Below are 57,671 nucleotides of genomic sequence, written 5' to 3' on the forward strand. Positions count from 1 at the left end.
TACTGCGTCTTTAAGTTTACTAGATTTGTAATCTACTCAATTGAAAACTGCTGTATGGAAGTGTGTTGGGATGCGGCGCGTAATCGTAATTGTGGATGTTCCTACTCCTGATCTACTTGACCAAATTCTGTTGGATTTACCCATCATGAAGAAAAACGGTCAGCATGTTCAGGTGCAGGTGACTGCACTTAGGAAATATGAGGATTTTGCTGCTGACCTCAAAGCTCGTTTGGATAAGAAGGAAAAGTAGTAAATTTGATGGATATTAAATAATACAGCTCCGGGACTGGGGACTGGGGACTGGGGGGACAAGGAAAATTATTTTGAAGAAGTATTTCCTAATCCCCTAATCCCCCAATCCCTAATCGCCAACCCCCAATTAAAATCTGCGTTTACTCCTACCTACTCATAGCCTCGCTACAAGTTCCTTTAAGCGATCGCGTCCATCGTGAAAAACTGACCAACCATCTCCTACTAAGACTGTTTCTACTTGGCTCAGTTGTGCCAATCTCTGCACTGAAGCAACGGCTGCTTGACGATTCTGAAGCTTTTCATCTGGCAATATCGTTAACGTACCCGCTTTATGGGCCCGCACTAAATCTCCTGTGATTAAGGTCGTTTCCTCCAGCAAAAATGCTAGTTCACCAGGAGTTTTAGAACCTTGAAGTTCAATCGCCTTGAGTCCAGGGGCTAACTCTTCACCATCACTCAGCCAGCGATCGCAATGTATGGGGAAGGTGTCTTTTTCTGCTGCTGGCCCTGCTATTTTGGCATAGGTTTGATTGGCAATTTCTGGAGTTGCCCTGATATGATCAGAGTTAGTCAGTACAATCCAAACTACACCACCGAGGGATTGTAAGTGATTCCAGTCATGATTTGATAGGGCTACTGGATCAATTAGTATATTGCCATCTGAACGAACCCAGGCAATCCCATTGAAATCAATATTTCTGGCTGGATTGAAAGTAGACCAGCTATAGAGATCGGGACGGTGCAGAGATTTCATGATGATTCTGGGTCAATACCTTCAATAATTCAGTATCGGTAAATTCAGTAGATAAAGCAAGAGTTAAATCATTTTTTTCTTTCACCGCTATAAATTATTCTCCTCTGCTCCTCGCAATGAGCCTAGTTGCTGCCATGCAACTTTTATCATCAAACCCTGCAAGCATCTGGCGATCGCTTGCTTAAACTACAACTCAACTTCCAACCGACAAACTGATACCATTTTTTTCTGTTCTATTGGTCTGCTTCACTCCTTTTCAGCCAATTTCAACATCTCAAATTTACTACACCTAAAAACAGAGGCATGAGAGCCAAGCTACTTCATTCCTCTGTTGAGAACCCTATGCGTAAATAGTCAGTAATATTAGTTCATAAATTATCCCTTAGATGAAGTTTTTAAGCACTTTACTTTGGTAATTTGTTAAAGAAATATGACATTAATTACTCTCCAGAGTTAACTTTTAATATTGATCTCCGCTTGAGTGGTTTACTAATTTAACAAACACCGTCTTGCTATGGGAGATTACAAACCTTTATGTACAATGATTTTTCAATCAATAACGCTACAAATGTCACTAATATATGTGGAATTAATTCAAATTTCCGGTAAATTTATCGGGATAGTTACCTTATAAATTCCTCCATAAAAACCCCATTGACTCTCAAAAAAGATAGGACTAATGTGATGATTAGCCCTACCAAGGGTACACGATAAGCATCAAAAGTTAGGAGGAATTTCCTATGATGATGATGATGGCTGAATCCATGACAACTGAAATGCAAACTTGCATGGATGCTTGCATGGAATGCCACAAAATGTGCATGGAAACCATGACCCACTGCATGTCTATGTCTAAAGGCGGCAAGCAGATGGACATGAGCATGATGAGCATGATGCGCGACTGCGCTGAAATGTGCATGATGTGCATGAACATGATGATGGGTGGTTCTGAGTTCATGGGACGCACTTGTATGCTCTGCGCTGAAATGTGCGATCGCTGTGCTATGGTTTGCGAAAAGATGAGCGATGACCACAAAATGATGGAATGTGCCGCAGCCTGCCGCAAGTGTGCAGAGGCTTGCAAAATGATGCACATGATGCCTGCTTAATTTCATTATCTAGCAGAATATTCTCTGCAACCTAATATTCAAGCGCTCAGGCTCACAGAGTCTGGGCGCTTGAAGTATATTTATAGGGACTGGGGACTGGGGGAGCAGGGGAGCAGAGGAGCAGAGGAGACTTTCTGACTCAGAACTCAACACTTCATTACTCAGGACTCAGGACTCAGCGCTCTCTTAAGGCAGATGAAGCACCTTAAATCACGTTCTCAAGACTTGCGGAGTTTGTTTGAGAACAATATCACGATTGAATATGTAGCAGAACCCCTCAAAGCTGTGTCAGCTGAAGCAGAGGTACTAGAGGTGCTGCATTGGATGCAAGCACAGGATTTTGATGTTGTGGGTGTTGAGTCGGGGGATACTATCAGCGGTTATGTAGAACGCTCCAGCTTAATGAAAGCGCAATCTGGCAAATGCAGTGATTATCAACGAGTGTTTCATCCCAAAGAACTCATCGCCATTTCCACCCCACTCATGAAATTGCTACCCATTTTGCAACAAACTCCGCGCTTATTTGTCCTTGACTGCAATCAGGTAAGTGGCATTATTACCTGTGGGGATTTGCAAAAAGCACCTGCGCGAATGCTGCTGTTTGGCTTGGTAACTTTGCTAGAGATGAATTTGCTGCGATTGGTGCGGCTTTACTATCCTCAAGATTCTTGGCAAAAAGTCCTGAAACCTGAGCGTTTACAAGTTGCTCAACGGTTATGGCGAGAAAGTCAAGAAAGAAACGAAGCCACAGATTTGTTAGATTATCTTCAATTTTGCGATAAGCGAGAGCTAGTTTTAAATGAACCAGAACTTCTCCAGCAACTGGGGCTAAAGTCGAAGCGGTTTGGAGAACGTTTCCTCAAGTCTGCTGAACAGTTGCGAAATCGATTGGCTCACGCCCAAAATTTAGTTAGCAGTTCCTCTTGGACAGAGTTAATTGCTTTAGCAGAAGCGATGGAAACACTTTTAATTCGTTGTGAAGAAATTGAGTGATATTATAACGACTGGAAGATTTTAAAATTCAAGCTGATGGCGCAGAAGAATCTGTCAGATTGTCTGGTATGTCATTTCTGTTCTAATGGGCATAAACAAGAATTGATATAAAATTTATTAACTGATTTATATCTGATTTTTTGAATAAACGTAGGGGAGCCAGTACACCCTTACCGCTTCCCCGACTTGTAGACACCCGCAACGCTGTCTCACCTTGTCCCTTTGTCCCCAATTCCCAGTCCCCTATCCTCCTCAACCCCCCACATGAACGCCAGGACGCCTGTGGGGATTCTTTTCAGCTCGACGCAGCACTTCACGGGTGACTACAGCAATATCACCCTCACCAAATAAGATAAAACGCAGTAAGTATTGTATGGGGTTTCCTTCGGCCCAGCCAAAGTAAGCATGGGGAATTTTACCTGTTTGGTCACGTATATGCAGAAGTAAAGCGGCGATCGCATTAGGTACTGCTGCACTCTCAGCACGTAAAATGCGGTAATCACCAACTTGCACGCCTTTTACTTTGATGATATCTGCAAATTCCGATGCGTCGGATATGATAATTTCTAGAAAAAGGATTGGATCATTGGCTGGGATATGGTTATCCTCACGTACCTCTTTCTCTTTTAAAAAATATTCTTCGACATCGCCTGCATTGAGCCGATTAGCAATCAATCGTATTGCTCCCTGGCTCTGTTCGGCAAGGAATTGGCGGGCATTATCGTCAATTTCGATCCGCTCTACTCGCAGTTCTGTTGAACGCCAAACACGAGAAATCAGCGAGGTGATAATGATAGTACCAATGAAGAACCCAGCGATTCTAATACCTTCTGGTCTTTCGATGATATTAACGATAGTGGTATATACAAATACCAAGGTGATGATAGCAAAAACAACAGTTCCCGGCTTCGACCTCTGACGGTGGACTGATAAAGTTACAGCAAAGGCTGCTGAAGTGATCAACACAAGCACACCAGTTGCGTAAGCCCCGCCCTGGGCTTCCACATTTGCCCGAAAGATAATTGTGACGACAAAGGCGATCGCTGTATAGACTAATACTAAAGGTCGTGATGCTCGTGCCCAATCTGGAGCCATGCCATAGCGTGGCAGGTAGCGAGGCACGATATTGAGCAGTCCTGCCATTGCAGATGCACCTGCAAACCACAGAATAGAAATAGTGCTGAGATCGTAAACTGTGCCAAAGCCATCGCCGAGATACAGATGTGTTAGGTAAGCAAGGGCACGTCCGTTAGCTTTACCTCCTTCGGCAAATTCTGCGGCTGGAATTAGGAGAGTAGTTATCAAGCTGCTGGTGAGCAAAAAGAAGCTCATAATCACAGCAGCAATAGTCAGCAACTTGCGCGTATTGCGAATTCTTCCTCTGGGGTAATCAGGGGTGTCGCTGTTGCTACCTTGAACAAGTGGCATCACAGTTACGCCAGTCTCAAAGCCGGACAACCCCAGTGCTAGCCTGGGGAATAACAACATAGCTGCACCGATCATCAGCAAAGGATTAGAATGGCGTGCGAAAAGTGCAGTCTGCCAGTTAGCGATCGCTTCTGGGTGAGTTACGATCTGATACAGACCAACGCTAATGACAATCAAGTTTGCTAGCAGATAAACTGCCACCAGAAATACTGCAATACTGATTGCTTCTTTAAAGCCTCTCAGAAAAACTGCACCTAGTAATGCGACTAATATAAGAGTGATAACGATCGCTTGACCGTGAAGTAGATGTGGAGTCAGCGGATTTTCGATGATATGGGCTGTAGCATCAGCAGCCGAGAGGGTAATAGTGATAATAAAGTCCGTTGCTACAAAGCCGAGTAAGCACAGTACAAGTAATTTGCCTTGCCACCAAGAAAGCAAGTGTTCAAGCATGGCAATAGACCCTTCACCATGAGGACTTTTGGCAGCAATGCGCCGATAAATTGGCAATGCGCCAAAGAGCGTCAGCAAAACTAGAATCAGGGTAGCCACAGGAGAAAGAGCGCCTGCTGCTAATGCTGCAAGACCAGGTTGATAGCCAAGGGTCGAGAAATAATCTACACCAGTCAGGCACATTACCTGCCACCAGGGATGCTGGCGGTGTGTTTCTTCCTTGGGGTAAGGCCCTTGCTTCTGTTGTCTGTTTTCTTCCAGCAACCAGCGCATGAACCGTTTGCTGAGGCGTTTTCTGGAAACGATTGATTTAGGCATCAAATACGCTTGTGTTGCAAAACTTGGCTTTGTGGTCTATTCAGCTTTTGAAGCTAACATTTATTTTAAGTTGAACATACTATTTGAGTTACCTGAACCGTATTGATTCATAGAGAACTTTAAGACATTTGTAACCAACGTCTTAAGGTTTCTTATTAAGACTACCTCATCCATAGAGAACCTTAAAACATTTGTAACCAACGGCTTAAGGTTTCTTATTAACGCTACCTCATCCATAGAGAACCTTAAAACATTTGTAACCAACGGGTTAAGGTTTCTTATTAACGCTACCTCATCCATAGAGAACCTTAAAACATTTGTGACCAACGGGTTAAGGTTTCTTATTAACGCTACCTCATTCATAGAGAACCTTAAGGCATTTGTGACCAACCGATTAAGGTTCTGGCGTAAAGGTTATATCGTTGATAACGGGAGAGTAGGCGTAGGCATTACATAGTTTGCCTTGACAGGCTTGGTTTGTATAATCTCAACCTTCCAGCCTGAAGAATAATCTGCCATCTCATAACTAACACTCTTCACTTTAGTCAACATCAACTCATCTCGTTGATGCCAAACTGCAAATATTTTTTCCCTACCATCATTGAAGCTTTCTGTGTCGATTTGATACGCTTCATTTATCCGCTTTAGCTTTAAACCCAATAAACTTAAGATTCGGCTAAGTATTTTAATTGCCGAAATGCCTTCTACTTCGCTTCCCAGATTAATACCAAGTACCCGTTTAATATGTTTACTATTTTGAAAAGCTAAATTTTTCAGTAATCGCAAATCTGGATCATTTTCAGTAAATTCTCGTTCTGCTTCGATAAACTCTAACATTCCTAAAGCTTTCATTGCCTCTACTTTTAGGGTATAAGTTTTTAAATCTGGTAGAAAAACTTGACCATCACCCCAAAACAATTGCTGATGCCATTCTTGCTGATCGCGGATATGAAAATACTCGCTTTCGTGGGTTAAATAATAATGAGTTAGCAATTGACCGTAATATCCTTTATCATCCTGCAATTTCAACAAAGGAGTAACTTCTATGCCATACCTTTGTCTGAGGATGTATTTTTGAATTTCGTGACGTTCTTCAGTAGTGTGAGAATGCTTGGCTAATAGCTGCTCATACTCTACGTAATCAATATCCCTAGCATTGGCAACAGCCGCCGCCGCTACTAATTGATTTTGCTGCTTAATGTCTTTAATTTTACGTTTAATCTCTTTAGCTTTTTGGCGATTGTCTGACCAATCTTTTTGGACTTTGACAATTTCTAATATTAACCTTCTGCGGGTTGCTGAATCATGAGGATCGGTTGCCAAAAATGCTAGGCGCAAATCTCGAATAATGTTATTGTGAACAGCATTGCTTCGTGCCCAAATTTGATGCCCATCGGCAATTAAACCATCTTGTAGTGATTGCCGATAAAGGCGAATAGAAGCATTTACCCTAGCAGACAACTTCGCCCATGTTCGTAAATGTATAGGGTCATAAACTAAAGGTAAATCAACATCTATTTTATGCAATGGGCTGAGTAAAGCTAAATTATCTTTTTGATTTTCTTGATACCAATAAGATAACAAGCGATAATTAGTGCTACCGCTACCAATTAAACCAATACCTCGTTTCGCACACCAAACAACACGCGGCACATCATCTCTGACTCTAGCTAATGCTTGCCGCGCTTCTGAGTCAGGAATTACTCCTTGAAAGATGCCATATACTCGGTCGAAATGTTGGACATCAATACTAATTCCTGTACCAATACTAGGGGTGACAAATACAGTGTCATATTCAGGAATTTTTTGATTAATCGCTGCAACGAAATCAACTGCGGCGTGTCCGGGTGTATTTGTTGTTTGACTGCTGACAACTAGAGTTTTAGGAAATTGTCGCCGTAATTTCTCTAAACGTTCTTTCAAGTAAAGTTCTATTGTTTCACAACTATAACGTCCAGTACGACTATCGGTAGTGACATAACATTTACGTCCCGCAATTAAATCCAATTCCAATTGGTGAATTAGTGGTGTTGGATTAGGAGAATCATAAAAAGTCACATCCCAACCTCGCTGAGGTTGCCATTGATTTAAAACTATCCAAGGCGTTAATTTAATTCCAGCTAATCCTTGCAAATATTCTAGAGAAACATCTGATAAATCAGCATCTTGGGTAATTACTAATCCGCCAGTTGTCAAAACTGTGGAAACTAATTGCTGAAATACTTTTAAAATTTTGACGCGTTTTTGTTTACAAGTATTACTGTTGAGTAGATGCCATAACGACTGCTCTACTTCATCTAAAATTACTATCGCTCCTTGCCAATCTTCAGGGTTGAGTCTCCAAATAGAATCAACGCACAAGCCGAAGGATTTGGGGATTGGGGATTGGGCATCGGGCATTGGGGAGCCATTGCCGTGGGCGGGTTTCCCGACTTGAGGCAACTGGCGTGATTGGGCATTGGATAAAGAAGACAAGGAGCAAGAGTTAATCATGGTTCTTTCCCCTTGTCCCCTTGTCCCCTTGTCCCCTTGTCTCCCCTGTTCGCTTTCTCCATTGCCAATTCCCCATTTAATGCCAATCTTTTCACATAAAAACCGTCCTAATTGGATTCTGTGAGTAATTAATAAAACGGGTTGATTTCTATTTTTAGCTTGATTAACAACAGCTTTTAATCCTGTAGTTTTACCTGTACCTTTTGCTGATTTAACACCAACTAATCCAGAGGTGGGGAAAGGTATTTCTCCTAAGTAGGGACAGTTGACTGTGAGTGCAGGCGGAATAGTTAACTCGGTATGGGGTTTACTTTGAGCAAGGTAAACTTCTAAATCGACACTTTGGCGATAAACTTTCTCGAAGCTACTTGCACCTTTGGCGACGATAAACTCATCAACGCCTTTTTCTATTCCGGGAAGTTCGATGACTTTGACTGGACAGTTTTTTTCTTGGAATAAAAAACCAAGTTGAGAAATGGCATTATTGACTGCGGCGATTGTCTTGGGTTTAGTTTCAAAATCAAAGCAAATATAAAAGGTGCGTTTTTTAATCGTAAACATCCCTAAGTCAGGAATCAGCTGACGACGGGTAACTTTACCGAAGTCATCTTTAACCACTCGATAACCGCTAGTAATTCCGGGAATGGCGATCGCGGGGTATCCTTGGGTTAAGAGTGTGGCCGCTTTCTTCACACCCTCGCAGATAATCACAGATACGTTCTGTTCCATTACCCATTGCCAAAACCCTACAGCTTCGCCATTAGGGGCAATACTAATATTGTTTGGCATGGAAAGATTGTAACGCTGGGCGACTTGCTGCCAAACTTGTAGCGTCACCCGCAGACAAAACACTCGCGTTGGTGTGCTGGGGGGATGTTCATACTTGATCGACTTGCCATTTTGATTCAGTCGGGGTTGGTTTGGCTTAAAGCATCCCCATTCCATCATTTGCCAATCATTCAGGGGATCTAGTCCAGAACACCACCAACCGCCTTCTGTGATATGGGCGTAACGCTGTAACCACGCACTTTTCACCATTCCGGTATTGGTGCGGGGGAGTAGCTCAGAAATTAACAGATACTCATAAGCATTTATCCCTTGAAGCGACATAAAGTTGAGCTTCGCAATGTGTAAATTTATGCCGCTACTATTGACTAATTCCTCAAGGTGTTGGGGGTGTAAATAGTGTAGATGCATAGGGCGAGGCTCGGAGCGAGGACGATGGATTTAAAATTTACCATGCATCTGCCTGATTTTTATCATGGAAATCATGGAGTTTATCAGCCGCTTTTGATACTGTGCAGTGGGAGATACATCGGTAAAAGTTAAACTGAGTGATTTTGTCTTTTATATTGGTTCGGTAATAAGTTTGTATTGTGATATTTGTTCGCAATTAATTTTTGATTATCAGTAGATTCCTAATTAAGGAATGCGATCGCCCGTATAGCCTCGGCGGGCCCTGGCATGAGAAAAGCCTCACAAAGCTGCAAGCTGGTCTTTGTCCTCGGTTAGTGGTCGGTGTAGAAAGTAGCCTAACACTTGCTGTTTAAAGTTTCTATTCGTTGTAAAGTATTTATTCAACAATTAAAGGGTGTTTTTTATGCCTGATAATAATGAGGATTTAATTAGAGCTATTGAAGATTTAAACTCTACTGTCAGATCGGGATTTGTTCTCATATCTAATATTGTATTTTTAACTGCTTCATGTATTGCTGTTGCAACTTCAAATAGATCTCCATTTAATTTCTTTTCTCTTGGACTTATTTTTTTAATTATTAAGTTGATTGGTTGGTTTGCTTCTAAACGATAATACGTATTAAACAATAAACCCTCCTGTAGTAAACTAGAGGGTTATTTTGGGTATGAAGTAACTTAGAGCTACTAACTACTTATAAAACCTCATTAACTCGTTCAAATAGGACATCAGGATCTACAGGTTTATAGATAACACCATTAACTTGTGTATTAGTTAACTGCGGTTCAAATAATTCTTTATATGCAGTAACTAGTAAAATAGGTAAATTTTGTAAACATTTATCTTCTCTTATAACTTTAACTACTTCAAAACCGCTGATATCAGGCATCATAACATCTAGTAACAATAAATCTGGTTTTTTAAGTCTTATTTTATTAATTGCTTCGATTCCAGATGTGACGAACTCAACAGTATAGCCTTGAATTTCTAAAAATAATTGTAGAAGAATACAGTTGTCTATGACATCATCACAAATCAAAATATAGTTCATAAAAAATAAGATGTTATGCTTTTTTCTATTTCATAGTTATGTTATCCGATTGTCTTTAACCTTTAGAGCGATATGTATTACATTATTATTGACTATTTATTACTAAATAAATACGCCTTTAGGTGTAAGAAAAATATAAATAATTAATGTTTCAGTAGTTAAAGTTAGTAATTAAATTCAAATAATCGTTCGTCTTTCGCCCAACGAGTTGCTAACAATAGCGATGAATGAAAGTGCAGACGCTTCCCCTGTGCGGTCTTCAGCAGAACGCCAAAGCTTTAGTGACTCTTTATACTTAGTAAGACAATAATTCCCTGGCGATCGCTGTATTGCCATTCAATTGCGGTTTTATCTGCTTTCCAGCTAATTGCGGCACTGGCACTTCTGGCGCACTTAGCCGTCCCAATGCAGAAGCTAGCCACTCACTGCATTACAAGAAAGCGATTGAGATAAACCTTATGGTTACACCCTGACGGACAATAGTGATTGAGCGCTGTCCGCTGGGAGAAACATATTCTGTCATCAGATCGGGACTTATGAATCCAGCTAAGATTCCTAGTAAAAAACCCATCAGGTAAAGCCACAAAAACAGCAAACTAAAAAAGTGTAGTAAACAAATCAGCCTTTGCCAGCATTGGGACAAGGATGTAGTTGGCAATTTCTTGATCGCCCACCAAGAAATTACCAATGTCAGCAACCCCAGGCAAGGCAAGAATAATACACTCCAGAAGCCGCGCAGGGTGTAGGTAGCTTCAGCAGGTAGTAGTCTCAACAACAGCCAGAAAGCCAGGTTTAACAGTAGTGAAACAATCCACAAGCTGAAGTGTGGTGATTGAGAGCGATCGCCTTTTAAGTGATGGCGCATTTCTCACAGTACGATGATGAAACTATCTCGTCGATGAAAATCAGCTTCAGCACCGCGATGAGTCAATGCCCAATAACTCAGCTCACCGCCTTGATTTTTGATGACAGTGGTAATGGCAACTTCTAGGGTTTGTTGTGCGGGAACAATTTTATTTAAATCCACATCCACAGCCAGTTTTAAACTGTCCGATAGATGCTGGACGCTAAATGGAAGTATGGTAAAGCCTGCTTCCTCTTGCATTCCTTGACGATAACCATCAAAGCGATAGACATTCCAGTGTCCGGCGGGGGAGAGATTAAATTCCCAATAACGTTGAGAATCCTTGATGCCAAGAAAGAACTCAAAGCAGGTATCTTGCCATAGTTCGTGCTTTCGTGCTGGTATTTCTGAGGGTGAAGCGATCGCAACTTCTTTGATGTCACCCAGCAGCGTGTAATGAACCGCAAGTTTATTCACATCTGTGATGATATTACCTGTGATTTTCACATCAGGTAATTGCTCAGTAGAGGAGAATGGTTGCAAGGAAAAAGTCTTTTCGTTCATTTCATATCCCGAATGATGGCGCGAATTGTTTTTTCTTGGGATTCAATGCTTTCGGTAAGCTTAAATTGAACTAACGCCCTAGCAAGGTTGTGTTCTGGGTACTTGACTTTGAAGTAAACATTACCTGCTAAATAGTCAGCAAAAAATCTCAATCCCAACTCAAACGCAATTAAACGGATAGCGTCGTACATATAAATATAGTCATTCTCGGTAAGAAATTCCTTTGCTACCGAGAGATAGCCTTGGAGAATTCCTTGGCAAAGTTCAGTATCGAAATGAACACTTTCCCACTGCTCAGTTTCTTCGCCGACGGGATTACAACCCGATCGCAAACAGTCGCCAATGTCGTAATGTACTAAACCAGGTTTAACAGTGTCGAGGTCGATTACACTCACTGCTTGCTGGGTGGCAGTATCAAACATAACATTATTAATTTTGGGGTCGCCGTGCATCAGGCGTAGGGGCAATCTACCTGTAACTTTGGCATTTTCCAGGATGTGTGCAAATATTTTGCGATCGCTAACAAACTGTAAGCAATAATTGACTTCCGGGGATTTCTGTACATGAGTTTTCGCCGAAACTTCCTCATAATACTGAAGGTAGCGCGGCGTAATGTGGAACCCTTCCAAAGTATCAGCGAGTTTTTCTGGCGGTAAATCGCTGATCAGATTGTGGAACATACCCAGAGCATAGCCGATTTCTTTGGCGTATTCCTGATTCTGCATCGTGTCGAAGGATTGCGAACCTTGAATAAAGCTAATTGCCCGCCAGAACGAACCATTTGCATCCCTCCAGTGGTCTTGAATATCCTTGGTTAACAGTACGCGGGGTACTTCCCAACGACGGTTGAGGGGAGTATGTTGTAACCGTTTGCGAACATGCTCTGTATATATACACATATTCTGCATAATCAGTTGAGGCTGACGGAACACCTGCGTATTAATGCGTTGCAGAACAAAATACTGTTCCCTCGGAGAATCTAAAGTAACTAGAAAGGTGTCATTAATATTGCCACTACCAAATGCTTTAACACTGATAACCTTACCTTGAAGCGTGAATTGCTCGGCAATAGTAATTAGATTATCCGTACCCTGTGTTTTGATATTCTCTGTCGTTTTCATAATTTGACCTATACTACTCCCCACGTAATTGCCCGAAAGCGATAGGGGATATCGTAGCTTAAGTTTTAACATTAGGTCTGTGTAAAAGTGTTGCGAATGTGGTGAGCAAGCAACATCTCGTACCAATTCAAAATTCGCTCATTAAGAAAGCCTGATTTCATCTGGGTTTCCAGGTTTGTATGTATCACATTCTTTTTTCAAATTCGCATCACGATGTAGCCAAGGATTTCTTGCACACGTTACTGATTTAAAATCAAGTTAAACAGCGTGTGAGGATCACTGATTGTGTACGATCCCATCGTTTATCTTGTTGATGAAAATCAGAGTGAGCAATAATTACTTTAGGATAATATTTAAAAACAACATCAATCGGAATAGCTCCACCGCCCAAATCCGAGTTGCGGTTACGAGTAAATTTTATTACGCCGCAAACTTTACCAGTACGCTGGTTCAAGAGAGGAGAACCACTTAAGCCAGGTCTTACTTGTCCTCCCTTGAGCTTAATGATAGGAGTTAAGCTACCAATCATACCTTCACATTCAAGAGTTACAGGCTCACCTTCTGGAAAACCTACTCTAATATCTCTACAATTAATTATTCATCTAACCTCAGGAAAAATCTTGCTTAAGTTTAATAAGACATCTTCAAATCTAGGAATCACAACTGACTGATTCGGTAAATAAATCTGCTTGCTAAGGTAGTTAAATTCACCTTGAGCATTTTGATAAGGCTGGCTGTAAGCTTCTAATTGATGAGCAATCAAGTTGACAATCCAATAATCATAAATTCCGGCTTCTGCGTAAATTTTTAGTTTGGTGGTTTGATCGTAATTTAAGGTTGTGTCCGAAATTTCGATAACCAAAAAGATATCTTCGGGATAGGGATGATGCGCTAGATAATCTTCATCTTTTCCACGTGCAATGACGACATCCGGCTCAGGCTCACTTTGATTGGGTAGGGTAATAGGATCTTGTCCACGAATGACTGCGCTTTCACGAAGTAGCTTTGAAGAAGAATCGCTTAAGAGCCGATCCAGTTGGCGGCACAAGATAGAACCGCAGACTGTATGAAGTGTTCCTTTTGCCACCATTTGAATTAGTTCTCCCCTAATTAATTCAATGCGATCGCCCTCTTGCAAAAATCCGAGTTCAATCAACCGATGATATTCATCAATGGTGAATCGCTTAGGTGTCACAACATTCATAGGATGTCCATCTAATAAGACTGATTCCATTTGTACCCTATCAAAAATTAAATTACTTTACACTCAATGCTTCAAACTGTTGCCAACACAGATACAGCGCACGCGGTACATGAAAACATCCTTTCCATTTGCCGCCTTTGAGATTTAGCAAAACTCCCCCGCGACGATTGAGGTAGCCAAACCACTCACCATATTCTGGATCAGCAAAGTGTTTCCAGGCGTAATCGTGCATTTTTTGATACCATTCCCAACACGCCTCACGTCCCGTTAGACGATAACCCATTGCTAATGCAACCAAAGTTTCTAAGTGAACCCACCACAGTTTTTGATCCCATTCCAACTGTTGGGGAGGATGACCTTCTGCATCCATGAAATAATACAATCCGCCGTATTCATTATCCCAAGCAAAATTCAGGATATTTAGCACCACATCAACAGCTTGTTTAATGATTTTCGTATCGTTGCGACGGCGGGCTATATCCATAATGAACCACATCGCTTCGATACCATGGCCTGGGTTAATTAAACGTCCTTCAAAACTATTAATGTGGGAACCGTCGGGAGCAACATTTTCGTACATCAGCCCCCGTTCCTGGTCGAGAAAATCACTCATCACTTCCTGAACTGTTGCATTCAAAACTTCTTCCAAAGTTTCGCTAGATAGCAACCATTCCATTTCTAGAGTCAGGTTGGCTAAAATCATCGGTACAGCCAAAGATTTCATCGGTCGTGTACCTGGATATGACTTAGTATATTTGCCTTTTGGGTTATCCTTGCGGCGCAAAACGTTGTTGTAAGCTTGCATAGCCACATCCCTAGCCCAATCTTCACCACCGGCGAGGGCGTATTGGCTAAAAGCCATCGCTGCAAAGCAATCAGAAAAGATATTGTAAGGCTGAATCAGTGGCTCACCTTCACGAGTTAGGCTAAAGTACCAGTTTCCATCGCCATCTCTGCCATGTTGGGAGAGAAAATTAGCACCATTGGTAGCAATTTTCAGCCAATTGTCGCGTTTCTCTAGCTGGTTGCAAAGCATGGAAAATGTCCACACTTGGCGGTTTTGCAGCCAGATAAATTTGTCTGTGTCATACACTTTACCCTGGCGATCGAGGCAGGTGAAATACCCTCCTTGTTCCCAATCAATCGAGTGTTTTTCCCAAAAGGGGAGTACATCGTTGAGAAGCGCGTTTTTGTATAGTTCAGCTAGTTCTTTGAAGTCCTGTCTCATAAATGTCCCCACCTTTGTGCCAAAACAACAGCGTCAATTATCGCCTTGCTGTGAATAGACTACAAGTGCTACGGACTGCTTTCACTCTGGCTTATCCAAAATGGCATCATAGCCTATGGCGATAGTGAGAGATCATGCTAAAAACCTAAGTATGTAAGTTGTAATGTTATAAAATTATAAAATATTCAACTATCTTAGAGGTTAATATATATATTTTAGGCGAAAATATGCTCATTAAACACCTCTGCTCTTACCACTCTCCCCTTTCTATTAGTAGTTCCTGCGTACATATATGAATAATATTTTCCATACTTATTATCAGGCTTGCTTCTATTCTCTAATAGCAGTAATTCCAGATTTTTTAGACGTTCAGCAATATTTTCTGGTATCTGATTTATGTGCTTTGCTAACTCCACAACAAGTGTAAAGAAATTAGACTTTCTAAACCAAATTGAATCAGACGGTAAAGCCATGTCACTAATTGTAGCAAAAGTCTTTATGAGCAGAGCCTTCATATGATCCTTATTGGGGTATTCATCATTGTATTGAGCGATATAATTTTCAACTTCTTTATCTTGAGGAAAGTATCCACCATTTTCAATAGTTGCCATTACTAATAATATAAAATATAAATCAGCCATTCTAGTAAACTCAGATTCATGAAAAACCCCGTATTCTTGTAAAGAAATATTTTCTAGAATACTTTTGCCCGTTTTGATGAAATAGCCGCTATATATAGCATTATGTATTTCTATATCGTCTAGTTTAAACTCTGTCAAATTAATTCTGCGAAAGATTTCTCTGATAGTTTCTTCTGATACTTTGCCTATATCTCTTACAACAATTTGATATGAAAGAAACTCTTCTCTTTTTTCTTCTGTTAAATCTTCAAACTTAGGGATTTTACTTAAAGGCTTATCGTTATCATACTCATGATCAATATATCGTTTTATTGTAGTTAGTCTTTGTTGCCCATCAATAACGTGCTGTGTTGTACGCAGCTTTTTAGTATCAATATCACCTTGGCAAACATAAATTTCAGGGAAAGGATATCCTTTTAAAATAGTATCTATAAATTCCTCTTGGTGGTCATGAGTCCACACAAACTTTCGCTGAAAGTCAGGCCTCAATATAAATTTTCCTCCTTCAATATTCTGGTAGATATCAGCAATAGTAGGATTAGTCACTGATGGTTTAATTTGATTCGCCATGTTATACACCAATTTCTAAAGATTTTTTAAGGTCTCTAAAACCACTTACTGTATACATCTCAAAATGTTGGTAAGTTTTGAATATACCAGCAGTTACTTTATAGTCACCAACTTCTGATTTTCCGTAAGAAATAGATTTAAAAAAATCAAACCATTCATCCTTTAACTCGTTAACCTTAAATGAAATTGGAAGCTTGTCAGGTCTAATCCATCCAATTGCTGTGTATTCAAGAAAAGAATGATACATTTTCAACTCATCGTATGTGACTTTTCTTCTTGCTCTTCTTAGTTCCATCTGATAAATGCAAATAATATCAATAATTCTGTCATATAAATTTTGCGATACTATCGCAACATCAATGTCGGAGTCATAATCAAAAATTTTTCTCTTACGTGGACTAAATCCCAATTTTGCGGAGCCTGTTATGAAAACTTCATGAAAAGCGATATCAAATTTTTCAGATATCCTCTTTCTAAATTCGTAGTATTTATCTTCTTGTCCCTCAAAGATGTAGGGAGTGCCATGTAAAACTTTTTTCCTGCATAGATCTATCACAGCAGCATCATCTTTAATCTCTTGTAGAGATGATATGAATTCATTTACATCCACAGCTATTTTTTTCTCAAAAATGTATATCAAAATTTTAGATATTAGCTGTATACAATAACACAGCTAATAACAAAAAAGTGAGTAACAGAGCATAAATATTAATTTTTACTATTAAGTTTTATGAACTAAACTCTACACGCCCTAACAGCTTCCTCGCAGCATAAGCACTTCAGTTGTGATATGTTCGATGCCGCGATCGCCTGCAAGTTTCTTGATGTTGCACATCACTTAGCAAAGATTATTTATTCTATAAATGAATGTAAATTATTAGAATCTGCCTTTCCAATTGAGAAATATATGAAGTGAGCACTCAACTTTAGGAAAAGGAGAAATGATGGTATTAACTTCGGTAATTCCAGGTTATGACTTAACAGAAGTTTATCATTCAGATTCCCATATTTGGAAATTAAGTAACTGTATCGGTAATTTGTGTTTCTTGAAAGATGTAATGCTAGGCTACACTTAGCAAGATTGAGAGTCTAAGTATGAATGCCCTAATTCTTAACCTACACCCTACCATCGAGCTAACAGATGAGCAGTTCTTCCAAATCTGTCAAAATAATCGAGATTTGCGTCTTGAGTTGACGGCTGAGGGAGAACTAATTATTATGCCACCAACAGGATGGGAAAGTGGAAATCGGAATAGCCGACTGACGCAGCGCTTAGGTAATTGGGCTGATGCTGATGGTACAGGGCTAACTTTTGACTCTTCAACAGGTTTCAAACTCCCTAATGGTGCGAATCGATCGCCTGATGCATCTTGGGTAAACCGGGAACGATTAACGGCGTTGAACCCAGATCCAGCTAAATTTTTACCGATGGCTCCGGATTTTGTGGCAGAATTACGTTCGGCTACAGACAGCCTAGAGATACTGCAACGCAAAATGCAGGAGTATATTGCCAATGGTGTGCGTTTAGGTTGGCTGATTGACCCCCAAAACCAACGGGTAGAAATTTATCGTATAGGACGAGAAGTTGAGGTTTTACAATCCCCTACTAGCTTGTCAGGAGAGGATGTACTACCAGGGTTTGTGCTGGATTTAGCGCAGATTTTGAGTTAATAACAGTAAGAAGCAAAAGCATCTTATGTAGATACCTTTGTATTGGAAAATATAGCAACTCTAAATTATTAGTAAAAAGTTAATTCTTACTTCTTGCTTGGATAATTCAGTGCTTTGGAAAATGCGATTTTTTAAAATATATAAAAATGCAATATTTTTGGTATTTATTATATTACTATATTTTATTTTAGTAATTCTTATTTTCTTCAACATAAATTCGTCAATACAAGAATAAAGGCATAGTAAAATTGTAAATACAAAAAACAACATTATAGTCCATGAAATTGCTAAATCGAAGCCACTCTCAGAAGTCAATGCTTTCAAAAACCATGATATAGGTGATGAGAAAAATGGAAAAATAACTTGAAATAGACCGAGCAATAAATTCTAAATAATTTGAATTACTAAAGAAATAGTATTAAATAAAAAATATAAATAAAGTAATAATATTAAAATTACAACTAATTGAATCATATTTTTACTAAAAAATTATAATAAATAATTACCTCTCGGTTTTAACATTATAAAAATAGGGAGTCAAGATTGCTCTTAGCTCCCTAATAAATTTTATTTACTTGCTGAAAAACTAAGCGCCAACAGCTTCCTTAGCAGCGTACAACACTTCAGCGTTGATTTCCTTAAAGCCGCGATCGCGAGCAAATTTCTCGGTGTTGCGCTTGACTTTACCGCGAACAAATCCCGGAATTTTGTTCAATTCTGCTTGTCCATCTTTTGTCCAACTGAGGTCAGAATCAGCAGAAATTCCTTTGGTAATTACTTCTTTGGTATCGTGTCCACCGAAGATTTCTAAGAGGTGATCTTCCATTCCTAAAGTGAAGGAATTGTAGATTAAATCTGTAATCTGATTTGTACCTTCGTAACCCAAGAATGGTTTGTAACCAATGGGGAAGTTTTGCACATGGATGGGTGCAGCAATAACACCGCAGGGAATATCCAAGCGCTTACCAACGTGGCGTTCCATTTGCGTACCGAAGATGGCTGAAGGTTCGACGCGGGCGATCGCATCCCCAATTGCACCATGATCGTCGGTGATTAATACTTCATCGCAATACTCGCTCACTTGTTCGCGGAACCAGTCTGCATCATATTTGCAGTAAGTCCCAGCCCAAACAACGTGAATACCCATTTCCCGTGACAGAATTTTGGTGAGTGCGGCGGCGTGGGTGTTGTCACCAAACACCACAGCTTTCTTACCTGTCAAGTTCTGACAGTCAATAGAACGGGAGAACCAAGCAGCTTGAGATACATACAATGTTTGCTCGTTGATGAAGTCTTCGTAGTCAACATCAGCACCTTGGGCGTTAATTACCTGCTGAATCTTGCGGATACAACGGGCAGTTTCCACCACACCCATCGGGGTGATATCTACAATAGGAGTGCCAAATTCTGCTTCTAGGTAACGAGCTGTCTGTAAGCCGAGTTCGCGGTAAGGTACTAGGTTAAACCAAGCTTGCGGCATCTTCTTCAAATCGTTAACAGAAGCGCCTTCAGGAATGACGGTATTTACCTCAATTCCTAACTCACCCATCAACTTTTTCAGTTCGGTGCAGTCGTGCTGGTTGTGGAACCCAAGGGTAGAAATACCGATGATGTTGACGGAGGGTTTTGCAGTTTTGCCTTCTGGGAGTTCGCCTTTTTTACGGGCTTTCTCAATGTAAAATTGCACGATTTGATGCAGGGTGCGATCAGCTGCTTGCAGTTCGTTGTAGCGGTAGTGGTTGACATCCGCCAGCATTACGTCACCTTTAGCTTCTAGTTGCGCCCGTTCTACAAAGTTGTGCAAATCTTCTTGCAGAATACTAGAAGTACAGGTGGGAGTTAAAACAATCAAATCCGGGTGTTCCTCGGCATCTTTGCGGGTGATATTGTCTACCACCTTTTCTTGGGAACCACGTGCTAAAACGTTGCGATCGACAACACTGGTTGTTACCGGAGTGAAGTTCCTTTCCCTTGATAGCATCGAGCGCATGACGTTAAAGTAGTCATCGCCAAGTGGGGCGTGCATGATGGCATGGACATTCTTAAAAGAACTGGCGATTCGCAGTGTACCTATGTGGGCAGGCCCTGCATACATCCAGTAAGCCAATTTCATGACTGTGTTCTCCCTTTTAATCTGAAATAATACGCAGTCCAATATGAGTGGACTATGATTGCTGAATTTCTAATCGTTGTCTGATTCTCTCAAAACTTGTAGTCCTTATAAAATGGGGAAATTGTTAAGTTTCTAGTCGGGTGCGATCGCTCAAACCTTTTGACCATCTGGGATCTAGCGCTTAATTAAACAACATTAATGTTGTTTAAGTGACATAAATCTTTATTTTCAGCAAAATTTACTCAAAGAAGTCGGGGATCTGGAAACCGCAAATTTTGATATCAAAGAATTAGCTGAATCACCAGATCGCCCAGGTCTTAACCGTGTCAGGTCTCTTAGCGCCTCTAGCCTATAATTAAAAAACTCAACGCCCGTGAGATAAAGACTATGCTGTCAAACAATCTCAAAAATGCGTTACCAAGCACAGACGAGTTGCCTTGTAGTGACGATACGCCCGTGGATAACGAGGAGCAAAATCTGTTGCCCAATATTCTCCTGTTTTTACTTAACTCGATCTGGGCTACACGGATGGATTGGTACTTTGGGGTAGATATGGGAGTGTATCATACTACAGGTATAAATCCCAGAGTGCCAGTAGTGCCAGATGCGTTTTTGAGTGTGGGAGTAGAACGGAAAAAAGGTGGTAAATCACGCAAAAGTTACGCAGTTTGGGAAGAAAACGGCGTAGTTCCCATCTTCACATTAGAAATGGTATCGCACACACCAGGGGGTGAATACAATGAAAAGATGGACATTTACACCAAACTGGGCGTGTTGTACTATGTGATTTATAATCCAGAATTTTGGCGACGCGACCAACATCAACCGTTTGAAGTGTACAAGTTGGTGGATGGTGAGTATCAATTGCAGATAGGTGAACCCTACTGGATGAACGAAATAGGTTTAGGGATTGGCAGATATCAGGGTATAGTTGCCGGCATTCCCCAAGAGTTATTGTCATGGTATGACAAACAGGGCGATCGCTATTTGACCCCAGAAGAACAAGCACAGCAAGAACGACTGCGTGCTGAACAAGAACGACAACGCGCTGAACAAGAACGACTACGTGCTGAACAATTAGCGCAGTATCTACGCTCGCTCGGCATTGACCCTGATAATCTACCTAGTGAGTAATGTTAAGCGATCGCTTCTTCAGACCATGCGATCACACTACTTAGAATAGTTTCTCAGAAAAGTTGGTGTAGGGGCGAGTGCCGATGTTATGGGGTTGGCACATATCTTTAATTGTGCTTCTACCATGATTTGTGCTATCCTGAACAAACTTTTGGTACACATGAACTATATTTAAGGAATCTGGTATATCTGTGCAGGATAAACCAATGCATCTAACTGTCCCAACGCTGACAATAATCCCAAAACCTTTTTTGAAATGGGCTGGCGGAAAAAGCCAGTTAATCGAGCAAATAAATAATTTTCTCCCCAATGAATTGTTAAAAGGCTCAATCAAAACTTACATAGAACCTTTTATAGGAGGTGGTGCATTATTCTTCTACATAGCACATAAATATGAGACTATTGAAGAATTATTTATTTTTGATATAAATATTGAATTAGTAATAGCATACAAGACAATTCAACAAAATGTAGATGATGTAATCAAACTGTTATCTCAAATTGAAATGAAATATTTGTCTTTTGATGAAACTGAAAGAAGCAAATATTTTTATCAAATTAGGACACATTTTAATGCTAGAAAAAAACACATTAATTTGCATAAATATGATTTTGAATGGGTAGAAAGAACTGCCCATATTATTTTTTTGAACAAAACTTGTTTTAATGGGCTTTTTCGGGTGAATTCTAAAGGTGATTTTAATGTTCCAGTAGGTAAATATAAAAAACCGTGTATTTGTGACCCAGAAAACTTAATAGCAGTTGCTAAAATTCTCCAAAAAACTCAAATTTATCACGGAGATTTTATTAGTTGTGAAAATTTTGTAACTAATCAAACATTAGTTTACTTTGATCCACCCTATAGACCAATTAGTAACACAGCTAATTTTACATCCTATTCCCAGCAGTCATTTAATGATTCCGACCAATTGAGGTTGCGAGATTTTTTTAAAAAACTAGACAATAAAGGCGCATTACTCATGCTAAGTAATTCCGACCCTAAAAATGAAAATATTAACGATAATTTTTTTGAAGATGCTTATGCTGGTTATCGCATAGAGAGGGTAAAAGCTACAAGGAATATAAACAGTAATGCATTAAAACGAAACTTAATAAATGAGTTATTAGTTATGAACTATTAGGCAGCAAGAAAGATTTATATAAATTTTAATTTTATTTTTAAAACATATTTAAATTGTAATAATAAAATGAGTTTTTCTAATATTTTCAAAATACGCTAACAGACCTTATAACTATCTAGAACTATTTTGTTTATTGGCAAATAAATTCCAGTTTACGCACTTTAGAATAAACTTTTAGATATATCGATTACACCTTAAATCTCACAATGCTTGCCAGTGGATTACTTGCTGAACTAATAACACAAAATTTATAAATAGCCTTCCTAATACCAAATTTTGCGGAATGCGTTACCAGGGTGAGTCTGGTAACGAGTAAAAAGTATTTAAGTTTTCCTGGGATTATTCACAGGTATTGACTCAGGCAAATTAATTGCAGGATTGCGGCTAAAGAAACCTCTGGGAACTAACTTAAACCCAACTCGGTGCGTTGGCATCACAGGCCAATCTTCTGGTCGTGGAATATGAGTAACGCCCATTGTGTACCACAGTACGATATCTTGATCAGTTAACTGCTCATCATCGGCAATATATTTAGGTAATCCTTGTCCTGGTTGAGTGCATGAGGTAGCGGAAATTCCAACCTTGCCAGCTAATTGCATTACCGTTGATTCGGAAACTGACACCTTGAGGTTGCAAAATCTTCAAAGCTTTGGGAGGTACAAGTAATTTACCCAGAGACTGCACATCATAGTTCCAGTTTTGCTTGGAGAAAGGAACTATGCCGTTGTCTACAAAACTGTCAAGTTTACCTGTGTTCAAATTGACGGTGGCAATCACACCCTCAATTGGACTGCCAAAGTAGTTCCAGCCTGCGCCTTTATAATAAGATAATGCTCGACAAAGACGCTTACCTGTAGCAGTTTCCTCATTACTTAAAATTCCTGCTGCCCAGCAATTAATTTTAACTTGATCAAAATCTCTAATTCCCCGTTTTTGCATTGCTGCTTGCCATTGGGAATTTGATTTGACTACCTGCGCGGCCAATTCATATTCTGGATTGATAATTGCAGGTTGGACATTGGGTATTTGTTTCCAAGAACTTAAGGTTTTCGTTTTTAAATCAACGACACCTTCATAGGTTTTATTTTGCGGCCGCTCATACAGTACCAAGAAAGCTTGTCGCTGATAAATTTTACCATTTATAAAATTTATGACTTCAGTTTTATCTGGCTCTTGCAAGGTAATTAAGGGAAACACAGCCATTTTACTCAGAGTTTTCTGTGTCTTAATTACCTCAACAGCTGTTCTAATTTCTGCGGATGTTAACGCAGTCAGAGCATGGGAAATAGAAGGCTGTTGAGCCGATAAAATTCCCATTAAACCTAGAGAGCCAGAAATGAAAATAACAATGGCAATAGCTAAACCAAAAAACCGTAGCCTCTTAATCATCCTTAACATATTTACAGCAATGTATAGTTATCTATTTCCAAGATTGTGATAGAAAACCGATAGATTAGAGGCTAACTTCAAAATAATTTGCTAACGGTATCAGCTATTACGCAGAAACTAAGCGTCGTAAAGATTCAGCACGGCGTTTGGCAGTAGTATTATTAGGAGCAAATTTTAGTGCTTCTTCGTAAGCTTGCAGTGCCTGTGCATTTAATTTTTTGCGCTCATAAGCATGACCAAGATTATTGAACGCTGTTACATAGTCAGGTTTATTCTTGAGGGCTTCTTTGTATTGACGAATTGCTAAATCATACTGCTCTTGGGCAAAGTAAGCATAACCCAGACCATTGTAAATAGGAGCGATCGCTTTTTCTCCCTCTTCTTCGGCAGCTTTTAGAGCTTTTTGAAACAGCGTAATTGCTTGGGAATACACCTTTTTTTCCGAATAAATACTAGCTAACTCGTAATATTCCTGAGCCGTACCTTTGTCTTTACTCAACTTGTTTCGCAGCCGTGACAGCGAACTTTCAAGCCTACGAGTTTTGAAAATTTGGCGGAAAACACTCACAACTGCAAATGTGAGCAGACCTACCATAATAGAGAGATAAACAACCGCTAGACTGTTATCCATTGTCTTGAAATAGGGAATTATAAAGAGTCTTCTTAATTATTATCAGTCGCAAAGGGGGCAGAGGGCTGAGGAGACAAGGGAACTAGGAGAGAAATTCTTATTCTTAACTCAGCACTGAATTAAGGTAAACCCCAATATTGAGCGCGTTGCTTTAGCCAACCTTCAGCTATGTAACTAGCGATCGCTTCATTTACCTGTCGTCTTAAATCATCGTACTGCAATCCCTTGGGCATAGCTACAGACAAGGGTTCTGTTGATAGCTTGATTGGTAGTAGCCGATATTGAGGATATTGTTGCACCCAACCACTCAGGACGCTAGCATCTGCGCCAAAGGCTACTATGGCATTGCTTTCTATTTGCTGTCGTGCTTCTTCATAGGAATTCACTCCTACTAACTCGGCATTTGGCACATAGTACCGGGCATCAGCAATTGTGCTGGAGTTATTCAGTACGGCGATTTTTCGTGTTGCCAAATCGCTCAACTGCCTCACTGAAGTATCTTTTACAACTAAAAAACTGCCATCATAGTAGTAAGGAACACTGAAGCTCACCAAGCGAGAACGTGATTTAGTGGCTGTTACCCTCGCAATGGCAAAATCAACTTTATGGTTTAAGACTACAGATAAGCGATCGCGGTTAGCTACTGGCTGCAACTTGACAGCATCTGGCTTACCTAACAAATCAACTGCCAAACGCTGTGCCAAGTCAATTTCCAAGCCTTGCAAATTACCATTGGCATCTCTAAATCCCAAGGGACGCAAGTTGTCTTTGACGGCAATAGTTAAATAGCCTCGCCGCTGAATTTCCGGCATTTGGGCGGCAGATGCAATTCGTCCCATCCCCAGGAAGGAAAAGCAGAAAATCAAAAATATGGTAGCGGATAATATCAGATGTAACCGAACAAAGGATAAAGGATAAAGGATAAAGGATGAAAAAAGGAATTGTTGCGAAATACGCATTGTGTGCAACGAGGTGTCCTTTTTCCAGCCCCCAGATTCATCTGTGGGATATACTTCAGCCTTCATACTTCATACTTCATCCTGGAGATGAGAATCTGTTACATCCGTTATTCATCCGTTAACACCTTTATCCCTTAGCTTGGCTGGCCAGTTCAGCGACTTTGCTAAAGCTAGCTGGATCGAGGACTGCCAATTGTGCCAACATTTTGCGATTGAGTTGGATATTGGCTTTTTTGAGGTTGCCGATCAGTTGGCTGTAACTCAAACCATGTTGCCGTGAAGCGGCGTTGATGCGGGTGATCCAGAGGCGACGGAAATCGCGCTTTTTCTTTTTGCGATCGCGGTAGGCACTCCGCAGTGCCTTCATCACTTGTTGATTAGCGGTTCTAAACAAAGTTGAGTGGGAACCGCGAAAACCTTTAGCTAGTTTGAGAATTTTATTGCGGCGTTTACGAGCTACGTTACCGCGTTTTACCCGTGTCATAACTTAATATTCCTGAAGGACTTACAAATAGGGAAGCATTAAACGCACATTTTCTTCATCGCGTTCATGTACAAGTGTAGTCTTGGACAAGCTGCGCTTTTTGTTAGAAGTTTTGTGTTCTAGAAGGTGGTTCTTGAAAGCTTTGCGGCGCACGATTTTACCTGTGCCGGTAGCACGGAATCGCTTCGCCGCGGCTTTACGGGTCTTTAGTTTAGGCATGGTCTGGCTTTGATCGACACAATCCATCATTATATACTAAGCGAATCGGATTGCACGAACTCCAAAGAGCGCAAAGTAACAACACCATAAGGGCAACTAATAAGTATCTCTCTATAGTGCCTGATAGTGCCTGGAAATTTGGCTAAATCAAAGCCAGTCACAATTTAGCTTTTAGTGGTTGCACTTACTTTCGGATCTAAAACGATTTGAGAGCCAGATTTATTGACATGATAAGTCCAAGATTGCTCCTTCACCTGAACAATTACTTCCCAGCCTTCAACGGGTTGATAAATCTCCGCACAGACTTCGCCAAAATTGAAATGGCACTCATTGCCAAAGGTTTTGAATGTAGCTTGAGTGATTTTTAAATCAGCGGTTTTGACTCCAGAACGCTGGGATGCATCACCTAAAACTTTATCTGCGATCGCCTTTGGCAATTTATTATCTACCGATGCATTAATTTTCGGATCTAAAACAATTTGGGAGCCAGATTTATTGGCATGATAAGTCCAAGTTTCCTTCTGAACATTGACAACAACTTCCCAACCTTGAATAGGGTTATATTCCCTAGTACAAACTTCCCCAAACTGAAAAATGCAGGGATTTCCAAAAGTCTTAGGTGAAAACTGAGTAATTTCTAAATTACGAATTGCCACACCAGAACGTTTTGAAGCATCACGCAATATGGCTCTAGCAACAGATTTCGGAAGTCTATTAGGCCGATTTTGGGCGCTTTGGGATAATTGTGTCGATTCTGCACGAGGAACAGCAACAGCAGTATTTTTACCAGTAATGCCAATGCCATAAGATAAAATACTTGTTAAGGCAAGCATTAATAAAACGCCTTGAGGAGATAGTTCCCGAATAGATTTCATGTTCTTTTACCTTGAAAATTGACCAAGTAATATAGCTAGTAAGATGTTTATCCTTACACTGGATATTTAATTTGACGTTGCACTTTCAATCGAGTTTCCAAAAAATTGATTTTCTTTGAGTTTGACAAATCTAATTGGATGCTCGTATGGCAATCACAAAGGGAAAAGTAATATCTGACAACAAGCCGTCTACATCAATTTACAGAAAAATTTTACTCTGCATTAAGATAGGGTCTTATATGACCTATAAATCTTATAAACTTGATCGCATTTAAGAAAATTCATCGTGATTATCCCAGCAAGCAGTAGAGCATTGGTAGCAGACCATACCAGTAATTTAGGTTTGAGCAGCCTAGCAGAACTATGGGGTAGAAACTTGCTTGCAGAAGTAGATCTCCTGCGGGGTATGGCAAGCCTAAAGCTGGCAAAAGATAACAAAGGGTCAATGGGTCAGTTTTTAACATCTGCTCCAGTGGCAAAATTGATGGCAGGAATGTTTGAACGGCTAGATTTGCCTGAAATATTTCTGCTTGATGCTGGAGCCGGAATAGGTTCACTATTGGCCGCTTTTGTAGCACAGGTATGCCAACATCAAAAACGCACGTCACATTTACATATTGTGGCGTATGAAATTGACCCTATCCTTAGCGGATATTTATACCAAACTTTAAAACTATGTGAGAGGGAATGCCAAAACGCTGGTATTTCTTTTAATTATGAAATCCGAGAAACTGACTTCATCGAGGATGCAGCTAGGTTTCTTCAGCCTAATTTGTTTGATAAACCAAAAAGCCAAGGTTTTACCCATGCCATACTCAATCCACCTTACTTAAAAATCAACGCTAATTCTAAAGTTCGTGGTTTGCTGCGTTCTATAGGTTTGGAAACTAGCAATCTGTATCCCGGCTTTATGGCTGCTACAGCACAACTGCTGAAACCAGGAGGGGAGTTTGTAGCGATTACCCCACGCAGTTTCTGTAATGGCCCTTATTTTCGTGACTTCCGAAAGATGTTTTTGGAGATGATGGCTTTGCAGCAATTATATCTTTTTGAGTCGCGGCAAGAGGCATTTCGAGACGATGATGTTCTACAGGAAACAGTAATTATCCACGCTAAGAAACAAACCCAAAAGCCTGATACTGTACTAATCAGCAGCAGTTCTGGTGTGAATGATGAATTTATCTTGTCTAACTCTGTATTGTATACAGACTTAATTCATCCTCATGATTCAGAGCAATTCATCCATATTCTTCCAGATAATTTCAGCCAGCAAATTGTCCAGCAAATGGCTCTATTATCATGCACTTTAAAACGTCTGGGGCTGACAGTTTCAACTGGGCGAGTGGTCGATTTCCGTGCAAGAAAGTACCTAAGAGAAAATTCAGAAAACAACACAGTTCCTTTAATTTACCCAGCGAATTTTTCTAACGGATATGTGGAATATCCAACAATAACAAAAAAGCCTCAAGCTTTAGTCCATGTAAAAGAAACGGCAACTCTTGTTATACCAAATGAACATTACGTTTTATGTAAACGATTCTCATCTAAAGAAGAGAAAAGGCGGATTGTTGCTGTTGTTTACAATGCTAACCATTTTGATTGTGCTTATGTTGGCTTTGAAAATCACTTAAATTACTTTCACAAAGATGGGCGTGGACTTGAACTGGCTTTGGCTCGCGGTCTTGCAGTTTATTTGAATTCCACCTTGGTTGATTCATTTTTTCGGTTATTTAATGGACATACTCAGGTAAATGCGACCGATTTGCGGAACTTGAAATACCCTAACTTGGAACAGTTAATCTCATTAGGGGAACACATAAAAGAGCAGTTTCCTTCGCAACGGGAAATTGACAAACTTGTAGAAGAACTACTGAGTATGACAAATCCACCTGACAAAAACCCAATTGCTGTTAAGCTCAGAATTGATGAAGCACTGCAAATATTGGCTCAGTTGGGCTTTCCACGGGCACAGCTTAACGAACGATCAGCCTTAACTCTTCTTGCTTTGCTTGATTTAAAGCCGACCGATCCTTGGCAATCAGCGGCTTCTCCTTTGATGGGAATCACACCGATGATGGATTTTATGGCTCAACACTATGGAAAAACTTATAAGCCTAACACACGGGAAACGGTTCGTCGCCAAACAGTACATCAATTTCTAGATGCTGCCTTGATTGTTGCTAATTCAGATAAGCCAAGCCGCCCCATCAACAGCCCAAAAACAGTTTATCAGATTGAGGAAAGTGCGCTTGAACTATTACGAACCTACGCTTCTGATGAATGGGAAAAAAGTATCCGCACCTATCTTGCTTCTGTTGAAACCCTCAAGAAGCGTTATGCTCAAGAGCGTAAAATTTCGCGTATTCCTGTTGTGATTGAGGGGGAAGTAAAAACTCTTTCGCCAGGGGGACAGAATATCCTGGTCGAGCAAATTATCAATGAGTTTGCACCCCGCTTTACGCCTGGTGGAAGGTTGCTTTATGTAGGCGATACCGATGAGAAGTTTGCCCATTTCAACGAGATGGCATTGGCAGAATTAGGCGTTACTGTAGATGCTCACGGTAAAATGCCTGATGTGATCATTCATTTTACACAGAATAATTGGTTAATATTAATTGAAGCTGTAACATCGCATGGGCCGATTGATCCTAAACGAAAACAAGAACTTGAGAGCCTTTTTAAAGGTTCAAAAATACCTCTTGTGATGGTGACCACATTTCTTAGCCGTAAAGCTATGGTGGAATATCTGACAGAAATTGCCTGGGAAACTGATGTTTGGGCTGCTGAAGATGCTTCACATCTGATTCATTTTAACGGTCAGCATCTTTTGCAGTCATATCAAGCTGATTCTGCCGATTAAATGATGGCTAATAAACCTATCTTGAAAATAGTATCAAGCAGAGGTTTGACGCCCTATTCCTTGGAGCAATCTCGCAAAAAACTTACTCAAAAATTAATTTGCCTCAGCTATCAAAGAATTAGAAATTATTTATTTGACCATCGTTGCTAAAGAAATCACACTTTCAGGAAATTGGCGCTTTAATGCTGGAAAAACTGGGCAAGGCGCTTGTTCTTGTAAATTCTCTGGTTTACTCCATGTGAAAGGGGCTTTTTGCGCCGCCGACATCCACAGCAAGCGTTTGGCTCGTGTCATGGCAACGTAGAGTAAGCGGTACTCTTCAGCGGTTTTTAGGTGTTTTGCTTGTTCCCAAGCTTGTGTCACCTCCGGTATGCTACTTTCACCGTGGAGAGCAGCACGTACTTGGGCGCGTGCAACTTCTGATAAGGTAAAGTCGCCTAAAAACTGGCTTTGGGGTGGAACCCAAAATCGACCAGGAATTAAGTTTTCATGCAAAAAGGGAATAAAAACATAGTCCCAATCCAGCCCTTTGGCTTTGTGCATGGTAATAATAGTGAGTTGACCAGTACGGGTGTAACGCGCTTCTAAATCTTCTGTTTCTACAGCTTCAAATCGTTCGGAACTGACGATTTCACTTAAAGCTGACAACATCGCCCCCATTGAACTATTGCCAGCTATTTGCTGGTTTACTCGTTCTGTTAATTTATCAGATGTTGCTAGTTCTGCTTGGTCGTAATTCAAGGACAAAGCAAGAAAGGGAATTAGCTGATAAATCGGCAGTTCTAAGCGAGCGCGGAGTAAACTGCGACACAAGTGTGAGGCTTTTTGTACTGTTTCTGATTGAGGTGGTGCTAGGGGGCCGGGATACAAAAACTCTTCTGGTAGACTAGCAAGGGCGTTGAGGTCTTGGGTAGGAATTAACTGGCGCTCTACTAATACTTCAAGAGCGGCTTTGAGATAATCAGGAGAATGGGGGCGATCGCAAAATTGTAATAATGCCAAAATTTCTTGGGGAACATGAGAACGGCGATCGCGTTCCCCTACGTCATAAAGTGTAATTTTATGCTCTTTACATACGCTAGCCAATTCCTCTGCCAACCATCGTCCTTGGCGGTTTTCCCGTACTAAAATAGCTGCACTAATTTTCATTGGCTCTTGGGCAAATAACTCAATCACCCTCTGGGATAGTAATTCAACGGTGTGATGAATATCACGGGGAGTGTACAGTTCTAGTCCCCGTCCTGCTGGTGCTGGGTTGGCATCTTGTTGAGGGTCTCCAGTATTAACAGCATGAATTTTCTGAGGACGGAAGGGCAGTGAAGATATAGGAAGATGGGACGATTTTTGACTCTTGACTCCGTAAAAACTATTTATCCATTCGAGTGCAAAGTTAGCCGCTTCGATGATCACTCTGGTACTGCGACCGGCTTGATCCATTGTTGCCAATCGTTCGAGGCGATCGCACTCTTCGCAAAATTGCCGAAAGTAAATCGGATCGGCTGGGGTAAAGGTGGAGTTAATCGCTTGGTTGGGGTCACCGACTCGTACCAAGTTAATTGGGGACTGGGGATTGGGGATTGGGGAGTGCTGAGTTCCTAGTAACGATTTATCCCCTTGTCCCCTTGTCCCCTTGTCTCCTTGTCTCCCCTGCTCCCCTGCTTCAGAACCGCTAGCCAAAATTTCTAACAACCTCGTCTGTAGGGGGCTAGAATCTTGGGCTTCGTCTTCAAAGACGGCGAAAACTTGGTTTTGCTCAATGCGACGAGCGCTTTCGTTATCGAGTACGCGCAGCGCGGCTAAAATCATATCGTCGTAATCAATAAAGTCACGCGATCGCATTAAGTTTTGATATTGCTCATACAAGCCGGCGGCTACGCTTAAAATTCCGTATGCGTCTGTGGTTTGTTTACTCCATTCTCGTAAATCTTCTGGGGATAAACCAGAACTTTTGGCTTCATGAATCACCGTAGTTGCCAAGTCTGGCAATACTTCTGTCCGTAGCACCGATTGGCGGCGTAATCTTTCGGTTTCTTCACCGTCAAATTGACTACCTTCAAGTAAGCGGAGATAATGTCCTGGGTTGCTAGCAATCCACTGTTCTACGGCTGTCCGAATGAAGCGATGACTTTGAGTTGGGGTAATTAATGTAACATTTTCTAGCTGCAACTCGGCTAAATCAGGATGCCGACTGGCAATGTTCAATGCTAGACCATGCAAGGTATAAACAGCAAAGCCAGTCTGAGGTAGAGATAAATTCTTTAAATATTCCCGGATTTTTAATTTAATATTGGCAGCCGCAGAGCGAGTAAAGGTGACAACTACCAATTGGCGACGGGAGGACGATCGCGACTTGGCAGCACGCTCATACTGACGAGCGATCGCAATAGCCGCCGCCGCCGCCATACCTGTGGATTTGCCAGCACCAGGGACGGCAGACACAGCCAATGGCCCAGAGTACCAGTCAGCCATTTGCTGTTGTCCAGGACGCAGGCTATTACGAATGCGTGTTATTGCCTCTTCCCGTAAGTTAGAAACAGGTGATTTCGCAGATGATTCAGAGTAAAGAGATTCTTGCGTCACTGTATCGATAAAACTAGCGTCTGACATTATAGAATTTAAATTTGAGATTTTGAATCTAATTCCCAAACCGCAGATATAAAAAATTATCTGTGTTTATCAGTGTGTATCTGTGATTAAAAATTTTCCATCCAAATCAACAAACTTATATTTCTATGATGACAGGGGAATAGGGACTGGAGACTGGGCAATTTATCTAATACCCAATACCCAATACCCAATCCCCATTCCCCAACCACTATTCGTCAATCTGCCAGGAATCTTTGGTTAATTCTTCGTCCAAAATTTTCTTAGGACGCAAGATGATAATAATCCGTCCCAACAGGGGAATTTCTGGCTCAGTTTCAAACCACTGGATATCTAGTTCACCGGAGTTATCAACTATAAAGTAGCTGGAAGCATCCCATTGGCGTTGGGCGCGATCTACAACTAGCAACACTTGTCCTGGCTGACTTTGTTGTTGGTTGGGAAGGCGATCGCTCTCGGACAAAATTACTACTGGGTCTTCGGCACTTAAAAGCACTTGCCAACCAGGTAATGGAACCCAAGCTTGCTCGCCAGTAAACTTGACTATGCGAAAAGGGACAATTTCTGTGACTAAAGGCACAGCTTTTAAGTCATTTGCTGTCAGTGGTAATTCACCAGCTACGGGCACAATCCGGGGTAATTCCTCTTCAGACTCCAGGCGGTAAAAGGGCAGTAGTGGAGCCGGCCGTTTGGGAACAACAGTGAAATCTGTGAGTAACTGTTCGATTTGTTTTCTGGCAGTTTGGGAGTGAGCGAAGCGTAGACCTTTGGCGATTAGACGCGATCGCTCTTGCAAATCTGTAATTTGGCGTGCCAGTTTCCATGTGTGATAGGCAACAGCATCTCCCGGATGGGCAGAAAAGCCTTCTGGCAAGGTGCGGAAACGGGAGAACTCTTTAATTGCTTTTGCTACTTCTCTTGCTTCGTCAACATCGAGTTTGTGGAGGAAAGTCAGTTCAGCAGCTGCGGCACGTTCTTCTTGGCTGAGTAACCGCAGTTCGTACAAAACATCACTGCCGCGCATAGCGTAATGCGATCGCGTCGACTCAGATGCCCCACCTTTTTCTAAAGAGTTGTATACTTGGGAGCCAACAACCACCTGATTTTGTTGAATCGGCTCAAATCCAGTTGCTTCAAAAATATCTTGGGGATTGAAACCAGCCTTTTGCAGATGGGCGATCGCCACTCCCCATTCCACCCAGTTACCTTGTTTTTGCCTTAATTTTCGCAACAACTCTTGTGCGACATCTAAAGCAGCGTTGTCAGTATTTTGAGGGTTGGGCGGTAAGTCAGTCATAAGCTATTTAAAATTTAAAATGAGGGAACGCAATCGTAGCAAGCTTCTTGGCTATTGACTGGATGTAAATAAAAATCAGGATGGCTTAATGTAGAGCCGAGGCTTTAAGTTTAGAGGGTAATTGATACATCATCACCAAATCTTATTTTAATCCCTAACAGTGAACTAACTCTACACTTAAACACTCTAGCGTCATAGAGAATAATGAGTTATTAATAATACAGATATATGCATGAGGGCAAATCAAGAGCAAAGTCTAAAAAGCAGCTAAAGGCGTTTTGTCTCTAAGTAAAGTAATTTCACTTAGTTTATGGAGTTTTAATAAGTGAGTCCCAATTAGCATCTGTTAACTTTGTTGGTGATTTGTGATGGCGATTTTTGCCGACTTAACTATAACCAAGAAACTTCATCATCAAGAAAAAGTTGCTTGTGGCATCGACTAGGGGCGGGTTTAACTTGACTTAATCTACATCTGTAAATTCTCCCAAGGCTTGTAGCCTATTCTCAACTAGGCTTGGTATGGAATATAACAAAATGGTCAATATTTAAAACAATTATCTTATGGATAATCCCAGTCTCGAAGTTAATACTATTCGTCGTCAATTAATGACTCTAGAACGCTCAAAAAAACTGAAAATCCTTGTAGTTGATGACGAACCCGATAATCTAGATTTGCTATATCGCACTTTTCGACGCGATTTTCATGTTCTTAAAGCTGATAGTGGCATGACTGCCCTACAAATGTTGGCACAGGAAGGGGAAGTGGCAGTAATCATCTCCGATCAGCGGATGCCAGAAATGAAAGGAACTGAGTTTCTCAGCAAGACTGTGCCTCAGTTTCCAGATACAGTCAGGATTATCTTGACTGGCTTTACTGATATTGAAGATTTGGTAGAGGCGATTAACGCCGGGCAAGTTTACAAATATATCACCAAACCTTGGGACCCTGGAGAACTCAAGGCTGTTGTGCAAAGGGCAGCAGAAACCTACGACTTGCTTAAGCAGCGCACAGAAGAGTTACGCTGTGCTAATGCTCAAATGGCGCTGCTAACAGTTTTGGTGCAAGTAACGCAAGCAGCTACTAGTTTAGAGGAAACGCTGATCCCAATTGCTACCGCTTTTAATCACAGTTTTGCAGCGGATGGCTGTATTGTGCAACTGCTTAAGGGTAATACTCTGGTTGCAACTCAAGGATCTTATAGTGACGCAGGTAGTTTAGAAAACTGGTTATCTCAAGACCCTTTGGTAAGCGAGGCGATCGCTACCGGGAAAATGCAAGTATCCTTTAATGTATCAAAAGATCCAAAATTATCTGGTGTTGCTCATTACCAGGAGACTGGTGTGCAAGCACACCTGATTATCCCAATTACTTACCGCAACGAAGTTATGGGGGTATTATCTTTACAGTGGAAAGAACCATACACTTTGCGAGAAGATGAATTAAAGCTAATTCATTTATCAGCACAACTGGTAGCGATCGCTCTTACTAGCAGTTGCTACCATCAAACCACTGTGTAGTCGTCTTTTGTCATTTGTCCTTTGTCATTGGCAAATGACGAATGACGAATGACCTACGACTTAATGACCAATGACTCACGAAATTCGCGCTATTTTTGATCGTATTGCTCCTGTTTATGACCAGTTGAACGATTGGTTGAGTCTGGGACAACACCGAATATGGAAGGAAATGGCAATAAAATGGAGTAACCCTAAGCCTGGGGATACTTGCCTAGATTTGTGTTGCGGAAGTGGCGATATCGCCTTAGGTTTAGCACGACGTGTAGGCACAACAGGACACGTGTATGGAGTAGACTTTTCGCCAAACCTGCTAGAAACTGCTAAAAGGCGCGCCCAAAGCCAGTATCCCCAACCTGCGATCGCTTGGGTTGAAGCCGATGTACTCAATTTGCCTTTTGACAACAACCAATTTGATGGCGCTACAATGGGCTATGGTTTAAGAAATGTTAAAGATATCCCCCGCAGTCTTAAAGAGTTACATCGCGTTCTCAAGCCTGGTGCCAAAGCCGCAATTTTAGATTTTCATCGACCTAGTAATCCTCAGCTGCGGACGTTTCAGCAGTGGTATTTGGAGAATATTGTTGTACCTGTAGCCACGCATTTGGGCGTCAAGGAAGAATACGCCTACATCAGCCCCAGCTTAGACCGCTTTCCCATCGGTTCAGAGCAAGTAGAGTTAGCTTATCAAGTTGGTTTTGCAGTTGTCACACACTATCCCATTGCGAACGGTATGATGGGAGTGCTGGTAGTTAGTAAATTTTAAATTTGAGAATGGGTAATGGGTAATGGATAATGAGAAAAACCAATTACCAATTATCAATTACCAATTACCAATTACCGATTACCAATTGTGAATCCAAAATACTGTGGATTGGTCTGATCTCTGGCTTTATGTAACTCCCCCTGTGGTGGGTGGAATTATTGGCTATTTCACGAATGATATAGCCATCAAAATGTTATTTCGCCCCTACCGAGCGTTTTATATTGGCGGGCAAAGATTACCGTTCACGCCGGGATTGATTCCTCGCAACCAAGAACGTCTTGCCCAGAAAGTTTCCAACACAATCATGGGGTCGCTGTTGACACCAGAGGAATTGCAAAAATTGGCGCGCCGCCTGTTGCAAACAGAACGGGTACAAGCAGCTATTCTCTGGTTATTGCAACTAGCAATTGACCAAATTAAATCAGAGGAGAATAATCAAAAAAGTGCCAAAATCGTGGCAGGAATTTTGCGAGATTTGTTAGGAGAATCTTTGCCACGAATTCTGAAGGTTTTAGCTAAACGCGAAGACTTTCTAGAAGTACAACTAAATCAGATTTTTGACCAAGTATTGTTAGAGTTTCAACTTAGTGAAGAACAAGCTACAAGGCTTGCTGATTGGTTATTACAAGTAGTCCTACCGCCAGATGTGTTACGGCAGACGATAGTTGATTTTTTGACCGATCGCACAATTCAAACTATTGATGAAAGCTTTCGAGAAAAGTCTAGTGGCACCTATTGGGTGGTAGCAAATTTGTTTGGTTTACGCAATACTCTGGCTAGATTGCGAACTTTTTGCTTAGATGAGAAAGAAGCTACCAATGCTCGTTTGCAAGAATTGACGCAAGAGTTGCAGATGCGCGATCGCATCAAGAAATTATTACAAAATTTATCATTACAAAACTTGCCAATTGGCACGGTACGGCAATTGCGTAAGACTACACGAGAAAGTGTCCGCCACTATTTACAAACTAGTGGTAGTGATTTACTACAAGGATTAACTGACTCTGTTGACTGGGAAAATATTGCTTCATTGCTGCTGAATCGTCTTGGTTCTTCGCCTGTGGTCACTAATTCTTTAGGAATTGTAAGTCAAGAATTGGCTTTAATTTTAGAACGATATCTAGAAAAAGATTTAGAAGCAATTGTAGCTCAGGTAATTCCGATTTTATCGATAGATCAAGTGATTGTAGATCGAGTGAAATCAACTTCCCCCGCTGATTTAGAAGCTGCGATTGAGGGAATTGTGAAAAACGAATTGCAGGCAATTGTGAATTTAGGTGGTGTTTTGGGTGTGATTGTGGGGTTGTTTCAAACAGTATTTCTGCTGTTTAATCAACAGTAATTTAAGTTGTTGCTCTAGCAGAAATATTAATACACTGCGATCGCGTGGAGCAACTTACCAAACTAATTAGCATCCGTCTATCTACTTATCGATTCTCAAAACTGGCTTTTTTGTTGCTGCTAATTTTTCCAGTAAGATAGCGGCTTGAGTGGGTGCATCGTAACGGCTAATATCAGCTTTCAAAAGTTGAGCCTTTTGCCGATATTCGGATACTGCTAGGATTTCGTTCACAGCATTTTTGATTTGGGCTGGTGTCGGTGTCTTGGTTTTTAAGTTAATACCCACTCCCGCCCACTCGATTCGGGCACACACTTCCGGTTTCTCCTCTGTTTGACCTGCCGCAACCATCGGCACACCATTCGCTAACGCTACTTGTACACCGTTGTAACCACCGTTTGTTACCATGACATCGACGTAAGGTAAAAGATGGTAATGAGGGATAAAAGGTTCTATCCTGACATTTGCTGGTACTAAATCGAGTTTCAAACTATCGATTGGTTCACCACCCGTAGTTACCACTACCAAAACATCTTCGTCAGCAAGTGCTTGAATTGTGGGGATAATTAAATCATCTGCGGCGGTGGAGACTGTACCTTGAGTAACGTGGATGACTGGCTTACCACTTTTCAAGTCATCCCACCAAGCAGGAGGAGTAAAATTAGTGGGCGGATCTGGTAAGAATGGCCCAATAAAATGCACTTGGGGTGGCAAGTCACTGCGAGGATACTCAAATGCTGGCACCGTTCCTTGTAAGTAGAGAAAAGGTGACAATGTAGCATCAAAAAAATATTTATAATCAGGCGGCAATCCTACCCTACCTCGAATTTGATCTAAGTAGAGGGTAACATTGTTCAATAGGATTCGCTGAAATATCCAGTTTAAAAAAATATTACGTAAAAGCCCGATTTTTGAGGTATCTGGCGCTATTCCCAACCCAAAAGGAGCTGTATTGTTACTACTGATGGCTAATCCAGATATGTTTAAAGTTGCCCAAGGCGGGCCTCCTTTTTCGTGAATCCAGGAGGCTCCTACAAAGCATAAATCCGATAAAATAACATCTGCTGGAAACTGTTGCAGAATCTCACTAAGCTCTTCTAACTGCGCTACACCAGGGTCAATAAAAAATTTCTTGAGGTCAAACTTAAATTGTTCCAGCCCCTTCAAAGAGTTTCTTTTTTCCATCAACTCTTCAGGGACAGTTTTTGTAGAAGATAAATCTATGGCTTTACGAATAGGAATATGACGGGCACCAGTTGCTTCTACTTTAGATTGAAAGCCTGTGCCAGTATACCACCATACTTCATGACCGCGCTCCACTAGCTTGCGAGCAATGGGCAAAGCAGGGTTAACATGCCCCACAGCAGATATTGTACTAATCAGAAAACGAGCCATATTAAATTGCAAATTCTACAGGATATATAATATAAATTCAACAGGCTGTGTAAGTTTTTCTGTAAATTGAATTATTTCTCCTTCCAGTTCCCAGTCCCCAATCTTATCCCTTAGCGAATGTCTCGTTGCTAGCTTTTAACTTGGGATAAGCAATGCGTTTGTGATGAAATTGCTGCCAAACTTGCACGAATATTTGAGCAATTTCGGAGATTTCGTCCCGCGTTAACCCTGAATCTATCAATTGATCGTCTTGCCAGCGGGCACGGAGAATATTATTAACCATTGTTAAAGCTTGTTCTGTTGTGGCGTCTTTGAGTGTACGCAGCGCCGCTTCACAGGAATCTGCCAGCATCAAGATTCCTGTTTCCCGCGACTGGGGAATTGGGCCATCGTAACGAAAATCTGCCTCATCTACTTTTAAACTAGGATCTGCCTGCGCCATTTGCTGCGCTTGGTGATAGAAATAAGCAATCAGCATTGTTCCCTGATGCTCTGGAATGAAAGCTTGAATTGCTGTAGGCAAAAGATGTTTACGCGCCATCACCAAGCCTTCACTGACGTGCTTTTTGATGATCTCCGCGCTCTTCCAAGGGTTGTTAATCTCTGTATCATGTTTATTTGGCCCCCCCATTTGATTTTCAATAAAGCCAAGGGGATCGTGCATTTTACCGATGTCGTGATATAGCGTGCCAGCTCTGACTAGTTCGACATCACATCCTAGTCGTTTGGCAGCAGCTTCTGCAAGAGTCGCCACAAATAACGTATGCTGAAAAGTTCCGGGAGTTTCTGTAGCGAGTCGTTTTAATAAGGGGCGGTTAGGATTCGCCAGTTCTGCTAAACGAATCGGGGTGACTAAATCAAAAAGTTTTTCCAGATAAGGACTTAAGCCCAACGCTACAATACTCCACGCTAATCCTGATAAAGCAAATAATCCTGCTTCCTGTAGTACGATATACCAGGCTGAACCAAATGCTGTACCGACGATAAATGAGAGTATCAGGTAAACCCCACCTTGAGTAGAAGCAATAGCAAGTCCCAATAATGCTAGCTCCTCACGCGATCGCAGTCGTTTTGCTATACAACTACCTACTATTCCCCCTACTGCACCAGTCAACACGGTAATCTTACTGATTTCCAAGCTAATAGGTAGCACTAACAACAAAAGCCCTACAACTGTTAAACCCAAAGTAGGCCCGTAGAAGCTACCCAACAATAAACCAACGGCACTCCAGGTGGTATGTAGCACTCCAATGGTTAGCATCCCAGGCGTACTCAGGGTAAGTAGCAATACTAACAGGCGATCGCGTTGGCGTAATTGAATCTTAATCCGCCGTTCTACAAAGACATAAATGCCAATTGCTGTGGTGACAATGCCTGCCAGTTTAACCAAATTCGGCCAGTTAATCTCACGGCGATTTAGGTGATACTGCTCCAGTACCTCAAAGTTCCACGGAGTAATCATCTCTCCCTTGGCAACAATCACCTGACCCTGTTGCACCTCGACCATCGCTGGCGGCACCCCATCTGCGGCTTGTTGTGCCTTTTGTTTCGTTTGTTCTTCATCTTTTTTCAGATTTGGTTGCAGTACAGCCAACAACACTTTGATAGCCAAAGGTTCGGCGTCTTGTGTTACTAATGTACGCACTTGTAAACTGACCGCATCATGTAAAAGATTTGGTGGTAGTCCGTATGGGATACCTTGGGTGATTATGCGCGCGGCGCTTTGGCGGATTCCTGTTTGGGTTCTTGCCCAATCCACATCTGATAAGCCTAATAGGATCGTGTCTTCGTATACCGTTTCTGATCTAGCAGCCTCTAGTTGCAAAAGTTTGGCCTTGGCTTTAGCATATTTTTGGCGTGCTTGGAAGATGCGGGCAATGAGTGAAGACAAGTTTTGTTCGGAAGTTGTGATCCGGTAAGTTTCTAGTTCCGCCAGTGCTTGAACAAAGTCGATTGTCGGGGAAACAGTAACAGGTTCTGCCTTTTCAGCAGGCTGTTGTATAGACAGATTCCAGGGCTGGAGGACAGGTGTGTTGATACCTTCCCAGCCTGAAAGAGCCAGCCCCGTGCTGTGAAAACCAGATTGGAGGAATGTGGATGGTAGCTGGTGTGCCTGAGCAGGTGCGTATTGTTTTGCGACTCTTTGCTCCCTCCTAAAACTGCTCTTGTGCGTTGGGAGCAAAGTTCCTAGCTTTTGTTTTTTAGTCTTGTCTAAAACTACTAGTAAATTTTGCCATTCCGTCTCAGTACAAGCCCGTAGGTAATGCTGGCTAGAGACAGATAGAATTAAAGTATCAAAAAATGGAAAAGGCCCAGCAATAGCGCGAATTTCGTCGCCCTCATCTAGAAGTTGTCGCAAGTTTTGCTCGATGTGTTCATTGATTTGCACATCAACCATTAGCATTGGTAGGGAGTTTTTACTGGCAGCTTTGCGTTGGGCTTCTGTTTTTTTCTGATCTTCGATGCTAGCTGTATAAGGGGCTTTTATAGTCTGTGGCGCAACAGCCCCCACTTTTAGCATAGGTTGGTTGTATAACTTATCTCCAATCACACCTGTAAGAGATACGACTGCGATCGCCAAAATAACGGAGGAACGCTTTTCATACACCCAGCCTAAACCGATTGCATTCATCTGTTTCTGATTTTTAACCGATTTTGCCATTGAGCTGAGCGCTATTCCTTGTTTTTGGTGTCCGCCTTTGTCATTGGTTTTTGATACATACACAAGTATGTGATTGAGAACAGCCCTTTGAAGTCTTCCATAATGGCTTTTGCTGCTTTGGCTGCTCACAGACCTCAGCAATTGCCCTTTGCGACGAATTACTTTGTACCGCCGCCGCCAGTGAGTTAATTGCTGGGCCAAAGACTTAAAAAATCGCTGCTGTTTCATTACCTCTGGCTACAGTTGCTTACTTTCATACCTCAAAACAAGGCAAACATCACAATATCCCAAGCAAGAGCAACCGAAGTCCCTCAGAGTTTTAAATGTGTGATCTAGTTGTAGCCGATTTCCCACAATACTTACTTACGATTCAGGTTAAAAGTTGCTTCGGGAATTTCAGTATAAACAATTACTAAATTTTGTGGCGATTGGCTGGATTATTGAAATTAAATGTTTGTTTTGCACCTACAAAATTGCTCAGTGGAAATAGCATTAACGCGACCGAATGACGCGAGGAGAACCGTAGACACAAAGCGAAGTCTGTTCGTCAGATATTACACATCCTTCTTTTGTTAACTTACTTGGATGTAGAGTAAAATTATACACTCCCGACCACACAGCGGCAAGTGCAGCAGCTAATTCTACCATTTGAGAAAAATTACTCAGTCTCAATGCTGGCGAATTTGCTTGCGAGTGCAAGACTTGCCAAGTTACGGGAATCCCCGCAATGCTATTATACGACCCTGATAAAGCTCCAGTAATTGCACTTATAACTTGTGAGTGTAAATGCCAGTGGTCTTGCCGCCAGACATCGCCGTGAGTTGCCCGTAAAACTGACAAGCGGTAGTCTTCCAAGGTACTGAGAAAGCAGTAAAATGCCATAGGAATAGCGCTACTCAGTTTGTCTTGCCTACTCAACTCGGCTTGCGCTGTTTCTAATCCCGCCCCCTGATCTAACAAAGTATTAACTTTTAATAATTGTTGTGGTAGAGATGTCGGCGTTTCTCCAATAAAGGCAATTGTTTCTGCGATGAGAGTTCGGGGGTGGAGTTTTTCTGTGAGAGATTGAGCGATCGCATAGCCTACTGCTAGCGTTCCATCCCGTACTACTGGGTTATCTCCCCAGATATCTAACACACGCAGCAAGTTCTGTCGCAGTTTGATTGTATTTTCATGAAAAAACAGTGCTACTGGTAGGGTAGCAAGTATGATTTTTGGCGAATTAGTCTCAGTTCCAGCTAAATGAGGAGAAGCTTGTTGTTGACGCGATCGCCAATCATCTAAATCTAATTTGCCAAGTGCAATCAAACTTTCAGCACCCAGAACCGCTATTTTATCAACGTCATAGCCATTCTGAGCCTGTTGGTCACTACCAAAAACTAATCTTTCCCCAAGCAATGCTCCTAATAAAGTGCCTTGAAATCGACTCACAAGAGGATAGCGCATAAATAAATGACAAAGGATGAAGGCTAAAGGCTAAAAACCTTATACTTCATACTTTATCCTTTCTCAAATGATGCACTAATGCTTGTAAGCCCAGCAAATAACTTTGGACGCCAAAACCACTAATTTGCCCAATAGCGATGGCAGCTATATAAGAATGGTGACGGAAATCTTCCCGACGGTAGATGTTACTCAAATGTACTTCCACCGTGGGTAAATTAACACCAGAAAGCGCATCCCGCAACGCCACACTTGTATGGGTGTACGCCCCAGCATTAATTAAAATTCCCTGATGTTTTCCTAATGCTTCATGAATAGTATCTACCAAAACTCCTTCATGATTTGACTGCACGGCAAAAATTTCCACCTGTAGCTTTAGTCCTTCTGCTGCTAACAGGTGATTAATTTCAGCCAGAGTTAATGAACCGTAAATTCCCGGTTCTCGCTGTCCTAGTAAATTCAGGTTTGGGCCATGCAGTACTAAAATACTTAAAGGTTGCAACGTCAAGTTCGGCACCTTCGAGCTACTAACGACGGCGCGATCGCTCATCTATAGGAATCGGAACCAGTTCCGGTTCCGCCTCAGCCTCTGGCCCCAGCAGGGCTTCAATCAGCTTGCGCGCCAATTCCTTAAGCTTTTCCAGTACCTTTTCTATATAGTCCATTGAACTGACTGCTCCTGAGATACTACCTCAATTTTGATTAACAGCTACGCAGAAACTGGCGTATTTCCGCACCTCTGGCATTTAACCGGGCTGATACACACTCTTGAATTTCGGGTATGAGTCACTTCTAAAATTCATATTGTGATCTCCCTTACTTTTTAGAGTATCACATTCGTAAGCGACAGGGCTGCATTGTATCAACTCAGTTATCAGCCATCAGTTAATCGTCTTTAATTAGGCTTTTGCGTCATTTTTTTTACTAGTAGTTGTAGAAGTCTTGGAAGCTGACTTAGAAGTTGACTTAGATTTAGAGCTTGAACTTGTTGACTTACTGGACTTGCGAGTAGATTTCGCTGAAGATGCTTTGCTTGCCAACAACTTAATCGCTGTAGCTAATGTGACATTCTCCACTGATTCGCCTTCGGGAATACCGACATTGGTTTTGCCGTTCTTGATGTAAGGCCCGTAAGGGCCATCGTAGATATTGACTGGTGTACCGTCCTCTGGATGTGTACCTAATTCCCGTAAGGCTGCCTTGGATTTGCTATTGGTGGAGCTGCGTCCCTTTTTCGGTTCAGATAGTAACTCCAACGCACGTTCTAAAGAAATTGTTAAGACATTATCAGCAGCTTTCAGGGAGCGGTAGTCTTTCCCGTCTTTACCTTGGTCATGAACGACATAAGGGCCAAAGCGTCCCAAACTGGCTTGAATTTTACCACCAGTGACAGGATGAACTCCTAATGTCCGGGGTAATGCTAAAAGACCAACTGCCACATCTAGAGTGACGTTTTCTGGTGTGACACCTTTAGGTAAAGAAGCTTGTTTGGGTTTGGGATTTTCGTCAGTTTTGTCGCCCAATTGGACGTAGGGGCCATAAGCTCCAATTTTCACGTAAATTGGCTCGCCAGTTTCGGGATGGCGACCGAGTTGGTCAGGCCCTGTGGTTTTTTGCCGCAGTAGTACCTCAACTTGTTTGGGGTCAAGGTCGGCTGGAGTTAAGTCTTTGGGAATTGAAGCAGTAACAACACCGTTGCCGTTTTCGACTTCGATGTAAGGGCCATATTTACCAATCCGGACTTTGGCAGCTAAATTTTCTAGTTCTACCGTCCTGGCTTTATTGGCATCAATTTGATTTTCTCGTTCCTTAACTAAGGTTTCTAAACCTTTGTCTCCCAAATAAAATTCCCGTAAGTAAGGTAACCACTTTGCTTCACCGGTAGCAATGTCATCCAAGGTTTGTTCCATCTTGGAAGTAAAACTGAGATCGACAACATCGGGGAAATGTTTTTCCAGAAGGTCGGTGACAGCAAAAGCTGTGAAGGTAGGGATCAGGGCGTTACTCACTAATTGAGCGTAACCTTTATCAATGATCGTGCCAATGATGCTGGCGTAGGTACTAGGACGACCGATGCCTTCACTTTCTAAAGTTTTTACTAAGGTAGCTTCGGTGTATCTAGCTGGCGGTTGAGTTTCGTGATTGATCGCCTCTATGTCTTTACAATCTGGATGGTCTCCCACTTTTAGACTAGGTAAGATTACTTCCTGGTCTTCTAATGCGGCTTCGGGATCATCGGAACCTTCGACATAGGCACGTAGGTATCCAGGAAAATCAATTCGCTTACCAGAAGCACGAAACCCAGCGTCTTCTACTTGCAACTGTACGGTAATTTGAGTTTGGCGGGAGTCAGCCATTTGGCAGGCGACGGTGCGCTTCCAAATTAAGTCGTAAACAGCTAGTTCCCGACCGCTTAAACCAGTTTCTTGGGGAGTGCGGAAGGTGCTACCCGCCGGACGAATGGCTTCGTGTGCTTCTTGTGCGCCTTTGGATTTGGTGGTGTATTGCCTGGGTTGAGGGCTGAGATATTGTTTGCCGTAAAGATTTTCTACACAGCTACGAGCAGCAGCGATCGCCTGATCTGACAAATGCACCGAATCTGTTCGCATATAGGTAATATACCCTTGCTCGTACAAATTCTGGGCAATCCGCATCGTGTCTCGTGCTGAAAGGCGCAGTTTCCGGTTAGATTCTTGTTGCAGCGTCGAGGTTGTAAATGGTGGTGCTGGTTTACGCGTCACAGGGCGTTCTTCAACATCTGCGACACTCCAAGTTTTACCAGTTAAGCGTTCCTTGAGGGCTAGTGCATCCTCTTCCTTGAGCAACACGACATTACGACCAGCAGCAATTTGTCCGGTTGCTGGGTCAAAGTCGCTGCCATTGGCTATTTTGGTTCCTCCCAATGTCACCAACTGGGCAGTAAAAGGAGCTTTTTTCTGCTCTAGGTAAGCTTTTAAATCCCAATATGTGCCTTCATGGAAGGCGCGACGTTGGCGTTCTTTGGTAACCAAAAGCCTTACAGCTACAGATTGTACGCGTCCAGCGGATAGTCCCCAAGCAATTTTTTTCCACAGCAAGGGAGACAGGGTATACCCTACCAGTCGATCCAAAATCCGCCGCGTTTCTTGGGCGCGAACCAACTGCTCATCAATATTACGGCAGTTTTTTAAAGCTTTTTTGATGGCATCTTGGGTAATTTCGTGAAACACCATCCGCTTAGTTGGCACTTTTGGCTTAAGCAATTGGTATAAATGCCAACTAATGCTTTCACCTTCCCGGTCTTCGTCCGTTGCCAGAATTAACTCATCTGCCTCTTTAAGGGCATCTTTGAGCTGGGTGACAACTTTCTTTTTATCTTTGGGGACAACATACACCGGTTCAAAGTCAGCGTCTATATTTACCCCAAGCTGCGCCCATTTTTCCGCTTTGACAGCAGCGGGAATTTCGCTAGCCGACTGAGGTAGGTCACGCACATGACCCATAGACGCTTCCACCCGATAGCCTGATGGTAGGTAGTTGCGAATGGTACGAGCTTTGGTCGGAGATTCGACGATGACGAGGGTTGACATGGAAATTTCAAAAAAAAGAATAGCTGCGAAGCTAAACAGTCAAGTTGAGACAATTTCGGCGAGATGTCAAGAGAAAACGTCACGCTGAGAGATGTGATTTCATCCTCACACAAACTGCCCGCTAGGGTAAAAATCTGCTAAATTTTGGGCGCAGTCCTTTCCAGATAGTAATCTAGGAAAATGCTGGGCGTGAATTTCCAGCTTATTCAATCTTTAACTTATCTCAGGCAAATTTGGCGACTACAGTTTTCAAAATACCCCGCAAGTGTAATACACAGATACTTTACCTTAACTTCTTTATTGTGGAGGGAGATAAGCAAGCACAGGGAAAATGATCATTTCCTTTCATCAAAAGCGGCTTTGCCGCTTGGGGCATAGGGCATTGATAACTTCTTCTCCATGCCCCATGCCCAAAAACTCTGATCGATGGTGGAGTTTTTCATTTTCCTGATCTGGTTGTTCCTCCTCATGCTTCTGATTTTGCTGATTCCCCTATCCCACAAAGGTTGTGTCAAAATTAAATCAAACTTGAGAGCAAAAGCGAAGTGGAGTTTGTACCTATCTCTGGGAGGCAAAACTGTGCAACCAATCCGTCAAGGTGATGTCATTCTACTACCTGTACAGCAAGTCGAAGGATAAACAATACCTCATTTGACCTTAGCAGAAGGGGAAGTAACTGGGCACAAACATCGCATTACTGAGGGCAAAGCAGAATTATACTCAAAAAATAGCACTCTTTATCTGCGTGTGTTTTCAGAGAACGCTTTGCTTGCCCATGAGGAGCATCAGGCAGTTGCCATTCCCCAAGGTCATTGGATGGTGAAAATACAAAGAGAATACGAGCCTGAAGGTTGGCGATATGTCGCAGATTAAAAAGTTATTTTGGTGTTGCTGATTTATAGGATAAATTTTGTTTTGCCCCGATACATTCCAATCAATCAAAAATCTTCCAGGTAATATAAAACAGCAGGTAATAAGAATTCTCTATAAATTTGAAAGTTGCACTAAATTAGTACCTCTCTCTTCTTTGGCGTTCTTGGCGGTTCGTGTATAAATATTTAGTGCATATTGACGAAGGAATAGTATAAGATAGGCAATTCGTGAATTACCTGGTAATCATTGTCCTACTAACAGCAAAATGCTAGATTTACCTAATTTTGAATCTGAGTTATGGCGACTGCGGCTAGACAATTAGCAAATTGTCTATGCTATTTTTGAAATAGATAACATTGTTGATGTATTAACTATAAGAAAACGTCCTCCTTATGACTGGAATTACAAATATTCATCGAATATTTGGAAGAGAAAATGATTGAAAAACTCACGCCTGAGCAAGAAGCTTTGATACCAGTTTATTGGGATAAGTGGCGGAAGATTGCGCTTTCAACTGAGCGAATTGATCGATATAAGGCTGCGGAAGCAGTCAAAGCTGCATACGCTGCAATTGACTATGAACAGCCTGAAATACTATTTCAGGATAGTCCATATACAGCTTGCAACTGGATGTTAAAACGATTGTCCCCTCAATTTATAAAAAGTTACCTGAATGAACCGAATGGTTTAGGAAGCTTATTTCCGGCTCATTTCTTTCAAGAACTTTCGAGTCAATTAAGGCAACAGTTTGGGAAACAAGTATTTAGTCAATTAAAGAGCTTTTTATATTATGTAGCAGATGATCCGTTCAATCATGAAATATTTAACAGCTTACTTGACAAATTTAGCAGCCAAGTAGACGAGCAACTAGAGGATTATTCGTGGTGGATTGAAATTCAACTTAATGAATGCTTTAAACCCGAAAATTACGTTCATCGGATGGCTGGATTTGATTTGTGTATCTCTATTCTCAACCTTATTCATCCTCAACAGGAATGGCAGGTATTTCAATCACTAATTCAAGAATGTGGTTGGTTATTTGCTTATGATGACATTTGCATTGTATGCGATCGCCCGCTTCATATCCGCTTCGATAATCAAAATCGTCTCCACGCAGAAGGCGAACCTGCAATAGAATATGCCGATGGATTTAGCCTCTACTCCTATCACGGTGTAACCTTACCTGAAAAATACGGTAAACTCCACCCGCAGCAATGGCAAGCTACATGGCTATTAACAGAAGGAAATGCCGAACTGCGGCGAGTATTAATTCAAGGAATTGGTTATGCCCGAATCTGCGAAGAATTACAAGCAATTGAATTAGATACCTGGGCAGAATATACCCTACTAAAAATTGATACTGACGTTGATGAAGAGCCAATTTACTTATTAAAAATGACTTGTCCCAGTACTGGATTCATACACACCTTGCGAGTTCCACCTGAAATCAGATCAGCGCATGAGGCAATTTGCTGGGTAAATTGGGGAATCGCTCCAGAGGAATTTGCTATACAAACCTAAATCCTTAATTTGATACTCACTAATAAATCAAACTACTAATAAGGATAATCAAAATTTTCGTATTATAGCATACATTATGACCAATGGATAAGATTTATCGCTGCACGAGATAAAAGTTGTGTTAGCATAAAATTGGAGAAGTTAAATTCGGTGATACAGATCTTGTTTTTAGTCATAATTGCAAGCGGCTCTCCGGATAAGCATCTCTGCATCAATGGATTCTGGAGAGTTTCATGTCTATTTACGTAGGGAACCTATCCTACAGCGTCACACAAGACGACCTCAGTAAGGTATTTTCTGAGTACGGTGCTGTAAAGCGAGTTCAATTACCGACAGATCGGGAAACTGGCCGCGCACGGGGCTTTGGTTTCGTAGAAATGGAATCAGCCGCCGCAGAAGATGCAGCTATTCAAGCTCTAGATGGTGCCGAATGGATGGGTCGTGTAATGAAAGTTAACAAAGCTAGACCACGGGAGGAGAAAAGTACTCGCTCTGGCGGTGGCAACTGGGAAAGAAATGCCAGTGGATACTCACGACGTTATTAAGTCTTGAGGCTATTCACAAAGGCAAAGCTATAACAAGCACTTGCTAAACAAAAATTATCCCAAAATCAGCAGATTCAGTAGTTCACTGAATTGCTTGTTTATATATAAGCAGTTCAGCTATCTATTGAACTGCTTATTTTTCAGCTAATTTCTGTTGTGTTGGGTATAAGAACTTTGTTTGATAAGATACCAACTATAAAATTTGGCATTGCTGAATATGAGGATGAAAATTAAAAATTCGATCTCTCAAACTCTTATTCTCCGCGCCCACCGTACCCCTACGGGGAAGCAAGCTACGGGCAGCGTCTTTGACAGGAGAAGTTTGCAAGGGCGGGGAAACCCTCTCGCAATGCTGGACTCACCGCACCGCAACTTCTCTGTGCGTCTCTGCGTGAGGCAAAAATCATCCCACTAATCAGCAACGCCTTAATTAAATTTAAATATAATTTAATTTGCTTCTAGAGAAAGAAGCTTTGTCTGGTGACAAGAAGGCTAATCTTTGACAAGCAGGTCTAAATCCAGGCGAGTCTATGCAATCAGACAAAAAGGTTTATGCAACTTTAGTTCATAACAATAGATAGAATGAACAAAGTTAGCCTTGATGTCTAATCGCCAAAACCTATACAACTCATGGATTTTGCTAATCTTGCATCCCAGTTAAATGCTGGAACGATTTTGCCAGAGGGGATTGTAATTCTCACCCTCTTGGGGGTTTTGATAGTTGATTTGATTTTGGGGCGTACATCCTCACGCTGGATTGGATATCTAGCGATCGCAGGTTTACTGACTTCGATTGTCGCCCTGTATTTTCAATGGGATGCTACCAATCCCATCTCCTTTAGCGGTGAGTTTAATAGTGACGACCTCAGTATCGTCTTTCGCGGTATCATCGCCTTGTCTGCCGTTGTCACTATATTGATGTCCATTCGCTACGTTGAGCAGAGTGGAACCGCTTTAGCAGAATTCATTGCGATTTTGCTAACAGCTACCTTAGGGGGAATGTTTTTATCCGGGGCTAGTGAGTTAGTGATGATTTTCATCTCACTAGAAACCCTAAGTATTTCCTCTTACTTGCTAACAGGTTATACCAAGCGTGACCCCCGCTCTAATGAAGCAGCGCTGAAATACCTGTTGATTGGAGCTTCGAGTACAGCAGTATTTTTGTATGGCGTGTCGCTGCTCTATGGTCTCTCAGGTGGACAAACAGAACTGGGTGCGATCGCCAACGGCATTGCTAATGCTAACCTTGGTCAATCTTTAGGTTTAGTGATTGCCCTCGTTTTTGTGATTGCAGGTATTGGCTTCAAAATCTCCGCTGCGCCCTTCCACCAATGGACGCCAGACGTTTATGAAGGCGCTCCCACCCCAGTAATTGCCTTTTTGTCTGTGGGTTCCAAAGCAGCTGGATTTGCCCTAGCTATCCGCTTACTGACAACAGCCTTCCCCCTCGTTGCCAACGAGTGGAAATTTGTTTTCACCGCCCTTGCTGTTCTCAGCATGGTGTTGGGTAACGTAGTTGCTCTAGCGCAAACCAGCATGAAACGGATGCTAGCTTATTCATCCATTGCCCAAGCAGGGTTTGTGATGATTGGCTTAATTGCTGGTACCGAAGCTGGGTATGCCAGTATGATATTCTATCTGCTGGTCTACCTGTTCATGAACCTGTGCGGCTTTACCTGCATCATTCTGTTCTCCCTGCGGACAGGAACCGACCAGATTGCTGAATACTCTGGCTTGTATCAAAAAGACCCACTTTTGACATTGGGCTTGAGTATCTCCCTGCTCTCCTTGGGCGGTATTCCACCACTAGCTGGCTTTTTTGGCAAAATTTACTTGTTCTGGGCTGGTTGGCAAGCAGGTCTTTATGGATTAGTCTTGTTGGGCTTAGTTACTACTGTTGTCTCCATTTACTACTACATTCGTGTAGTCAAAATGATGGTAGTCAAAGAACCCCAAGAAATGTCTGACGTGGTGAAGAATTATCCCGCAGTGCGTTGGAATTTACCTGGGTTTAGACCTTTGCAGGTAGGGCTAATAGTAACTTTAATCGCCACATCTATAGCAGGGATTTTATCAAATCCGCTGTTTACCCTAGCTAATAATTCAGTTGCTAATACTGCCATATTACAAGCAGCAACGGTTGTTAGTACTCAGGCAAGTGCGGTTAACACTGAGCATCCAGAAGGTTTATAACTTAGTAATAGATAATAGGTAATAAGTGCTAGAAAATTCTAATTACCTATTATCTATTTCGTAATTGCCACATTACGCTTATATATAAGTAGAAAAATGGTAATCTGAAGTTTTAACAGTAAAAGTTGCTGTGTTTAATAATTTATTGGGCTTCTTTCCATGTGTAGATTGCTAGTCACGTTTAGGAGCAAATTGGCAAGCAGCCCAAATAAAAAAGCCTGTCATTACCCTTAGATTCAAGAGTGCATACTGACAGGTTTAGTGGGTTTAAGGCTGCTTTTGTGTTAGCCGGTATATGAGTTGAGTAATCTTAGCTTGTCTCAATTCTCAGGTATGTGGATCTGAGTCCACTGAAAAGAGCAGGCTAATGTATGGGTATAAAAGTGTGGGAAAAACTTGTCTTCCTGCTTTAGTAGCTTAAAAGAACATTTTTCCGTTCTCAAAGCGCGATTGCGCGGAGCGCGGCGCAAGGGCGATTCGCATTGTGCTATATCTCCATACTGCCAACGAGCAAGGTAATTCCCTTTATAAATCTAGAGGCGCAAACTACCGCTATTATTTTTTCCTGTTTTAAGTTTTTTAAACTAACCATTTTACCTGCTTGCGATCAAATGACCATTTTCGGAGCAGGGAATGCTTGGTAGCCAAAATATATGATAAGCAGCAATACTATTTAATTTTCTGTTTGATAAAGGTCACAACCTGTGTTAACTGTTTTTTCAAGCTTTCAATTTCGGCTTGCATCTTGATAATTTTTTCATTTAGAACTTCAATTTCCGTGGAAGAAGCCGCCTCAACAGTAGGGGCTTGGACTGTGTTATTACTGACGCTAGAGGTTGCTACTGAGCTATTGCTGTTATTAGGGACTGAGGCTGTGCCATTTTTAGCGGTAACCCCTGCTCCTACCAAAACTGGTTCTGGACGTGTCTGTTTAGCCTTTGCCATTGCTGACTTAATCGCACCAATGAGTTGCTTTTGATCAAAAGGCTTGCCGAGAAATTCAAAATATTCAAAAGGTTCTGGAATTTTCTCAGTTACCTCTTCCTTACGGCCAGACATGATGACTAAAGGAATCTTCCTTAACTCCGGTTGGGCTTGAAGTTGCTGGAAAACTTCCCAACCACTCATTTTAGGCAATATAAAATCCAACATGATCAAGCTGAGTTTTTCCTGAAGGATAAAATTCAGTCCTTCCAGACCGTCTTTTGCTTCTATGACCTCAAAATTACCCGGAGGCAACATTTCTCGTACTTTTACCCTGACAACTGTAGTGTCATCGATAACTAAAATTTTGTTACTTGCCACGACTGATTACTCTAACAGAAACTATAGGTTTAGATGGCGTTTGCGCCGATTGACTTTGAGAATTCTCCCACTATACTCAAAATTTTTCTTGATTGGGGGAGAGTATATTCCGGTATAAGTGATGATGCTGAAAGTATTTTAAACAACTTGTAATTGTATTCTGGTCAATTTATGTCATGGTCATATTTAAGGCTTGAACCTTGCTCTAAGGCAGTCCCAATGAAAAAGGGACTAGGGATTGGGGACTGGGGAACAAGAGGGCAGGGGAGAAATGATTCTCAGCACTCAGTACTCAGCACTCAGCACTCTTTCAAGCTAGAAGAAACTCGCCCCATAGTACTTTTGGATCTGCTTGGATGTCTATGACTTCTTCACAACAAGCTCAACTTAAGTCGGAAATTATGGCAATGCCAAGCTGGTTACGTCGCTCTATTGGCAAAGCCAGTGAAATCTCCACCGTGCAACGCATTATTAAGCAGCGCCAAATTCATACAATTTGCGAAGAAGGACGCTGCCCCAACCGGGGGGAGTGCTATGCCCAAAAAACTGCAACTTTTTTACTGATGGGCCCAACCTGCACACGCTCTTGTGCTTTTTGCCAAGTAGATAAAGGTCATGCACCAATGCCACTTGACCTAGAGGAACCAAAAAAGATAGCTGAAGCGGTGCAGCTTTTAGGGTTACGTTATGTGGTGCTGACTTCTGTAGCCCGTGATGACTTAGCGGATCAGGGTGCAGGCCATTTTGTGCAAACGATGGAGGCTATCCGTCAGTTGAACAATGAAATTCAAATTGAAGTGCTAACACCAGATTTTTGGGGTGGTGTGGGATCTGGGGCAGAAGGTCAACGTCAGCGAATAGCCATGATTGTAAACACAAAGCCAGCTTGTTTTAACCACAATATTGAAACAGTAAGACGTTTAACTGGGCCAGTGCGCCGGGGAGCGAAGTATGATCGCTCGCTACAGGTACTTTCTGTTGTTAAAGAAATAGATTCCTCCATCCCTACCAAATCTGGTTTGATGCTGGGACACGGCGAAACTATCGATGAAATCACCGAAACAATGGCAGATTTAAGGGCAGTAGGGTGCGATCGCTTGACAATTGGTCAATATATGCGTCCTTCCTTAGAACATTTGCCAGTCCAAAAATACTGGACTCCAGAAGAATTTGATCATCTCGGCAGCGTAGCATGGAAGATGGGATTCAGCCACGTCCGTTCTGGGCCTCTGGTTCGCAGTTCCTACCATGCAGGAGATTAGGTATTGGGTATTGGGTATCGGGGATTGGGCTATCGGGGATTGGGTATTAAATAAATTGCCCAGTCCCCAGCCCCCCGTCCTCAGCCCCCAGCCCCCAGTCCCCTAATGCCACACAAATATTTTTAAAGAATTTGGGTAATTGGCACGCCTGTTTGGTATGTCTTAAAAAGTCTTGAAATTAGGAGAACAGCTTATGACTGCAAAAACCAAAAATTCCCCAGTTCCTGATACTGGCGCTAAACCTCCCTACCCCTTCCGTACAGGTTGGGCACTCTTTCTTTTAGCTATTAACTTTGTGGTAGCCGCTTTCTATTTCCATATCATCGAATAGTTAGAAGTTGAGTGGTGCTGCTCAAATCGTGCCTTTGAATAAACCTTTGGGACGAATGAGCAGCACCAAAATCATAATTAGTAGCGCTATACCTTGTTTATACTGAGAACCCAGCCAGATGGTGCTGACTTCTTGGGCTATGCCAATGATAAAAGCTGCTGCGATCGCACCATAAGGATTACCAATACCACCGAGAATCACAGAAGCAAATAATGGTAAAATTAAAAACCAACCCATATTTGGACGCACAGCCGTAATTAACCCGTACATACTACCTCCTAAAGAGGTTAGCGTACCAGCAATTACCCACGTCCATAAAATTACTCGGTCAACATTAATACCAGATACTCTAGCTAAGTCCAAATCGTCGGCAACTGCTCGCATCGCTTTGCCAATTTTAGTATTTTGCAGTAAGTAATGCAGTGCCAAAATTGCCAGCACTGCTAACCCCAACACTAATAATTGATTTTGCGGTACCTTTAAACCCAAAATGTCTAAAGCAGGGGTAACCAGTAAATTGTAATTTTGGTTCTTGCCGCCCCAAATTAAAATAATGCTATTGCGAAGGAATAGAGCAAGTCCGATGGAGATAATAATCAGCGTAGTAGAATTAGCACGAAGGTCGCGCATCCTTGACCACAGCAACTTTTCTGACAAGAGCATTGTTGCTACTGTTCCCGCCGCTGCCAGTATCATTGACAACCAAATATTTATGCCAGTGCTATTTACCAGTAGCGTTAGATAGGCTCCTAAAGTTAGGAAGTCCCCGTGGGCAAAATTAGATAACCGTAAAATCCCATAAGTAAGGGTAAGTCCGACTGCCGCTAGAGCAATAATGCTCCCTACGGCAATTCCATTGACAATTAATTGAGCAAATTGTAAATCCATAGTTTTAAATTGCTTTTAAGAAATTGTAAATTAGTGATTTCATACAATAACTTTTGGGATCTTCGTCACATTCGACACTATAAGTTATGCTTTATAAATAAAAAAGAATTGTGCGCTAATATACATAGAATCCTGTTCGCACTAAAAAAGTGCGAGGCTACACTTGTTTGGCGGTCTAGTTGACCATGCAGCAGTATTCAAGCTTACCAGAACAGAACTCACAGATAGATGCAAGTCCAAAACTTTTGACAACAATCGAGCAACTTCGTGCCGAGTTGTGGCTGGAAAGCAGCTTGAACCAGTTGCAAAGCCATCTCAATGATTGCTTGCTTTCTGCCTGTAACATGCCACAAGCAGGAGCTACAGAAGCAGAAATTTACCAAACCTTGGTTAAGGATCTCAAGATTGCTTTGAAAACCAGCAAGGTGGCGATCGCTCTGTTCCCACCACAAGCAGCAGTTGGCAAAGTTTGTTATGTTTCGTCTTCCCCACCCCGAAACTCACAACTTCCATCCCTAGAATTGCTCTCCAAAAAAAGGAAAAAGCTGCGCTTGAGATTGGAAGAATTAATAGAACTTGAAGACTTGCAGCACTTAGAAAACCAGCAACCGCCTAGTGCTTGGCTATTATTCGATAATTTTGATGGGGTAACAAGCTGGCTAATTATTGCCACGCCATCCATTCGGTCGGATGGTGAATTATTCAATGCATCACAAGCTAAACTCAGATCGCAATTGATTACACGATCTGTCAAGCACTGTTCTGTAGTGTTGGCACAGCTGAGACAAATACAATCTTTACAACAAAAGTCTCAACACTTAGGCAGCTTTAATTGCGAACTGGAGCGCACTAATCAACTCAAAAATCAATTTTTAGCAAACACCAGCCATGAAATCCGCACACCGCTGAGTTCTATTATCGGTTTCACCCACCTGCTGTTAGCCCAAGGCTACAATCCAACTAAAGAACGCCATAAAGAGTATTTAAATATTATTCAGTCGAGCGGCAAGCACCTGCTAGCGTTAATCAACGATATTTTGGATCTCTCTAAAATTGAAGCGAACCAGCTAGAAGTGCAGAGGGAAATAGTGAATGTGCCAGCACTGTGCCATAATGTTTTGGCGCTAGTGAAGGAAAAAGCTGCTAATAAGGGTATAAAGCTGCTTCTAGACATAAGCCCGGATGTCATAACTCTAGTAGCTGACCCTTTGCGACTCAAGCAAATGCTATTGAATTTGCTTTTTAACGCCCTCAAATTTACTACTACAGGAACTGTTGGTTTACAGGTCATTGCTAAAGGTATATTTGTGCATTTTACAGTTTGGGATACTGGTACTGGCATCTCTAAAGCAGACCAGACTCAACTTTTTCAACCTTACTTCCAAATTGCCAACGCCGCAGTTAGTCGCAATGAAGGCACAGGTTTGGGGTTAGCTGTAACTCAAAAACTCGCAGAAATTCATGGTGGTTGGGTGGAAGTCGAATCGGAAGTTGATCGCGGCTCGCGTTTTACTATCGTATTGCCCCTCAATCAGCAAGGGGCAGTAGGGGGAAATAGTGATGTTGTTTCTTTATCATCCTTATCTCCTTTACCGATTGTTCCTAACTCTTTTATAGAAATTTTGTTAGTGGAAGACGACTTACACAACGCCAAGTTGATGCAAGTTTATCTAGAGAAATTGGGCTATCAGGTGAGTTGGGTAAAGAATGCTGCCGAGATGTGGGAAGTTCTCACAAAGCTAGATCCAGCAATAATTTTAATGGATGTCAACCTGCCGGATGGAAATGGTTTGAACTTAGTACGGCAGCTGCGAGAAAATCAGCAGTATCGAATGACTCCGGTAATTGCCCAAACAGCAATGGCGATGAAAGGCGATCGCGAAACTTGTCTAGCTGCTGGAGTCAATGACTATATTTCTAAACCAATTGATTTACCACTGTTAGCAAGCTTGGTAGCAAAATACAGCAAATTCCCAACCTCGCAAGAGGCGGGGAAAATGACTATTGACGAGTAACTAATGACTACAATGGAATTTGTTGGGTGCTATAGGGTTTCGGCAGGACTCTAAAAATGATGCTGACAGAAAAACTTGAGCAACTAAAAGCTTTATTTGCAGAAATGGAGCAGGCTTTGATTGCCTACTCTGGGGGTGTTGATAGTACTTTGGTTGCCAAGATTGCTTATGATGTGTTGGGCGATCGCGCTTTGGCTGTGACTGCTGTTTCGCCGTCGCTACTGCCAGAAGAGTTGGAAGATGCCAAGATTCAGGCGGCAACTATTGGGATTGGGCATCAAATTGTCCAGACGCACGAAATGGACAATCCTAATTACACCGCCAACCCTGTCAACCGCTGCTATTTTTGCAAAAGTGAATTACATGACACTCTCAAACCTTTAGCTAGGGAGTTGGGTTATCCCTATGTGGTAGATGGAGTGAATGCCGATGATTTGCATGATTATCGCCCAG

Annotated in this window: 51 protein-coding genes (1 of these 51 running past the window's edge); 20 read left to right on the forward strand and 31 right to left on the reverse strand. The window is 41.8% G+C overall.

The genetic code is table 11. The features are described from left to right. The first annotated feature begins 40 nt into the window (after nucleotides 1–40). Nucleotides 41–250, forward strand: coding sequence for a muconolactone Delta-isomerase family protein (locus AC5JL8_RS05525; RefSeq protein ID WP_495878776.1), 210 nt, complete (start codon nucleotides 41–43; stop codon nucleotides 248–250). Between the two features lie 156 nt (nucleotides 251–406). Here AC5JL8_RS05525 and AC5JL8_RS05530 read toward each other — a convergent pair whose 3' ends face one another. Next, nucleotides 407–1,006, reverse strand: coding sequence for an MBL fold metallo-hydrolase (locus AC5JL8_RS05530; RefSeq protein WP_495878777.1), 600 nt, complete (start codon nucleotides 1,004–1,006; stop codon nucleotides 407–409). Between the two features lie 740 nt (nucleotides 1,007–1,746). Here AC5JL8_RS05530 and AC5JL8_RS05535 point away from each other — a divergent pair. Both AC5JL8_RS05535 and AC5JL8_RS05540 read left to right on the forward strand, forming a co-directional pair. Continuing rightward, nucleotides 1,747–2,115 (forward strand): four-helix bundle copper-binding protein, encoded by a 369-nt coding sequence (locus tag AC5JL8_RS05535; protein ID WP_495878778.1) that lies wholly within the window; start codon nucleotides 1,747–1,749, stop codon nucleotides 2,113–2,115. Between the two features lie 195 nt (nucleotides 2,116–2,310). After that, on the forward strand, nucleotides 2,311–3,108 hold the full coding sequence (locus AC5JL8_RS05540) for a hypothetical protein (RefSeq protein WP_495878779.1): 798 nt from the start codon (nucleotides 2,311–2,313) through the stop codon (nucleotides 3,106–3,108). Nucleotides 3,109–3,360: 252 nt separating this feature from the next. On the opposite strand, the gene AC5JL8_RS05545 is transcribed toward AC5JL8_RS05540, so the two are convergent. The 12 genes from AC5JL8_RS05545 to AC5JL8_RS05600 all read right to left on the reverse strand — a co-directional run bounded on the left by AC5JL8_RS05545 (nucleotide 3,361) and on the right by AC5JL8_RS05600 (nucleotide 16,828). Then, nucleotides 3,361–5,307 carry an amino acid permease gene (locus AC5JL8_RS05545; RefSeq protein ID WP_495878780.1) on the reverse strand — a complete coding sequence of 649 codons (1,947 nt, stop codon included), beginning with the start codon at nucleotides 5,305–5,307 and terminating at the stop codon, nucleotides 3,361–3,363. Between the two features lie 414 nt (nucleotides 5,308–5,721). Beyond that, nucleotides 5,722–8,997 carry a plasmid replication protein, CyRepA1 family gene (locus AC5JL8_RS05550; protein ID WP_495878781.1) on the reverse strand — a complete coding sequence of 1,092 codons (3,276 nt, stop codon included), beginning with the start codon at nucleotides 8,995–8,997 and terminating at the stop codon, nucleotides 5,722–5,724. A gap of 387 nt (nucleotides 8,998–9,384) precedes the next feature. Then, nucleotides 9,385–9,624 (reverse strand): hypothetical protein, encoded by a 240-nt coding sequence (locus AC5JL8_RS05555; protein ID WP_495878782.1) that lies wholly within the window; start codon nucleotides 9,622–9,624, stop codon nucleotides 9,385–9,387. 65 nt (nucleotides 9,625–9,689) lie between these two features. Continuing rightward, nucleotides 9,690–10,046, reverse strand: a complete 357-nt coding sequence (locus AC5JL8_RS05560) for a response regulator (RefSeq protein ID WP_495878783.1) — start codon at nucleotides 10,044–10,046, stop codon at nucleotides 9,690–9,692. Nucleotides 10,047–10,476: 430 nt separating this feature from the next. Continuing rightward, on the reverse strand, nucleotides 10,477–10,911 hold the full coding sequence (locus tag AC5JL8_RS05565; protein ID WP_495878784.1) for a hypothetical protein: 435 nt from the start codon (nucleotides 10,909–10,911) through the stop codon (nucleotides 10,477–10,479). 3 nt (nucleotides 10,912–10,914) lie between these two features. Then, a complete protein-coding gene (locus tag AC5JL8_RS05570) occupies nucleotides 10,915–11,454 on the reverse strand; it encodes a DOMON-like domain-containing protein (RefSeq protein WP_495878785.1) in 540 nt (179 codons plus the stop codon). Beyond that, entirely contained in the window at nucleotides 11,451–12,575 is a 1,125-nt protein-coding gene (locus AC5JL8_RS05575; RefSeq protein ID WP_495878786.1) for a phosphotransferase enzyme family protein, read from the reverse strand. Before AC5JL8_RS05575 ends, AC5JL8_RS05570 begins: the two co-directional genes overlap by 4 nt. 253 nt (nucleotides 12,576–12,828) lie before the next feature. Continuing rightward, the gene (locus AC5JL8_RS05580) at nucleotides 12,829–13,104 is read right to left on the reverse strand and encodes a hypothetical protein (RefSeq protein ID WP_495878787.1); all 276 of its coding nucleotides are present in this window, start codon (nucleotides 13,102–13,104) and stop codon (nucleotides 12,829–12,831) included. Between the two features lie 69 nt (nucleotides 13,105–13,173). Further along, complete coding sequence (locus AC5JL8_RS05585; RefSeq protein WP_495878925.1) at nucleotides 13,174–13,779, reverse strand: Uma2 family endonuclease; 606 nt, start codon at nucleotides 13,777–13,779, stop codon at nucleotides 13,174–13,176. A 52-nt stretch (nucleotides 13,780–13,831) separates the two neighbouring features. Continuing rightward, nucleotides 13,832–15,007 carry a n-acyl-d-glucosamine 2-epimerase gene (locus AC5JL8_RS05590; protein ID WP_495878788.1) on the reverse strand — a complete coding sequence of 392 codons (1,176 nt, stop codon included), beginning with the start codon at nucleotides 15,005–15,007 and terminating at the stop codon, nucleotides 13,832–13,834. Between the two features lie 215 nt (nucleotides 15,008–15,222). Beyond that, nucleotides 15,223–16,218, reverse strand: a complete 996-nt coding sequence (locus AC5JL8_RS05595; protein WP_495878789.1) for a DUF262 domain-containing protein — start codon at nucleotides 16,216–16,218, stop codon at nucleotides 15,223–15,225. A gap of 1 nt (nucleotide 16,219) precedes the next feature. Continuing rightward, nucleotides 16,220–16,828, reverse strand: coding sequence for a hypothetical protein (locus AC5JL8_RS05600; RefSeq protein WP_495878790.1), 609 nt, complete (start codon nucleotides 16,826–16,828; stop codon nucleotides 16,220–16,222). Nucleotides 16,829–17,159: 331 nt separating this feature from the next. On the opposite strand from AC5JL8_RS05600, the gene AC5JL8_RS05605 reads away from it, so the two are divergent. Both AC5JL8_RS05605 and AC5JL8_RS05610 read left to right on the forward strand, forming a co-directional pair. Further along, nucleotides 17,160–17,294: a hypothetical protein gene (locus AC5JL8_RS05605; RefSeq protein ID WP_495878791.1), complete on the forward strand. Its 135-nt coding sequence runs from the start codon at nucleotides 17,160–17,162 to the stop codon at nucleotides 17,292–17,294. Between the two features lie 19 nt (nucleotides 17,295–17,313). After that, nucleotides 17,314–17,889, forward strand: a complete 576-nt coding sequence (locus AC5JL8_RS05610; RefSeq protein WP_495878792.1) for a Uma2 family endonuclease — start codon at nucleotides 17,314–17,316, stop codon at nucleotides 17,887–17,889. 586 nt (nucleotides 17,890–18,475) lie between these two features. Here AC5JL8_RS05610 and bchB read toward each other — a convergent pair. Further along, nucleotides 18,476–20,002, reverse strand: a complete 1,527-nt coding sequence (gene bchB / locus AC5JL8_RS05615; RefSeq protein WP_495878793.1) for a ferredoxin:protochlorophyllide reductase (ATP-dependent) subunit B — start codon at nucleotides 20,000–20,002, stop codon at nucleotides 18,476–18,478. Between the two features lie 387 nt (nucleotides 20,003–20,389). Between bchB and AC5JL8_RS05620 the strand changes: the two genes are divergently transcribed. Then, nucleotides 20,390–21,136: a Uma2 family endonuclease gene (locus AC5JL8_RS05620; RefSeq protein ID WP_495878794.1), complete on the forward strand. Its 747-nt coding sequence runs from the start codon at nucleotides 20,390–20,392 to the stop codon at nucleotides 21,134–21,136. Nucleotides 21,137–21,327: 191 nt separating this feature from the next. Beyond that, nucleotides 21,328–22,278 (forward strand): DNA adenine methylase, encoded by a 951-nt coding sequence (locus AC5JL8_RS05625; protein ID WP_495878795.1) that lies wholly within the window; start codon nucleotides 21,328–21,330, stop codon nucleotides 22,276–22,278. A 323-nt stretch (nucleotides 22,279–22,601) separates the two neighbouring features. Here the strand turns inward: AC5JL8_RS05625 and AC5JL8_RS05630 are convergent, their stop codons facing one another. The 7 genes from AC5JL8_RS05630 to AC5JL8_RS05660 form a co-directional block, all read right to left on the reverse strand. Continuing rightward, nucleotides 22,602–22,877 (reverse strand): copper amine oxidase, encoded by a 276-nt coding sequence (locus AC5JL8_RS05630; RefSeq protein ID WP_495878796.1) that lies wholly within the window; start codon nucleotides 22,875–22,877, stop codon nucleotides 22,602–22,604. Beyond that, a complete protein-coding gene (locus AC5JL8_RS05635) occupies nucleotides 22,810–23,667 on the reverse strand; it encodes a hypothetical protein (protein ID WP_495878797.1) in 858 nt (285 codons plus the stop codon). The genes AC5JL8_RS05630 and AC5JL8_RS05635 overlap by 68 nt, the downstream gene beginning before the upstream one ends. A gap of 106 nt (nucleotides 23,668–23,773) precedes the next feature. Next, nucleotides 23,774–24,298, reverse strand: a complete 525-nt coding sequence (locus tag AC5JL8_RS05640; protein WP_495878798.1) for a tetratricopeptide repeat protein — start codon at nucleotides 24,296–24,298, stop codon at nucleotides 23,774–23,776. Nucleotides 24,299–24,417: 119 nt separating this feature from the next. After that, nucleotides 24,418–25,257 (reverse strand): transporter substrate-binding domain-containing protein, encoded by an 840-nt coding sequence (locus AC5JL8_RS05645; protein ID WP_495878926.1) that lies wholly within the window; start codon nucleotides 25,255–25,257, stop codon nucleotides 24,418–24,420. Nucleotides 25,258–25,384: 127 nt separating this feature from the next. Beyond that, complete coding sequence (rplT, locus tag AC5JL8_RS05650; RefSeq protein WP_495878799.1) at nucleotides 25,385–25,741, reverse strand: 50S ribosomal protein L20; 357 nt, start codon at nucleotides 25,739–25,741, stop codon at nucleotides 25,385–25,387. Nucleotides 25,742–25,762: 21 nt separating this feature from the next. Further along, nucleotides 25,763–25,960, reverse strand: coding sequence for a 50S ribosomal protein L35 (gene rpmI / locus AC5JL8_RS05655; RefSeq protein ID WP_495878800.1), 198 nt, complete (start codon nucleotides 25,958–25,960; stop codon nucleotides 25,763–25,765). Nucleotides 25,961–26,124: 164 nt separating this feature from the next. Further along, entirely contained in the window at nucleotides 26,125–26,835 is a 711-nt protein-coding gene (locus AC5JL8_RS05660) for a DUF8738 domain-containing protein (protein WP_495878801.1), read from the reverse strand. A 286-nt stretch (nucleotides 26,836–27,121) separates the two neighbouring features. Between AC5JL8_RS05660 and AC5JL8_RS05665 the strand changes: the two genes are divergently transcribed. After that, nucleotides 27,122–29,695 carry a BsuBI/PstI family type II restriction endonuclease gene (locus AC5JL8_RS05665; RefSeq protein ID WP_495878802.1) on the forward strand — a complete coding sequence of 858 codons (2,574 nt, stop codon included), beginning with the start codon at nucleotides 27,122–27,124 and terminating at the stop codon, nucleotides 29,693–29,695. A 129-nt stretch (nucleotides 29,696–29,824) separates the two neighbouring features. Here the strand turns inward: AC5JL8_RS05665 and AC5JL8_RS05670 are convergent, their stop codons facing one another. After that, nucleotides 29,825–32,302 (reverse strand): ATP-dependent helicase, encoded by a 2,478-nt coding sequence (locus tag AC5JL8_RS05670; RefSeq protein ID WP_495878803.1) that lies wholly within the window; start codon nucleotides 32,300–32,302, stop codon nucleotides 29,825–29,827. 208 nt (nucleotides 32,303–32,510) lie between these two features. Beyond that, a complete protein-coding gene (locus tag AC5JL8_RS05675; RefSeq protein WP_495878804.1) occupies nucleotides 32,511–33,596 on the reverse strand; it encodes a RuBisCO accumulation factor 1 in 1,086 nt (361 codons plus the stop codon). A 561-nt stretch (nucleotides 33,597–34,157) separates the two neighbouring features. Here AC5JL8_RS05675 and AC5JL8_RS05680 point away from each other — a divergent pair. The 3 genes from AC5JL8_RS05680 to AC5JL8_RS05690 all read left to right on the forward strand — a co-directional run bounded on the left by AC5JL8_RS05680 (nucleotide 34,158) and on the right by AC5JL8_RS05690 (nucleotide 37,219). Continuing rightward, nucleotides 34,158–35,114 (forward strand): response regulator, encoded by a 957-nt coding sequence (locus AC5JL8_RS05680; RefSeq protein WP_495878805.1) that lies wholly within the window; start codon nucleotides 34,158–34,160, stop codon nucleotides 35,112–35,114. 70 nt (nucleotides 35,115–35,184) lie between these two features. After that, on the forward strand, nucleotides 35,185–35,877 hold the full coding sequence (gene ubiE, locus AC5JL8_RS05685; protein ID WP_495878806.1) for a bifunctional demethylmenaquinone methyltransferase/2-methoxy-6-polyprenyl-1,4-benzoquinol methylase UbiE: 693 nt from the start codon (nucleotides 35,185–35,187) through the stop codon (nucleotides 35,875–35,877). Nucleotides 35,878–35,980: 103 nt separating this feature from the next. Further along, nucleotides 35,981–37,219: a DUF445 domain-containing protein gene (locus tag AC5JL8_RS05690; protein ID WP_495878807.1), complete on the forward strand. Its 1,239-nt coding sequence runs from the start codon at nucleotides 35,981–35,983 to the stop codon at nucleotides 37,217–37,219. A gap of 81 nt (nucleotides 37,220–37,300) precedes the next feature. Here AC5JL8_RS05690 and AC5JL8_RS05695 read toward each other — a convergent pair whose 3' ends face one another. From AC5JL8_RS05695 to topA, 6 genes are all read right to left on the reverse strand, one after another. After that, the gene (locus AC5JL8_RS05695; RefSeq protein WP_495878808.1) at nucleotides 37,301–38,611 is read right to left on the reverse strand and encodes a glycosyltransferase; all 1,311 of its coding nucleotides are present in this window, start codon (nucleotides 38,609–38,611) and stop codon (nucleotides 37,301–37,303) included. 103 nt (nucleotides 38,612–38,714) lie between these two features. Beyond that, nucleotides 38,715–41,501, reverse strand: coding sequence for an HD family phosphohydrolase (locus tag AC5JL8_RS05700; protein WP_495878809.1), 2,787 nt, complete (start codon nucleotides 41,499–41,501; stop codon nucleotides 38,715–38,717). A 264-nt stretch (nucleotides 41,502–41,765) separates the two neighbouring features. Next, the gene (locus tag AC5JL8_RS05705; RefSeq protein ID WP_495878810.1) at nucleotides 41,766–42,719 is read right to left on the reverse strand and encodes an ADP-ribosylglycohydrolase family protein; all 954 of its coding nucleotides are present in this window, start codon (nucleotides 42,717–42,719) and stop codon (nucleotides 41,766–41,768) included. A 46-nt stretch (nucleotides 42,720–42,765) separates the two neighbouring features. Beyond that, entirely contained in the window at nucleotides 42,766–43,266 is a 501-nt protein-coding gene (aroQ, locus tag AC5JL8_RS05710) for a type II 3-dehydroquinate dehydratase (RefSeq protein ID WP_495878811.1), read from the reverse strand. Further along, the gene (locus AC5JL8_RS05715; RefSeq protein WP_495878812.1) at nucleotides 43,244–43,381 is read right to left on the reverse strand and encodes a hypothetical protein; all 138 of its coding nucleotides are present in this window, start codon (nucleotides 43,379–43,381) and stop codon (nucleotides 43,244–43,246) included. The genes aroQ and AC5JL8_RS05715 overlap by 23 nt, the downstream gene beginning before the upstream one ends. Nucleotides 43,382–43,615: 234 nt before the next feature. Next, entirely contained in the window at nucleotides 43,616–46,285 is a 2,670-nt protein-coding gene (topA, locus tag AC5JL8_RS05720; protein ID WP_495878813.1) for a type I DNA topoisomerase, read from the reverse strand. A 468-nt stretch (nucleotides 46,286–46,753) separates the two neighbouring features. Between topA and AC5JL8_RS05725 the strand changes: the two genes are divergently transcribed. The 5 genes from AC5JL8_RS05725 to AC5JL8_RS05745 all read left to right on the forward strand — a co-directional run bounded on the left by AC5JL8_RS05725 (nucleotide 46,754) and on the right by AC5JL8_RS05745 (nucleotide 51,417). Beyond that, nucleotides 46,754–46,924 (forward strand): hypothetical protein, encoded by a 171-nt coding sequence (locus AC5JL8_RS05725; RefSeq protein WP_495878814.1) that lies wholly within the window; start codon nucleotides 46,754–46,756, stop codon nucleotides 46,922–46,924. Nucleotides 46,925–46,936: 12 nt separating this feature from the next. Continuing rightward, nucleotides 46,937–47,158, forward strand: coding sequence for a DUF8820 family protein (locus AC5JL8_RS05730; protein WP_495878815.1), 222 nt, complete (start codon nucleotides 46,937–46,939; stop codon nucleotides 47,156–47,158). A gap of 435 nt (nucleotides 47,159–47,593) precedes the next feature. Then, on the forward strand, nucleotides 47,594–48,679 hold the full coding sequence (locus tag AC5JL8_RS05735) for a DUF6745 domain-containing protein (RefSeq protein ID WP_495878816.1): 1,086 nt from the start codon (nucleotides 47,594–47,596) through the stop codon (nucleotides 48,677–48,679). A 233-nt stretch (nucleotides 48,680–48,912) separates the two neighbouring features. After that, nucleotides 48,913–49,224, forward strand: coding sequence for an RNA-binding regulator (gene rbp / locus AC5JL8_RS05740; RefSeq protein WP_495878817.1), 312 nt, complete (start codon nucleotides 48,913–48,915; stop codon nucleotides 49,222–49,224). A 630-nt stretch (nucleotides 49,225–49,854) separates the two neighbouring features. Further along, the gene (locus tag AC5JL8_RS05745) at nucleotides 49,855–51,417 is read left to right on the forward strand and encodes an NAD(P)H-quinone oxidoreductase subunit N (RefSeq protein ID WP_495878818.1); all 1,563 of its coding nucleotides are present in this window, start codon (nucleotides 49,855–49,857) and stop codon (nucleotides 51,415–51,417) included. A 669-nt stretch (nucleotides 51,418–52,086) separates the two neighbouring features. On the opposite strand, the gene AC5JL8_RS05750 is transcribed toward AC5JL8_RS05745, so the two are convergent. Next, a complete protein-coding gene (locus AC5JL8_RS05750; RefSeq protein ID WP_495878819.1) occupies nucleotides 52,087–52,722 on the reverse strand; it encodes a response regulator in 636 nt (211 codons plus the stop codon). 362 nt (nucleotides 52,723–53,084) lie between these two features. Between AC5JL8_RS05750 and lipA the strand changes: the two genes are divergently transcribed. Both lipA and AC5JL8_RS05760 read left to right on the forward strand, forming a co-directional pair. Then, nucleotides 53,085–53,984, forward strand: coding sequence for a lipoyl synthase (lipA, locus tag AC5JL8_RS05755; protein WP_495878927.1), 900 nt, complete (start codon nucleotides 53,085–53,087; stop codon nucleotides 53,982–53,984). Between the two features lie 193 nt (nucleotides 53,985–54,177). Continuing rightward, on the forward strand, nucleotides 54,178–54,315 hold the full coding sequence (locus AC5JL8_RS05760) for a photosystem I protein PsaX (RefSeq protein ID WP_495878820.1): 138 nt from the start codon (nucleotides 54,178–54,180) through the stop codon (nucleotides 54,313–54,315). 21 nt (nucleotides 54,316–54,336) lie between these two features. Here the strand turns inward: AC5JL8_RS05760 and AC5JL8_RS05765 are convergent, their stop codons facing one another. Beyond that, a complete protein-coding gene (locus tag AC5JL8_RS05765; protein WP_495878821.1) occupies nucleotides 54,337–55,203 on the reverse strand; it encodes a branched-chain amino acid ABC transporter permease in 867 nt (288 codons plus the stop codon). A 185-nt stretch (nucleotides 55,204–55,388) separates the two neighbouring features. On the opposite strand from AC5JL8_RS05765, the gene hrmK reads away from it, so the two are divergent. Together hrmK and larE are read left to right on the forward strand one after the other, a co-directional pair. Next, nucleotides 55,389–57,218: a hybrid histidine kinase/response regulator HrmK gene (hrmK, locus tag AC5JL8_RS05770; protein WP_495878822.1), complete on the forward strand. Its 1,830-nt coding sequence runs from the start codon at nucleotides 55,389–55,391 to the stop codon at nucleotides 57,216–57,218. Between the two features lie 59 nt (nucleotides 57,219–57,277). Further along, nucleotides 57,278–57,671, forward strand: partial view of an ATP-dependent sacrificial sulfur transferase LarE gene (larE, locus tag AC5JL8_RS05775; RefSeq protein ID WP_495878928.1) — the beginning only. It continues 434 nt past the right edge of the window; only the first 394 of its 828 coding nucleotides appear in the window; its start codon is at nucleotides 57,278–57,280; its stop codon lies beyond the right edge, outside the window.

This window comes from Mojavia sp., assembly GCF_059505145.1.

Excerpts from the sequence above, each read along its gene's own strand:
- AC5JL8_RS05530 (WP_495878777.1), bottom strand. The coding sequence starts at position 1,006 with ATGAAATCTCTGCACCGTCCCGATCTCTATAGCTGGTCTACTTTCAAT.
- AC5JL8_RS05535 (WP_495878778.1), top strand. The coding sequence starts at position 1,747 with ATGATGATGATGATGGCTGAATCCATGACAACTGAAATGCAAACTTGC.
- AC5JL8_RS05540 (WP_495878779.1), top strand. The coding sequence starts at position 2,311 with ATGAAGCACCTTAAATCACGTTCTCAAGACTTGCGGAGTTTGTTTGAG.
- AC5JL8_RS05545 (WP_495878780.1), bottom strand. The coding sequence starts at position 5,307 with ATGCCTAAATCAATCGTTTCCAGAAAACGCCTCAGCAAACGGTTCATG.
- AC5JL8_RS05550 (WP_495878781.1), bottom strand. The coding sequence starts at position 8,997 with ATGCATCTACACTATTTACACCCCCAACACCTTGAGGAATTAGTCAAT.
- AC5JL8_RS05560 (WP_495878783.1), bottom strand. The coding sequence starts at position 10,046 with ATGAACTATATTTTGATTTGTGATGATGTCATAGACAACTGTATTCTT.
- AC5JL8_RS05565 (WP_495878784.1), bottom strand. The coding sequence starts at position 10,911 with ATGCGCCATCACTTAAAAGGCGATCGCTCTCAATCACCACACTTCAGC.
- AC5JL8_RS05570 (WP_495878785.1), bottom strand. The coding sequence starts at position 11,454 with ATGAACGAAAAGACTTTTTCCTTGCAACCATTCTCCTCTACTGAGCAA.
- AC5JL8_RS05575 (WP_495878786.1), bottom strand. The coding sequence starts at position 12,575 with ATGAAAACGACAGAGAATATCAAAACACAGGGTACGGATAATCTAATT.
- AC5JL8_RS05580 (WP_495878787.1), bottom strand. The coding sequence starts at position 13,104 with ATGATTGGTAGCTTAACTCCTATCATTAAGCTCAAGGGAGGACAAGTA.
- AC5JL8_RS05585 (WP_495878925.1), bottom strand. The coding sequence starts at position 13,779 with ATGAATGTTGTGACACCTAAGCGATTCACCATTGATGAATATCATCGG.
- AC5JL8_RS05590 (WP_495878788.1), bottom strand. The coding sequence starts at position 15,007 with ATGAGACAGGACTTCAAAGAACTAGCTGAACTATACAAAAACGCGCTT.
- AC5JL8_RS05595 (WP_495878789.1), bottom strand. The coding sequence starts at position 16,218 with ATGGCGAATCAAATTAAACCATCAGTGACTAATCCTACTATTGCTGAT.
- AC5JL8_RS05605 (WP_495878791.1), top strand. The coding sequence starts at position 17,160 with ATGATGGTATTAACTTCGGTAATTCCAGGTTATGACTTAACAGAAGTT.
- AC5JL8_RS05610 (WP_495878792.1), top strand. The coding sequence starts at position 17,314 with ATGAATGCCCTAATTCTTAACCTACACCCTACCATCGAGCTAACAGAT.
- bchB (WP_495878793.1), bottom strand. The coding sequence starts at position 20,002 with ATGAAATTGGCTTACTGGATGTATGCAGGGCCTGCCCACATAGGTACA.
- AC5JL8_RS05620 (WP_495878794.1), top strand. The coding sequence starts at position 20,390 with ATGCTGTCAAACAATCTCAAAAATGCGTTACCAAGCACAGACGAGTTG.
- AC5JL8_RS05630 (WP_495878796.1), bottom strand. The coding sequence starts at position 22,877 with ATGCAATTAGCTGGCAAGGTTGGAATTTCCGCTACCTCATGCACTCAA.
- AC5JL8_RS05635 (WP_495878797.1), bottom strand. The coding sequence starts at position 23,667 with ATGATTAAGAGGCTACGGTTTTTTGGTTTAGCTATTGCCATTGTTATT.
- AC5JL8_RS05640 (WP_495878798.1), bottom strand. The coding sequence starts at position 24,298 with ATGGATAACAGTCTAGCGGTTGTTTATCTCTCTATTATGGTAGGTCTG.
- AC5JL8_RS05645 (WP_495878926.1), bottom strand. The coding sequence starts at position 25,257 with ATGCGTATTTCGCAACAATTCCTTTTTTCATCCTTTATCCTTTATCCT.
- rplT (WP_495878799.1), bottom strand. The coding sequence starts at position 25,741 with ATGACACGGGTAAAACGCGGTAACGTAGCTCGTAAACGCCGCAATAAA.
- rpmI (WP_495878800.1), bottom strand. The coding sequence starts at position 25,960 with ATGCCTAAACTAAAGACCCGTAAAGCCGCGGCGAAGCGATTCCGTGCT.
- AC5JL8_RS05660 (WP_495878801.1), bottom strand. The coding sequence starts at position 26,835 with ATGAAATCTATTCGGGAACTATCTCCTCAAGGCGTTTTATTAATGCTT.
- AC5JL8_RS05670 (WP_495878803.1), bottom strand. The coding sequence starts at position 32,302 with ATGTCAGACGCTAGTTTTATCGATACAGTGACGCAAGAATCTCTTTAC.
- AC5JL8_RS05675 (WP_495878804.1), bottom strand. The coding sequence starts at position 33,596 with ATGACTGACTTACCGCCCAACCCTCAAAATACTGACAACGCTGCTTTA.
- AC5JL8_RS05680 (WP_495878805.1), top strand. The coding sequence starts at position 34,158 with ATGGATAATCCCAGTCTCGAAGTTAATACTATTCGTCGTCAATTAATG.
- ubiE (WP_495878806.1), top strand. The coding sequence starts at position 35,185 with ATGACTCACGAAATTCGCGCTATTTTTGATCGTATTGCTCCTGTTTAT.
- AC5JL8_RS05695 (WP_495878808.1), bottom strand. The coding sequence starts at position 38,611 with ATGGCTCGTTTTCTGATTAGTACAATATCTGCTGTGGGGCATGTTAAC.
- AC5JL8_RS05700 (WP_495878809.1), bottom strand. The coding sequence starts at position 41,501 with ATGAAACAGCAGCGATTTTTTAAGTCTTTGGCCCAGCAATTAACTCAC.
- AC5JL8_RS05705 (WP_495878810.1), bottom strand. The coding sequence starts at position 42,719 with ATGCGCTATCCTCTTGTGAGTCGATTTCAAGGCACTTTATTAGGAGCA.
- aroQ (WP_495878811.1), bottom strand. The coding sequence starts at position 43,266 with ATGAGCGATCGCGCCGTCGTTAGTAGCTCGAAGGTGCCGAACTTGACG.
- AC5JL8_RS05715 (WP_495878812.1), bottom strand. The coding sequence starts at position 43,381 with ATGGACTATATAGAAAAGGTACTGGAAAAGCTTAAGGAATTGGCGCGC.
- topA (WP_495878813.1), bottom strand. The coding sequence starts at position 46,285 with ATGTCAACCCTCGTCATCGTCGAATCTCCGACCAAAGCTCGTACCATT.
- AC5JL8_RS05725 (WP_495878814.1), top strand. The coding sequence starts at position 46,754 with ATGCTTCTGATTTTGCTGATTCCCCTATCCCACAAAGGTTGTGTCAAA.
- AC5JL8_RS05735 (WP_495878816.1), top strand. The coding sequence starts at position 47,594 with ATGATTGAAAAACTCACGCCTGAGCAAGAAGCTTTGATACCAGTTTAT.
- rbp (WP_495878817.1), top strand. The coding sequence starts at position 48,913 with ATGTCTATTTACGTAGGGAACCTATCCTACAGCGTCACACAAGACGAC.
- AC5JL8_RS05745 (WP_495878818.1), top strand. The coding sequence starts at position 49,855 with ATGGATTTTGCTAATCTTGCATCCCAGTTAAATGCTGGAACGATTTTG.
- lipA (WP_495878927.1), top strand. The coding sequence starts at position 53,085 with ATGACTTCTTCACAACAAGCTCAACTTAAGTCGGAAATTATGGCAATG.
- AC5JL8_RS05760 (WP_495878820.1), top strand. The coding sequence starts at position 54,178 with ATGACTGCAAAAACCAAAAATTCCCCAGTTCCTGATACTGGCGCTAAA.
- AC5JL8_RS05765 (WP_495878821.1), bottom strand. The coding sequence starts at position 55,203 with ATGGATTTACAATTTGCTCAATTAATTGTCAATGGAATTGCCGTAGGG.
- hrmK (WP_495878822.1), top strand. The coding sequence starts at position 55,389 with ATGCAGCAGTATTCAAGCTTACCAGAACAGAACTCACAGATAGATGCA.